The 57,671-nt window shown below is 27.2% G+C and carries 55 protein-coding genes, 1 other RNA gene and 1 pseudogene (1 of these 57 running past the window's edge); 34 read left to right on the top strand and 23 right to left on the bottom strand.

Translation table 11 applies throughout. The annotated features are described in order from the left end of the window. The 9 genes in view from CRU95_RS10450 to CRU95_RS10410 are tightly spaced (at most 37 nt apart) and all read left to right on the top strand, a layout consistent with a single transcriptional unit that may run on beyond the window. Positions 1-131 carry the 3' portion of a TatD family hydrolase gene (locus tag CRU95_RS10450; RefSeq protein ID WP_129101077.1) on the top strand. Its footprint begins 658 nt before the window's first position, so only the last 131 of its 789 coding nucleotides appear in the window; its start codon lies beyond the left edge, outside the window; its stop codon occupies positions 129-131. Between the two features lie 37 nt (positions 132-168). Further along, complete coding sequence (locus CRU95_RS10445) at positions 169-1,545, top strand: lytic transglycosylase domain-containing protein (protein WP_129101076.1); 1,377 nt, start codon at positions 169-171, stop codon at positions 1,543-1,545. Further along, entirely contained in the window at positions 1,526-2,338 is an 813-nt protein-coding gene (locus CRU95_RS10440; RefSeq protein WP_258238682.1) for a septal ring lytic transglycosylase RlpA family protein, read from the top strand. Before CRU95_RS10445 ends, CRU95_RS10440 begins: the two co-directional genes overlap by 20 nt. A gap of 11 nt (positions 2,339-2,349) precedes the next feature. Beyond that, positions 2,350-2,922 carry an imidazoleglycerol-phosphate dehydratase HisB gene (hisB, locus tag CRU95_RS10435; protein ID WP_129101075.1) on the top strand — a complete coding sequence of 191 codons (573 nt, stop codon included), beginning with the start codon at positions 2,350-2,352 and terminating at the stop codon, positions 2,920-2,922. Then, positions 2,919-3,416 carry an HAD family hydrolase gene (locus tag CRU95_RS10430; RefSeq protein ID WP_129101074.1) on the top strand — a complete coding sequence of 166 codons (498 nt, stop codon included), beginning with the start codon at positions 2,919-2,921 and terminating at the stop codon, positions 3,414-3,416. The genes hisB and CRU95_RS10430 overlap by 4 nt, the downstream gene beginning before the upstream one ends. After that, positions 3,407-3,937, top strand: a complete 531-nt coding sequence (locus tag CRU95_RS10425) for a hypothetical protein (RefSeq protein ID WP_129101073.1) — start codon at positions 3,407-3,409, stop codon at positions 3,935-3,937. The genes CRU95_RS10430 and CRU95_RS10425 overlap by 10 nt, the downstream gene beginning before the upstream one ends. Further along, positions 3,934-4,461 carry a lipopolysaccharide transport periplasmic protein LptA gene (lptA, locus tag CRU95_RS10420; protein WP_129101072.1) on the top strand — a complete coding sequence of 176 codons (528 nt, stop codon included), beginning with the start codon at positions 3,934-3,936 and terminating at the stop codon, positions 4,459-4,461. Before CRU95_RS10425 ends, lptA begins: the two co-directional genes overlap by 4 nt. Next, positions 4,461-5,069: a ribosome biogenesis GTP-binding protein YihA/YsxC gene (gene yihA / locus CRU95_RS10415; RefSeq protein WP_129101071.1), complete on the top strand. Its 609-nt coding sequence runs from the start codon at positions 4,461-4,463 to the stop codon at positions 5,067-5,069. The genes lptA and yihA overlap by 1 nt, the downstream gene beginning before the upstream one ends. Next, a complete protein-coding gene (locus CRU95_RS10410) occupies positions 5,059-5,520 on the top strand; it encodes an N-acetyltransferase (RefSeq protein WP_013135749.1) in 462 nt (153 codons plus the stop codon). The genes yihA and CRU95_RS10410 overlap by 11 nt, the downstream gene beginning before the upstream one ends. A gap of 5 nt (positions 5,521-5,525) precedes the next feature. Here CRU95_RS10410 and CRU95_RS10405 read toward each other — a convergent pair whose 3' ends face one another. From CRU95_RS10405 to fliP, 6 genes and pseudogenes are all read right to left on the bottom strand, one after another. Continuing rightward, complete coding sequence (locus tag CRU95_RS10405; RefSeq protein WP_129101070.1) at positions 5,526-6,971, bottom strand: FecR family protein; 1,446 nt, start codon at positions 6,969-6,971, stop codon at positions 5,526-5,528. 9 nt (positions 6,972-6,980) lie between these two features. Beyond that, a complete protein-coding gene (locus tag CRU95_RS10400) occupies positions 6,981-8,297 on the bottom strand; it encodes a lipopolysaccharide assembly protein LapB (protein WP_129101069.1) in 1,317 nt (438 codons plus the stop codon). Positions 8,298-8,420: 123 nt separating this feature from the next. Then, complete coding sequence (locus CRU95_RS10395) at positions 8,421-9,770, bottom strand: TolC family protein (protein WP_129101068.1); 1,350 nt, start codon at positions 9,768-9,770, stop codon at positions 8,421-8,423. Between the two features lie 94 nt (positions 9,771-9,864). Next, on the bottom strand, positions 9,865-10,269 hold the full coding sequence (locus tag CRU95_RS10390; protein WP_129101067.1) for a PAS domain-containing protein: 405 nt from the start codon (positions 10,267-10,269) through the stop codon (positions 9,865-9,867). Positions 10,270-10,278: 9 nt separating this feature from the next. After that, positions 10,279-12,054, bottom strand: a pseudogene (locus tag CRU95_RS10385) (methyl-accepting chemotaxis protein); the annotation flags it as partial. A gap of 305 nt (positions 12,055-12,359) precedes the next feature. Further along, entirely contained in the window at positions 12,360-13,088 is a 729-nt protein-coding gene (gene fliP / locus CRU95_RS10380; RefSeq protein ID WP_129101065.1) for a flagellar type III secretion system pore protein FliP, read from the bottom strand. 135 nt (positions 13,089-13,223) lie between these two features. On the opposite strand from fliP, the gene CRU95_RS10375 reads away from it, so the two are divergent. Then, positions 13,224-13,973: an ABC transporter substrate-binding protein gene (locus CRU95_RS10375; protein ID WP_129101064.1), complete on the top strand. Its 750-nt coding sequence runs from the start codon at positions 13,224-13,226 to the stop codon at positions 13,971-13,973. 38 nt (positions 13,974-14,011) lie between these two features. On the opposite strand, the gene mrdA is transcribed toward CRU95_RS10375, so the two are convergent. From mrdA to CRU95_RS10360, 3 genes are all read right to left on the bottom strand, one after another. Next, positions 14,012-15,796, bottom strand: coding sequence for a penicillin-binding protein 2 (mrdA, locus tag CRU95_RS10370; RefSeq protein WP_129101063.1), 1,785 nt, complete (start codon positions 15,794-15,796; stop codon positions 14,012-14,014). A 501-nt stretch (positions 15,797-16,297) separates the two neighbouring features. Continuing rightward, positions 16,298-16,573, bottom strand: coding sequence for an EscU/YscU/HrcU family type III secretion system export apparatus switch protein (locus CRU95_RS10365; protein ID WP_129101062.1), 276 nt, complete (start codon positions 16,571-16,573; stop codon positions 16,298-16,300). Between the two features lies 1 nt (position 16,574). Next, positions 16,575-18,914: a flagellar hook-length control protein FliK gene (locus tag CRU95_RS10360; protein ID WP_129101061.1), complete on the bottom strand. Its 2,340-nt coding sequence runs from the start codon at positions 18,912-18,914 to the stop codon at positions 16,575-16,577. 78 nt (positions 18,915-18,992) lie between these two features. Here CRU95_RS10360 and arsC point away from each other — a divergent pair, with 78 nt between their 5' ends. The 6 genes from arsC to ftsZ all read left to right on the top strand — a co-directional run bounded on the left by arsC (position 18,993) and on the right by ftsZ (position 26,041). After that, a complete protein-coding gene (arsC, locus tag CRU95_RS10355) occupies positions 18,993-19,340 on the top strand; it encodes an arsenate reductase (glutaredoxin) (protein WP_129101060.1) in 348 nt (115 codons plus the stop codon). Beyond that, entirely contained in the window at positions 19,340-19,696 is a 357-nt protein-coding gene (locus tag CRU95_RS10350; RefSeq protein ID WP_258238681.1) for a hypothetical protein, read from the top strand. Before arsC ends, CRU95_RS10350 begins: the two co-directional genes overlap by 1 nt. Further along, complete coding sequence (locus CRU95_RS10345; protein ID WP_129101058.1) at positions 19,696-21,978, top strand: AAA family ATPase; 2,283 nt, start codon at positions 19,696-19,698, stop codon at positions 21,976-21,978. Before CRU95_RS10350 ends, CRU95_RS10345 begins: the two co-directional genes overlap by 1 nt. Before the next feature lie 68 nt (positions 21,979-22,046). Then, complete coding sequence (locus CRU95_RS10340) at positions 22,047-23,513, top strand: peptidylprolyl isomerase (protein WP_129101057.1); 1,467 nt, start codon at positions 22,047-22,049, stop codon at positions 23,511-23,513. 3 nt (positions 23,514-23,516) lie between these two features. After that, positions 23,517-24,905: a cell division protein FtsA gene (gene ftsA, locus CRU95_RS10335; protein WP_129101056.1), complete on the top strand. Its 1,389-nt coding sequence runs from the start codon at positions 23,517-23,519 to the stop codon at positions 24,903-24,905. Then, a complete protein-coding gene (gene ftsZ, locus CRU95_RS10330; RefSeq protein ID WP_129101055.1) occupies positions 24,905-26,041 on the top strand; it encodes a cell division protein FtsZ in 1,137 nt (378 codons plus the stop codon). Before ftsA ends, ftsZ begins: the two co-directional genes overlap by 1 nt. 8 nt (positions 26,042-26,049) lie before the next feature. Here ftsZ and CRU95_RS10325 read toward each other — a convergent pair whose 3' ends face one another. Together CRU95_RS10325 and CRU95_RS10320 are read right to left on the bottom strand one after the other, a co-directional pair. Further along, positions 26,050-26,430: a heat shock protein transcriptional repressor HspR gene (locus CRU95_RS10325; RefSeq protein ID WP_013135729.1), complete on the bottom strand. Its 381-nt coding sequence runs from the start codon at positions 26,428-26,430 to the stop codon at positions 26,050-26,052. Between the two features lie 11 nt (positions 26,431-26,441). Continuing rightward, complete coding sequence (locus CRU95_RS10320) at positions 26,442-27,320, bottom strand: DnaJ C-terminal domain-containing protein (protein ID WP_129101054.1); 879 nt, start codon at positions 27,318-27,320, stop codon at positions 26,442-26,444. A 133-nt stretch (positions 27,321-27,453) separates the two neighbouring features. Here CRU95_RS10320 and CRU95_RS10315 point away from each other — a divergent pair, with 133 nt between their 5' ends. The 5 genes from CRU95_RS10315 (at position 27,454) to CRU95_RS10295 (ending at position 31,468) form a co-directional block, all read left to right on the top strand. Next, on the top strand, positions 27,454-27,801 hold the full coding sequence (locus CRU95_RS10315; RefSeq protein ID WP_258238680.1) for a hypothetical protein: 348 nt from the start codon (positions 27,454-27,456) through the stop codon (positions 27,799-27,801). Then, the gene (locus CRU95_RS10310) at positions 27,788-28,945 is read left to right on the top strand and encodes an FAD-binding oxidoreductase (protein ID WP_129101053.1); all 1,158 of its coding nucleotides are present in this window, start codon (positions 27,788-27,790) and stop codon (positions 28,943-28,945) included. Before CRU95_RS10315 ends, CRU95_RS10310 begins: the two co-directional genes overlap by 14 nt. A 67-nt stretch (positions 28,946-29,012) precedes the next feature. Further along, positions 29,013-29,603 (top strand): hypothetical protein, encoded by a 591-nt coding sequence (locus tag CRU95_RS10305; protein WP_129101052.1) that lies wholly within the window; start codon positions 29,013-29,015, stop codon positions 29,601-29,603. A 140-nt stretch (positions 29,604-29,743) separates the two neighbouring features. Continuing rightward, entirely contained in the window at positions 29,744-30,319 is a 576-nt protein-coding gene (locus CRU95_RS10300; RefSeq protein ID WP_129101051.1) for a superoxide dismutase, read from the top strand. An 87-nt stretch (positions 30,320-30,406) separates the two neighbouring features. Next, positions 30,407-31,468 carry an ADP-ribosylglycohydrolase family protein gene (locus CRU95_RS10295; protein ID WP_129101050.1) on the top strand — a complete coding sequence of 354 codons (1,062 nt, stop codon included), beginning with the start codon at positions 30,407-30,409 and terminating at the stop codon, positions 31,466-31,468. A gap of 31 nt (positions 31,469-31,499) precedes the next feature. Here the strand turns inward: CRU95_RS10295 and CRU95_RS10290 are convergent, their stop codons facing one another. The 4 genes from CRU95_RS10290 to mltG all read right to left on the bottom strand — a co-directional run bounded on the left by CRU95_RS10290 (position 31,500) and on the right by mltG (position 36,209). Then, the gene (locus CRU95_RS10290) at positions 31,500-31,880 is read right to left on the bottom strand and encodes an STAS/SEC14 domain-containing protein (protein WP_129101049.1); all 381 of its coding nucleotides are present in this window, start codon (positions 31,878-31,880) and stop codon (positions 31,500-31,502) included. A 64-nt stretch (positions 31,881-31,944) separates the two neighbouring features. Further along, entirely contained in the window at positions 31,945-32,892 is a 948-nt protein-coding gene (gene mdh, locus CRU95_RS10285; protein WP_129101048.1) for a malate dehydrogenase, read from the bottom strand. A gap of 71 nt (positions 32,893-32,963) precedes the next feature. Then, positions 32,964-35,156 carry an NADP-dependent isocitrate dehydrogenase gene (locus CRU95_RS10280; protein ID WP_129101047.1) on the bottom strand — a complete coding sequence of 731 codons (2,193 nt, stop codon included), beginning with the start codon at positions 35,154-35,156 and terminating at the stop codon, positions 32,964-32,966. A 120-nt stretch (positions 35,157-35,276) separates the two neighbouring features. Continuing rightward, positions 35,277-36,209, bottom strand: a complete 933-nt coding sequence (gene mltG / locus CRU95_RS10275; RefSeq protein WP_309109220.1) for an endolytic transglycosylase MltG — start codon at positions 36,207-36,209, stop codon at positions 35,277-35,279. Positions 36,210-36,279: 70 nt separating this feature from the next. Between mltG and CRU95_RS10270 the strand changes: the two genes are divergently transcribed. Then, positions 36,280-39,159 (top strand): AsmA-like C-terminal domain-containing protein, encoded by a 2,880-nt coding sequence (locus CRU95_RS10270; protein WP_129101045.1) that lies wholly within the window; start codon positions 36,280-36,282, stop codon positions 39,157-39,159. A gap of 4 nt (positions 39,160-39,163) precedes the next feature. Here CRU95_RS10270 and CRU95_RS10265 read toward each other — a convergent pair whose 3' ends face one another. After that, positions 39,164-40,372, bottom strand: a complete 1,209-nt coding sequence (locus tag CRU95_RS10265; protein WP_129101044.1) for an ABC transporter permease — start codon at positions 40,370-40,372, stop codon at positions 39,164-39,166. A gap of 1 nt (position 40,373) precedes the next feature. Next, on the bottom strand, positions 40,374-42,986 hold the full coding sequence (secA, locus tag CRU95_RS10260) for a preprotein translocase subunit SecA (RefSeq protein ID WP_129101043.1): 2,613 nt from the start codon (positions 42,984-42,986) through the stop codon (positions 40,374-40,376). A 57-nt stretch (positions 42,987-43,043) separates the two neighbouring features. On the opposite strand from secA, the gene lolA reads away from it, so the two are divergent. Then, positions 43,044-43,571 (top strand): LolA-like outer membrane lipoprotein chaperone, encoded by a 528-nt coding sequence (gene lolA, locus CRU95_RS10255; RefSeq protein ID WP_129101042.1) that lies wholly within the window; start codon positions 43,044-43,046, stop codon positions 43,569-43,571. A gap of 28 nt (positions 43,572-43,599) precedes the next feature. Further along, positions 43,600-43,922, top strand: an RNA gene (gene rnpB, locus CRU95_RS10250) — RNase P RNA component class A. Here rnpB and CRU95_RS10245 read toward each other — a convergent pair. Both CRU95_RS10245 and CRU95_RS16800 read right to left on the bottom strand, forming a co-directional pair. Beyond that, positions 43,918-44,208: a hypothetical protein gene (locus CRU95_RS10245; RefSeq protein WP_129101041.1), complete on the bottom strand. Its 291-nt coding sequence runs from the start codon at positions 44,206-44,208 to the stop codon at positions 43,918-43,920. The two genes, rnpB and CRU95_RS10245, sit on opposite strands and share 5 nt — an antisense overlap. Before the next feature lie 37 nt (positions 44,209-44,245). Next, positions 44,246-45,019: a hypothetical protein gene (locus CRU95_RS16800; protein WP_258238679.1), complete on the bottom strand. Its 774-nt coding sequence runs from the start codon at positions 45,017-45,019 to the stop codon at positions 44,246-44,248. Between the two features lie 196 nt (positions 45,020-45,215). Between CRU95_RS16800 and CRU95_RS10235 the strand changes: the two genes are divergently transcribed. The 6 genes from CRU95_RS10235 to CRU95_RS10210 all read left to right on the top strand — a co-directional run bounded on the left by CRU95_RS10235 (position 45,216) and on the right by CRU95_RS10210 (position 48,564). Further along, entirely contained in the window at positions 45,216-45,443 is a 228-nt protein-coding gene (locus CRU95_RS10235) for a DUF1104 domain-containing protein (protein ID WP_129101040.1), read from the top strand. Positions 45,444-45,445: 2 nt separating this feature from the next. Next, positions 45,446-46,117, top strand: coding sequence for a response regulator transcription factor (locus CRU95_RS10230; protein ID WP_129101039.1), 672 nt, complete (start codon positions 45,446-45,448; stop codon positions 46,115-46,117). Positions 46,118-46,217: 100 nt separating this feature from the next. Further along, a complete protein-coding gene (locus CRU95_RS10225; RefSeq protein ID WP_309109219.1) occupies positions 46,218-47,264 on the top strand; it encodes a HAMP domain-containing sensor histidine kinase in 1,047 nt (348 codons plus the stop codon). Next, positions 47,258-47,590, top strand: coding sequence for a hypothetical protein (locus CRU95_RS10220; protein WP_129101037.1), 333 nt, complete (start codon positions 47,258-47,260; stop codon positions 47,588-47,590). The genes CRU95_RS10225 and CRU95_RS10220 overlap by 7 nt, the downstream gene beginning before the upstream one ends. A 72-nt stretch (positions 47,591-47,662) precedes the next feature. Beyond that, positions 47,663-47,968, top strand: coding sequence for a c-type cytochrome (locus tag CRU95_RS10215; RefSeq protein ID WP_129101036.1), 306 nt, complete (start codon positions 47,663-47,665; stop codon positions 47,966-47,968). A 38-nt stretch (positions 47,969-48,006) separates the two neighbouring features. Beyond that, on the top strand, positions 48,007-48,564 hold the full coding sequence (locus CRU95_RS10210) for a glycine zipper 2TM domain-containing protein (RefSeq protein ID WP_129101035.1): 558 nt from the start codon (positions 48,007-48,009) through the stop codon (positions 48,562-48,564). 62 nt (positions 48,565-48,626) lie between these two features. Here the strand turns inward: CRU95_RS10210 and CRU95_RS10205 are convergent, their stop codons facing one another. Continuing rightward, entirely contained in the window at positions 48,627-48,902 is a 276-nt protein-coding gene (locus CRU95_RS10205) for an HU family DNA-binding protein (protein WP_129101034.1), read from the bottom strand. Between the two features lie 121 nt (positions 48,903-49,023). Then, complete coding sequence (locus tag CRU95_RS10200) at positions 49,024-49,605, bottom strand: class II aldolase and adducin N-terminal domain-containing protein (protein ID WP_129101033.1); 582 nt, start codon at positions 49,603-49,605, stop codon at positions 49,024-49,026. A gap of 60 nt (positions 49,606-49,665) precedes the next feature. Between CRU95_RS10200 and rsmH the strand changes: the two genes are divergently transcribed. From rsmH to CRU95_RS10185, 3 genes are read left to right on the top strand one after another with little or no spacing between them, the layout of a single operon-like run. Next, positions 49,666-50,568, top strand: coding sequence for a 16S rRNA (cytosine(1402)-N(4))-methyltransferase RsmH (gene rsmH, locus CRU95_RS10195; protein WP_129101032.1), 903 nt, complete (start codon positions 49,666-49,668; stop codon positions 50,566-50,568). Beyond that, positions 50,561-50,815, top strand: coding sequence for a hypothetical protein (locus CRU95_RS10190; protein ID WP_129101031.1), 255 nt, complete (start codon positions 50,561-50,563; stop codon positions 50,813-50,815). Before rsmH ends, CRU95_RS10190 begins: the two co-directional genes overlap by 8 nt. Continuing rightward, positions 50,812-53,895, top strand: coding sequence for an efflux RND transporter permease subunit (locus CRU95_RS10185; RefSeq protein ID WP_129101030.1), 3,084 nt, complete (start codon positions 50,812-50,814; stop codon positions 53,893-53,895). The genes CRU95_RS10190 and CRU95_RS10185 overlap by 4 nt, the downstream gene beginning before the upstream one ends. Before the next feature lie 4 nt (positions 53,896-53,899). On the opposite strand, the gene CRU95_RS10180 is transcribed toward CRU95_RS10185, so the two are convergent. Next, positions 53,900-55,207 carry an SH3 domain-containing C40 family peptidase gene (locus CRU95_RS10180; RefSeq protein WP_164969768.1) on the bottom strand — a complete coding sequence of 436 codons (1,308 nt, stop codon included), beginning with the start codon at positions 55,205-55,207 and terminating at the stop codon, positions 53,900-53,902. A 121-nt stretch (positions 55,208-55,328) separates the two neighbouring features. Here CRU95_RS10180 and CRU95_RS10175 point away from each other — a divergent pair, with 121 nt between their 5' ends. Continuing rightward, positions 55,329-56,171 carry a GGDEF domain-containing protein gene (locus CRU95_RS10175; protein ID WP_129101028.1) on the top strand — a complete coding sequence of 281 codons (843 nt, stop codon included), beginning with the start codon at positions 55,329-55,331 and terminating at the stop codon, positions 56,169-56,171. Here CRU95_RS10175 and CRU95_RS10170 read toward each other — a convergent pair. Further along, the coding region (locus CRU95_RS10170; protein ID WP_164969767.1) for an EAL domain-containing protein at positions 56,157-57,671 on the bottom strand (1,515 nt) is incomplete at its 5' end. The genes CRU95_RS10175 and CRU95_RS10170 overlap by 15 nt on opposite strands.

Raw genomic sequence — 57,671 nt, 5'->3', positions numbered from 1 at the left:
ATGAGCCATTTTACACAAAATTTGTATCCCAAAAGATAGCAGAACTCTTAAATATTAGCGATGAAGAAGTTCAAAATTTGACTACAAATAATGCAAAAAAACTATTTAAAGAGTTTTCTAGCATAATTTAGATAAAATCTCAACTATTTACATAAATAGGATTGATAATTGTTTAAAATTTTTCTAATAATCATAACTCTTTTTTTGAGTGCTAATGCATCGTTAATAGGAAGTAACTTCTCACAGCGGGATTTACAAATCTTAAAAGAACTAGACATTGACCCCGCTTATATTACTGATTATAAACTACAAAAAACATACAATAGATATTTACAAAATATTCAAGACAAATATGTAAAAAGATTTAATAGAGCATCTCTATTTGTTCCAAAAGTAAAAGATATATTAAGAGAAGAGGGTTTACCTGAGACTTTTTTATATCTTGCAATGGCAGAATCAAGTTTTACCTTAGATGCAAAATCAAGAGCAAGAGCTACAGGTATGTGGCAATTTATGCCAGCAACTGGTAGAAACCTTGGTTTAAAAAATGATATTTATGTTGATGAAAGAATGGATATCGTTAAATCTACATATGCAGCAGCAAAATATTTAAAGTATTTACATGGAGAGTTTGGTAAATGGTATCTTGCAGCAGTTGCTTATAACTGTGGACAAGGAAGAGTTATTGAAGCAATTACAAGAGCAACTCTTGATTTATATGAAGATGAAAATGGTAAAAATAATGATAAATCAAAAGAGATAAAAGAGTATAGACATACTATAACTTTATATCAACAAAAAAGAGTTAGATTTAGTCAATTAAATAAAATCTATAAAGAAATCTTAACTTGGGATGTAAAACCAGATATTTATGAACTTTTAATGGAACAAAAAGATGTTAGAAGACAATATTTACCTGAAGAGAGTAGAAATTATATTAGAAAAATTATTTCACTTGCCATGATGAATAATCAAAGTTTTGTAACTGAAAATGACCATTCTCATATTAGAAATATTGGAGTGACTTCTCCAATTGCTACTGTTAGAGTAAAAGGTGGATTGCATTTAAAAAATATTGCTAAAGCTATAGGAATGGATTATAGAGATTTAAAAATGCTAAATAAACAACTTATCAGAAATATTATTCCTACTTATAAAAAAGATTATCAAATATATATTCCATATAGTAGATTATCTATATTTAATCAAAATAAAATGAATATAGAACCAACTAAATATCAAATACATATTGTAAAAAGAGGAGATAACCTTTATGATATTGGCAAAAAATATGGTATCTCTTATAAAGTTATTAAAAGTTTTAATAAACTTAAAAGTAATAGATTAGCATTAAAACAAAAAATAATTATTCCTTTTGTGGAAGGAACTGAATTAAAAACGAAAGATTATTATGTTAAAACTGGTGATACACTATTATCAATAGCAAAAATGTTTAGAGTGGAAATCAGTAAATTAATGACAGATAATAATTTAAAAAATAGTCTTATAAAAAGAGGAGATAAACTTGTTATTACGTATAGATAATTTAATTAAATTAGTTTTTATATTTGTATTTTCACTTCTTTTTAGTGGTTGTTTTTCATCATCATCTTATAATTATAGTAATTTTAATGTATTTAAAAAAGATAGAAGTAGTATAAATGTACCTGAACAAAAAATGAAAAACTCAGAAGCGATGCATAGAGCTACAATGCGACCGTATCAAGTGTTTGGTAAATGGTATTATCCAACTGTAGCTAAAGTAGGAGATGTTCAAACTGGAATTTCTTCATGGTATGGACCAAACTTTCATGCAAAACCTACTTCAAATGGCGAAATCTATAATATGTATAAAGCAACAGCTGCACATAAAACATTGCCTATGAATACAATGTTAAAAGTTGAAAACCTAGAAAATGGGAAATCAACTATTGTAAGAGTAAACGATAGAGGACCTTTTGTTGGTACTAGAATAATTGACTTATCTAATAAAGCAGCACGTGATATAGATATGGTAGCAAAAGGAACTGCAAAAGTTAAAATTACTGTTATAGGTTTTCATGGTAAAATTGCTCAAACTAAAGAAGAAAAAGAAGAAGTTGCAAGTGTAGGAAAATACTACTTACAAGTTGGAGCTTTTAGTAAGTATGCAGGGGCTAAAATCACTCAACATAAATTTAAAATAATGTTAAATGATGAATATGATGTTATAATTAAAAAAGGTATTTTTAACAATAAAGAGATAAATAGAGTTTGGATTAGTGGCTTTAGATCAGAAGAAGAAGTAAAAGACTTCAAAGAGAAAAATTCTCTACCAGGCATGATAATCGCAGAGTAATAGGAAATAATATGGCTGAATTTAATAGAAAAACAAAAGAGACAGATATATATTGTAAAATTGATATTAATGGATGTGGAAAATCAAGTATAAATACAGGTGTTGGTTTTTTTGACCATATGTTAGAGGCTCTTTCAAAACACAGTGGAGTAGATATAGAATTAACTTGTAAGGGTGATTTACACATTGATGCTCACCATACGGTTGAAGATTGTGGAATAGTATTAGGAAAAGCATTAAAAGATGAAATTTTCCCAATTAAAGCAGTCGAGCGATATGGAAACGCAACTGTAGTTATGGATGAAGCTTCAACTACTTGTGCTTTAGATTTATCAAATAGACCATATTTAATATATGAGGTAAATGTTAGTGGTAAAGTAGGAGAGTTTGATGTTGAACTTGCTGAAGAATTTTTCCATGCACTTGTTATGAATGCAGGATTAACTACTCATATTATAAATGAAAGAGGAAGAAATAAACACCATATTTTAGAAGCTTCTTTTAAAGCTTTTGCAGTAGCTTTAAGAAGAGCACTAGCAAAAAATGAAAGATTGGGAATTCCTAGTACTAAAGGGGTTTTATGATTAAGTTAATTGTTCTTGATGTTGATGGAACCTTAACTGATGGAAAAATTATTTATACAAATAATGGTGATGAAATAAAATCTTTTGATGTATCTGATGGTTTAGCAATTGCTGCATGGACAAAAAAATTTGGCAAAAAAGCAGCTATTATAACTGGAAGAAAATCTTCTTTAGTAGAAAAAAGAGCAAAAGATTTAAATATAGAACATCTTCATCAAGGTGTACACAATAAAGATGAAGTTTTAGAAGAGATTTTAAAAAAAGAGAATATTTCTTGGGGTGAAGTAGCTGCCATTGGTGATGATTTAAATGATTATAAGATGCTTAAAAAAGCAGGATTATCTTTTACTCCACAAAATGGTTCAAAATACATAAAAGAAATAGTTAATGTAGTTTGCAAAAATAAAGGTGGAGAAGGTGCTGTTAGAGAAATGATGGAGTATATTTTCAAAGAAGATGGTTTAGAAGAGGAATTTTTAAACTTATGGCTATAAAATATTTTGCTTATATTTTGTTAATTTGTTCTTTTATATCAACTATAATTGTAATTGCACCTAGAGAAAAAGATAAAAATATAGAAGAACAACCTCAAATTGTTTTTGAGAATTCTACTTTATACACTTTTAATGAAGACAATTTAGAAAGAATTGTAAATTCAACAAGAGCGATGAAATACAAAACAAAAGATGTTATGTATGATGGGAAGATTATATTAAGAAGAACTGATAATGGAACAGATTATATTCAAGCTGATATTATTATTAAAAGACTTGAACAATATAAATTTTTAAACGATGTGAAATATAATAGAGAGAATAATATACTTTTAAATACAGATGAGATGTTTTACGATGGAATCAAAAAAATAGCTACAAATACTATAGCATTTGATGGTATATACAATAATAGTAGTATAAAGGGAATAGCATTGTATTATGATACAAATAAACAAGTTTTTAAAGCAAAAAATACACATTTTGAAATTTTATTAAATAGTAACAAGGGTAATAAATGAGAATTTTTTTAGTTTTTAGTTTTTTAGTTAGTTTTTTATTTTCAGAAAAATTAATTATAGATGCAAAGAATTTTGAAGCATATGATGAAAAAGGATTATCTATTTTTACAGGTGATGTAAAAATGGTAAAATCAAGTGATGAATTAGAATCTGATAGGTTAGAAGTATATTTAAGTAAGAAAAAACCTAATACGAAAAGAGAGCCTCTAAAATATATTGCAACTGGTAGTGTTAAATTTAAAGTTAAAACAGCAGATAAATTATATGAAGGTAAGGGTGATAAAGTTGTTTATGAACCTAAAAAACTAAAATATGTAATTACTGGAAATGGATTTTTAAAAGAAGTAACAGAAGATAAAAGACTTTTTGGAAATAAAATTGTTATTAATCAAATTACTGGTGAAGCAAAAGTCACAGGAAGTGAAGATAAACCTGTTAGGTTTATAATAGATTTAGGTGAAAAAAAAGAAGATAAAAAAGTTTCACCTACTGAGGAAAATTCAAATAAAGTTGAGGCAAAATAATGAGAATAGTCGATGCATCATTTATGCAATCAGCTCAAAGTATAAGTGATTCACCAGGTCCTGATGTAGCTGAAATAGCATTTTTAGGACGAAGTAATGTGGGTAAGAGTTCTTTATTAAATACTCTTACAAATAGAAAAGGTTTAGCAAAATCTTCTTCTACACCTGGAAAGACTCAGCTTATAAATTATTTTAATATAAAGTTTAAAACAGATGAAGAAAATGGTATGCCACCTGATTTATTTGCTAGATTTGTAGATTTACCTGGATTTGGATATGCCAAAGTATCTAAGACTTTAAAAGCAGAGTGGAATAAAAATCTAACAAATTATTTGGAACAAAGACCAAATTTACAAATGTTTATACATTTAATTGATGCTAGACACCCAGAACTTGCAATAGATAAAAATGTTGATGAATTTTTAGAAAAAATAAAAAGAGGTGATCAACTTATTGTTCATGCTTTTACAAAAACAGATAAGCTAAAACAAAATGATTTAGCAAAATTAAAAAGAGAGTACCCAGAAGGTATTTTTATATCAAATCTTAAAAAAAGAGGTATAAGTGACCTCCAAAATAAAATAACAGGATATTTATTTGGAAATTAGATTTTATAAACCAACAACAAAAGATATTATTCCTATGCAAAGCCTTGTAAAAGGTGAAGTAGAGAAGGGTACTATCTTACTTAGAACAGAAGATGAAATGGCTAATACAATACGGTCATATACTGTTGTTGAAGTTGATGGAAAACTAGCAGGTTTTGTAGCAACGCATATTCACTCAATAAGACTAGCAGAAGTGCGAAGTTTAATAGTATCAAAAGATTTTAGAGGTTTAAAACTAGGAAAACAATTAGTTGATGCCTGTATAAAAGAGGCTAAGTTTTATGGTCTAGAACAACTTCTATCTTTGACTTACGAAGCAGGTTTTTTTGAAAGCTGTGGGTTTAGAATAATAGAAAAAGACCAAATTCCAGAACACAAAATCTGGGCTGATTGTATACGATGTAAACATTTCCCAGTTTGTGACGAAGTGGCGATGGTATTTGACCTTTAGCCACTTTATTGAGCTTTAAATAAACCACTTCCTTTTATTCCTCCATCCTCAAAGTCAAATTTTCCTCCAATAGCTTTTATAGAACCACTTCCATAAAATGAACCATTTACATTTCCCGTTATACCTTTAGAATTGTGAGTTAAATTAGATGAAGAAAAACCAGAAGAATTTACAGCTCCATTATTAAAGTTGATTTTGTATTCTGAACCTTCATTATATAATAAGTTCATATTCCCTGTAAAAGAATTATTTCCTCCACCAAAATTAAATGTAAAATTTACAGTACTCTGATCGGATATATCGTATAGCGTACTTCCATCATATATGTCTCCATGTATAACATTACCAGTAAATGTTTTACTAGTAGTTAGTCCACCAATTAAGTCAAGTATGATACTCCCTGCAGTTTTTGTTCCTGCAATCCATCCTCCTGCATAGGTTATATTATTTTGAGATGTTCCTTGCCATTCTCCCCATGATAAGTATGTTTCATTTTCATCAGAAAATGTTCCAATACTAGTTCCATTTTTTAATGTGGAATCAAGGACTTTATTGTTGTCAATATTTATTCGAGAAGAGTTACCTATTGTCCCTTGCGTGATAGAAGAATCAAATCCATTTATTCCCATTTCACCATTTTTGAAAGATTCAAATGCATCATTATTATTACTATCTGTAATTATTGTATTTGCATATCCTAAAGTAGTAAAGCCAGATAAGTTAGAATGTTCTTTTTTCTTATATCTCACAGTAGGAAGTTCATATTTAACAGGATCATTATTTGGAGTATTATTTACAACTGTAGGTTTTTCAGGAGAAATATTTTTTTCTTCTTTACTCTCACTATTTTGTGGTGTTGTAGTATTATTAGTATCTGCTAATTGTTCTAATTTATCTAAAGTGTCTTGTTTTAAAGGTTCTGGAGTAGTTGGGGCTTGACCTTGTGGAGTTCTTGTAAACTCTTGTTTGGCTACATCTACAGATATCCCTACTGCTGTAACAGTAATAGCACCATCTGTACAAGCAATTATATTTTGGTCTCCAAGAATAGTAGTTCCTCTAATACCTATAGAAGCACTTTTAGTTTTTAGTTTAAATCTCTCTTTATTTATTTTTCCAATCTTTCCAGTAATAGACTTAAAAGACCCCTTCATAAACCCAAAACTAGCTTTAGAGTCTTTTGGTTTATTCTCATCATAAACATAATCAAAGATATTTAAAGTAGAATTTTGCCCAATAGTAATAATAGTATTATCATTCATGGTAATTTGAGCTTTAGAACCTTTAGTAGAATTTATAACATCATTCTTTTCTAATTTCTCTCCAAGTTTAGCTAGGATAGTATTCGAATCCCTAGAGATTTTAACATCACCAACTAAGGCTGTTATTTGTCCTATACTAGCAAATAAAAAGTTTGCAAGGATAAAAAGTAATAAGAGTATTTTTTTCATGTTAAATCCTTAAAATGTATAAATCAATGAAGATTTAATAACTTGTTTTTTATAATCAAAGGGTGCTTGATTTGATATATTGTTTGTAGCTGTTGCTTTTAAGGCAAAGATTAAGTTTTTTCTTATTGGTCTACTTATTCCAAGTGAGACACTATTTATCTTATCAACTCTTCTTGATAGAAAGTTAACATCCGTATCTCTATAGATTACTTTTTTACTATTTATATTTGTGTTTAGATTAAATTTATATGGTAAAGCTAAACTATTTTCTAAGCCTACTTCAAATGATTCTTTACTTACATCTGTTCTTTGTTCATATATTTCTATTTCTTTACTATATGAAGTATCTAAAGTAAAAAGTCCAAAGTTTTCTGTTTTATATTTTAAGCTATTTGTTAAATCAAATACATAAGCATTTTTTTGTTTATCTTCTTGTTGGTCATAGAGTTTTTTACTTAGTTTAAAAGTAATATCATTTAAAGTTGTTTGAGTAAAGATATGAGAGTTTGAAAGTATTAGATTATAGTTTTTTAAATAGTCTTTGTCATTGTATCTAACATAATCCATTCCTATTCCAGAGCTATATTTATTTGCTCCTTTGTAAAAGGTAGGAGTAGAAGTAAATGATATAACATCAATATTACTATCTTTTTTAGTATCATAATCTTGGGTATAAACTACAAGATTGTTATTTAAAGAAAACTTTTCATTATATCTGTATACATGGTTTATAACAGCAATTGCATCATAATAGTAATCTGATTCTTCTTTTGTATCATTTGATAATTTTAAATCAGTTCCTAATTGGGGTACAAAGACTGAATAATCCCCTGCAGTTGCTGAGTTATTTACATTTGAGTCATAACTTAAATCAAATACTAAAGCTCCACTTATAAAGTGTTTTTGCATAGTTTGTCTTATGAAAGCCAGTCTTGATTCAATACTTTTTTTTACATCTGGTGGAGTATCTGCATTTACTAAAACAGCATTAAAGTCTTTTATTGCTTGAGTATAGTTTTTAAGCATCAAATTACTTTGTGCTATTTCTATTTTTGCTCTTAAATTATTTGGTTGAGCAAAAAGTATTCTCTCATAATAACTTATTGCTATATCATATTTCCCTTGTTCATATTCACATCTTCCAAGATAGAAGTTTAGATTTTGGTTTTCCAAATCATTTTTTGATAGGGAAATAAATATTTCGTAAGCTTTTTCATAAGCTTTTTCATTAAATAGTTTTACTGCTTGCTCATAAGAAGTAACTGCCTTATTAGCTAATAAAAAGGATGTTAATAAAAGTGTTAAGAATAATAGCTTTTTTATCATAATAGAACTTTTTTTAGTAGATTTTATCTATTATATTTTATTTAATCTTTATATTATATTATTGTTTCTTAAGAAAATAATAAGAATATATTAAAAATAATTTAAAGTAATAATTTTATATTATTATTCTGATAAAGACTCTCCTATTGAAAGTTTTAATTTTGCTTTTATAAAAGTAAGGTCAAATTTTGACATAATTACTTCAGCTTCTGCTTTTTGTAAAGATGCTTGGTGTATTAATAAATCTGTCATCTTAATAAGCTTATTTTTATACATATTTTCTGCTTTTTGTAAAATCTCTTCTGCTAAAGATAAAGCTTTTAATTTTTCTGCCAAAGTTTCTTGATTTGATAAATAATTCAAATAATTTTGTTTTATCTCAAGTTTAATAGAGTCTTCAAACTGTGCTTTTTGTATCATCAGTTTATTATATTTAATTCTACTTTGTTCTAGTTTTGATTCTCTTGTCATATCAAATATTTTCATATTTAATTGAACTTTTGCTAAGTAAAAATCTTGTGTTTCATCAAAATTTTTTAATTTATCATTACTATATCCATATTCTATATGTGCATCAATTTTAGGATAATAATCTGATTGTACTATTTTTATATTTTTCTTTGATGATTTTACATTTAAATCAATATATTTAAAATCTTCTCTTTTATTTATAGCTTCTTTTTGAATACTTTTTAAATCAATTTTTGAAATACCTACTTCTTCAAAACTTTTTACATCCGATATATCATCACCTATTAAAAAACTCAAATAAGAAAGAGAAAGAGATACCTTATTTTGTGCTTCTTTTAATCTTACATTTGTATTTAAGTCTTGTACTTGGGCTTCATTTAGATCTATTTTTGTAACTAATCCTTCTTTATGCATTTCCTTTGTAAAATTTACAAAAGAAGTAGTTACTTTTTTTGCTTTTTGAGTAGACTTTAAATACTCTTTTGCTGCAACACAAGCATTATAAGCTCTCAATAATTCTAGTGTTAGAAGTTTCTGATCATATTTATATTTTTTATTTTTTGCTTCAATTTGAAGTTTTGCTATATCTTTTGAATTAGAAATTTTAAAGCCAGTAAATAAAGGAATATCATAAGTTAATTTTGTCTCATAATTTTCTGTAGATTTTGGATAATTTAAATCGTTAGGAGCAACTTTAATAGAATTAGGACCTTCATATGAACTAAATCCAAAATCTCCAAAGGTAGCTTTTCTCGAACTTAGTTTTGAATTAAATGCATAACCTGCATGATTTGTGTTTGTATAAGTCTCTTTAAAATTTAATGCTCCATAATTATTTGCAGATATCTCATCTAATATTGCATGAGATTCTTTAATATCTAATTGTTTTAATTTTAATTCTTTATTATTTTTAAGTAATAAGTTTAAAGCTTCATCAAATGTAACCTCTTTAGAAAATAGAGAAAGTGAGGTGATTAGTAAAGGGATTAAAAGTTTATACATATAAATATTCCTTATTTAAAATAGGGCATTATATCTCCTTTAATATTAAAATAATTTAAAATAAATTATAATATAAGCTTATAATAAAATTACATTATTTTCCCTCCTCTTTATTCCAAATAAAATATAGTTTTTCAATTTCTTCTATCTCTTTTTCTGATGGTTTTCTTCTACAAGAAAGATATCCCTTTGAGCCATTACAACTTATAAAAGGATATACTGTTGCATAAACCCAATAATAGTTTCCATCTTTAGTTGCATTTTTTACATAACCTGTCCAAATATCTCCACTTTGAACTGTTTCCCACAGAGATTTAAAAGCTTTTTTAGGCATTTCTTTATTTCTAACAATATTATGAGGTTGCCCAATAAGTTCATCAAGTGTATATCCTGCAATCTTACAAAAGGTGTCATTTGCAAATCGAATGATACCCTTTTCATCAGTTTCACTCACTAAGAATGCAGATTTATCTAAAACTATTTCTTTTCCAGCTGACATATTTTCTCCTTAATTAAATTTTTTATTTTTTGCATCTTCCACTAAGTCATTTGCCATATTTGAAACTTCACTTGATATATTTTTAATCTTATTTGCTTCACTTGCATTTTCTTGTGTTACACTATCAAGTTTCCCTACTGCATCATTAATTTGCTCGATTCCATTCATTTGCTCTTTTGAAGCATCTGAAACATCTTCTATTATATGAATTGTTTTTGTTATGTGCTCATTTAATTCTTGATAATCAGTAATCATGCCATCTGATATTTTTTTACCTTCAATGGCTTTATTATTTGCATCTTCAACTAGGTTTTTTATCTCACGGGCTGCTTCTGCACTTCGTGAAGCTAAATTTCTCACTTCTTGTGCAACTACTGCAAATCCTTTTCCTGCTTCTCCTGCTGTTGCTGATTCAACTGCTGCATTTAGACTTAAGATATTTGTTTGGAATGCAATTTGATCAATAATATTAATAGCTTCATTGATTGCAGCAACTTTTTCATTTATTTCTTCCATTGCTAAGGCTGTATTTGCTGCATGCTCTTGTCCTTTTGAAACAGACATTTTAACTGTTTTACCTAATTCTGACATTTTTGAAGCATTGCTTGCATTACTTCTAGTGATTGATGTTATTTCTTCTACTGCTGCAGCTGTTTCTTCCAATGAAGCTGCCTGGTCAGTAGCTTTATTTGCTAAGTTCTCCATAGATTTAGTTAGATTATAAGAATTTTTTTCTAGGGCTTGTCCATTTGTTAAGTTAGTTTTTGCACTTTGACTTAATGCATCACCTAGTCCATTAACTCTTGTCATAACTGCAAGCATTTCTTCTTTTAAACTTTCATGTATAATAACTCTATTTCTAAAATCTCCATTTATATATTCATCTAAAGTCTCTTTTACATTTGACATATTCTTTTCAAGAATATTTAACATTTTATTTAATGTATTTTTTAATGTTAATATCATTGGATTTTCAGAATTTCCATGAATTCTACATTTATAAATACCTTGTTCAACTTTGTCTGCTGTTAGTACAACTTCTCCCATAACTCTTATGTCATCTTTTAATTTTTTGTCTATTTCTAGTGCTATTTCATTTAATAATAAATTTAATTCTCCTATTTCATCAGAAGTACTAACTTCACATGGTGTATATTTATTATCAATCATTGTAATAAAATCTAAAAATCTTTTAAAGTTATCTTTAAATAATTCTAATGGTTTTTTAACAATGTTGTTAAATGCAAATATTACTAAAATATAAGAAATAATAACAGTGAGTAGAGTAAATCCTGATACTTTTAATATGATTGCACTTATTTGATCCTTCGTTTGTGTTTTCATTTGTAAAATAGTATTTTCAACATCATCTACATTTGTTCCCGTTCCTATTATCCATCCCCAAGGTTTAAACAATTTGATATAAGAAAACTTTGCAATTGATTCTGAATCATTTGCTTTTTGTAATTCATAGTCTATTCTTCCTTCACCTTTATTTTTAATTATTTTACTCATTTGGTCAAAAACTTTATTATTTACAAAATCAACATCTTTTGTTAAGTTTTTTCCTTCAAGAGCTGAATTAATAGGGTGCATTACCATTTCCATATTTGTATTAGTAATCCAGAAATATCCATTTTTACCATATCTTATATTTCTAATCTTATCTATTATTTTTTTCTTTCCTTCGTCTCCATACTCTTTTTCATATTGAGAAATAAGATTACTAATAACTTCAATTTGTTTTTTTAGTTCTTCTGTTCTCTTTTTATATTCATTGGTTTTAAATTGATTAGCTTGTACTTGGGTTAATGTATTTATTTCATAAATTGCTATTTGAGAAATTATTATTGACATAATAATAATTATAATAGTAATAAGTGCTAGAGTCTTTGTCTTTATTGTTAGATCTTTCATTGTCTCTCCCCTTCGGAACTAAATGTATAGATTAATACAATATTATATTAATTTTATATTATATTAATATAGTGTTAATATTATAATAAAGTTACTTATTATTTATAATCGAACAAAAAAATACTATTATTTATTTATTTAAGATTAAGTTTTTGAGAAGGAGTGTTTTAATTCTATTTAAAGGATTGTGCAAGATTTCCAATAATAAGTTGCCAACCATCAATTATAATGAAAAAGATAACCTTTATAGGTAAGGATATCATTACAGGAGGTAACATCATCATACCTAAACTCATAAGAATAGATGCAACAATAATATCAATAACTAAAAAAGGCAAAAATATTAAGAAACCTATTTCAAAGGCTGTTCTTAGTTCACTTACAATAAATGCAGGCATCAAAAGAGTAAGTGAGACATCATCTATATTTTTAGGATTTTTTTCTTTTTTTATACGATAAAAAAGAGCAATATCTTCTTCTCTTGTATTTTTTATCATAAATTCTTTAAAAGGTTTTACACTTTTAGTAAAAGCTTCTTCATATCCAATTTTTTCTTCCATATAAGGTTTAACACCTTCATTGTAGGATACTTTAGCATATGGTTCCATAATAAATATAGTTAAAATAAGTGCCATAGATATTACGATTTGATTTGGAGGTGCTTGTTGAAGTCCCATTGCTTGTCTTAACAAAGATAATACAATTATAAGTCTTGTAAAACTTGTCACCATTAGTAGCAAAGTGGGAGCCATTGCTAACAGTATAAGAATAATAGCAATATTTATTGTTTTTACAAATTGTGCAGGTTGATCTATTGATGCAATTGAAAGATTTATTACTGGTAAATTATCAGCAGCGAAAAGTGAAATAGAAAATATAAAAAGTGCTAATAAAATTTTCAAATAAGATCCTTAAAAAAGTAAAAAAGAATGATAACTAAAAAAAGTTTAAATTCTAAAGATAATTCAGCAAAAGTATATTATAATGAATTAAATTATTTAAGATAAATTTAATAATTGGATAATAAGGAATGAATTTTGCAAACATACATTATGAAAAGTTTTATAATTTTGGTATTGATAGTTCAATGTTCTTTTTCGAAAGATTTAAAAGATATTCTTGATGATGGATATATAAGAGTTGGAGTCAAATATGATTATAAACCTTTTGGTTTTATAAATAATGATGGTAGGCTAGATGGTTTCGATATTGATTTAATAAAAATTATGATGAATAAACTAGAATTGAGAGTTCAATTTATAGAGGTTAATTCTATCAATAAAGAAAGAATGCTTTTAAATGATAATTTGGATATTCTTTTTGCAGGAATGATAGAAGATAAACAAAGTAATAAAAATATAATTTTTACTAAACCCTATTATTTGGACGAACAAGTTATTTTATTAAATAGTAAGAATAGTGTAAATAGCTTAAAAGAGATGAACAATATGCATGTAGGTTCTTTAAAAGGAACAAATTATTTAAATAATTTGTTAAAGATACAACCAAACGTAATAACAATTAGTTTTTCTCAATATCCACAATTAACGAAAGCTTTGTCTTTTAATAATATTGATGCTGTTACTGCTGGTTCAACATGGGCAAAAGAGCAAGTTGAAAGTCACCAAAATGAATTTAGAATATTAAGTGATGTTATTTGTACAATTAGATACTCAATAGCATTAAAAAAGAATAATGAAAACCTAAAAGAAAAGTTAAATTCATTATTTACTGAAATTACAAAAGATAATACATATGAAAAAATCTATAAGAAGTGGTTTAAATAATAAAAGATAAAATATTTAAAATAAAAATTTAATTAGAATTAATTTACTTTTATATAACCTAATTCTATTAATTTATTATATATCTTAGTTGTAATCTCTCCTGCTGCACTTCCCCCATGTCCCCCATGTTCTACTAATATTGTAACCGCATATTGAGGATTATCAAAAGGACCATAAGTAGTTAACCAAGCATGAGACCTTTTTAAATACTCTAGTTCACTTTCTAATGCTCTTTTTTTCACATCTTGATCTATTCCAATAACTTGAGCCGTTCCCGTTTTTGCAGCAACTTTTATTTTAGGATTTATACCTCTTAAATGCCAATACGCAGTTCCATGTTTATCATTTGCAACTTCATACATGCCTTTTTGAACTAGTTTTAAATTTTCTGGATCTATATCAATTTTCTTAGGTTCAACATAGGCATCTTTATAAAAGTGAGGTGTGGCTAATTTATCAGTTGCCAAAAAAGAAGTATATCTTGCAATTTGCATAGGTGTTACTAATACTGAGCCTTGCCCAATAGATGAAATAAGCGTTTCTCCTGTAAACCAAGCTCTATTGTATTTTTTTCTTTTCCAAGATTCATTTGGATTGATTCCAATAAATTCATACATTTGGTCAACACCTGTTTTTTCTCCAAATCCAAATTTTGCCATTGTTTCACTAATTTTGTTTATACCAACTTTTTGACTAGCTTTGTAGAAAAAATCATCACAACTCTCTCTAATAGCTTTAACAAAATCAACTATTCCATGTCCGTCTTTTTTCCAACATCTAAATTTTCTATTTGCAAATTCATATGTTCCTGTACAATTTACTTTGAAATTTCTACTTATTCCATTTTCTAATAAGCCTAAGGCTACCCCCATCTTCCATACACTTCCAGGAGGATACATCCCATTTGTAATTTTATTTGTAAATGGTTTATTTATATCATTTTGTAAATCATCCCACTCTTTATATGAGATCCCATTTACAAAAACATTATTGTCAAATTCTGGAAAAGAAGCAGCCGCTATTATCTCACCATTATTTACATTCATTACAATTACTGCACCAGCTTTTTGATTAAAAATATCATGAATATATTGTTCTAATTTAATATCAATAGTTGTAGTGATATTATTATCAATTGTTACATCTTTTTCTTCTAATACTTCAAGCTCTTTATTTAGAGCATTTACTTTTACTTTTTTATATCCAAGTTGACCTTGTAAAATATTGTTATAATATTTTTCTAAACCATTTTTACCAATTATTCCACTATATCTAGAAATGGGATTTCCCTCAATATCTTTTCTAGAAGCTTTTCCTACATATCCAATAATATGTGCTGCAACTTTTTTAAATGGGTAATTTCTTTTTACTGCTGATTCTACTTTTAAATTATCTAATGAGTTAAAAACAGTATATTTATCAAAGAATTTGTCATAAGCTATATAATCAATAATTTTAACAAAATCATGTTTATAAGGTGAATCTAATTTATTGTATTTTTTAATTAATTTATCTTTCTCGAAGTCTGGGAAATGTGCAACTATAGTATTAACTAACTCTTCTAAAATATGTTTATTTTTATATGAACGCAAGTGTGGTTTAATACTTAAAGAAAACCCAAGTTCATTGATTGCCAAAGCAATACCATTTCTATCTTTTATCAGTCCTCTTGAAGGTGCTTGAAACACTTTTTTGATGTAGTTTTGTTTTGATAATTGTTCATAATATGTATTTGATTTTATACTTAAATAATATAATCTATATACTAAAAGTAAGCATACAACACCAATAAAGATAAGAATTAAATTGAGCCGTTTTTTCATAAAAATAGTCCGTAAATTAAGAAATCAATTACAATATTTAATATAACATATCTAACTAAGTTAAAATTTAAATCATTGGAAAAAACCCAAACTAAAAGAACACCTATATAAAAAGTTAATATATAAATATAATTATTTAGATTATGTAATGAAATAACTCTATTTAAACTGGGTAATATAAAAGTATATATAAATAAAGATAGAAAGGTAAAAGAAAAAGGTAAAAAGCCATTATTATATTCTATAAATAAAAAGATTATTATCAAATATGTTAAAGAGTAATAATATTGGTATTTAATAGATTTCAAAAAAGCTAAAAAAATTATACCTGCCATTAAAATTGGGAAAAAGTGTACTGATGAAATAATATTAACAAATACTGTAATAAGTCCTAAAAAGAATATAAAGTAAGGATTGTGTAAAAGTATATTTTTCATTAATTAGCAGTCTTAGTATATTTTTTGCTGATTATATTATAAATAGTCTTATACTAGGATATCATTAAGTTTTATTTTGCTTTGATAAGTCATAAATAAAAGCAAAAACTTCTGCAACTGCTTTATATAAGTTATTTGGAATTTGTTGATTTACATCTAGTTTTGTTAAAAGTTCAACTAAATCTTCATCTTTTTTTATTGGGATATTATTCTCTTTTGCTATTTTTATAATATTAGATGCAAGTTCACCACTTCCTTTTGCTACAACTTTGGGTGCAGTATCATCTTGTATATTATACTTTAAAGCTGCAACTTTTAATATTTTCTTTTCTTCATCCATCTTATACCTTGATATTTACACCAAAATCAAAATCGTCATTTTGTTTATAAAAATTTTGCTTTGTATCTTCTTTTAATGTATGTATATTTAGCCCAATCACACTTATCCCTGTACCATTTAACTCTCTTCTCAAACTTGTCGCTTTTTGTCTTATTAATTGTTTGGTGTCTTCTTTTTCTACAAAAACTGAAATATCTAACTTGTCATCTTCATATAAATAAAGATGTAAATTTATTTTTCCTAAGTCTTTTAGTGTCAAATCAATCAAACAGTAAAACTTTTCATCATCGGCTTTTTTTATATCAATCGAACCATCTTCAAGTAAGTCCCATAAAAAAGGTATATATACGTTGTTTGATGAATTTGCTATTGAATAAAGTTGATGGTAATCAATTTGGGTCAAAAGTTTATCAACATGTTTTAATATCTCTTTTGGATCAGCATCTTTAGAAATATGAGATTTTATGTCATCAATATCTTTAGCTTGGTTTTGAATTTGATTTTGAAGTTGCTCTTGTACTTTTGATAAAACTGTTTTTATGTCATTAAAAATAGGGGAGTCTGTTCTTATTGAAAAAGTATTTGAAGGAAGAGCTGTTTTTGCATCTAAGCTTGTGGTAATTTTTACAGCTGCATCTTTTGGGTTTTGCAGGTCTATTTTTTTTATATCAGTTAATATTCTATCAATTTGTTTTAAAGTATCTTTGACATTGAGATTTTCTTTGTTTAAGTTTTGAGCTTGTGGTTTGGCTTCTTCTTTTAGTTGTACTTTCATTTGTAGAAGCTGAGAAGTACTTTGAACAGTACTTTTTATTTGTTGCTCTTTTCCTTGGGGCGAAGTTTCTACTTGTTTTGAAGGATTATCAACTGCACTTTGTGTTTTTTCATTAGAAACTTGCCCTTGAAGTTGAGTTTGAACCTTAGTTAAGATATTTTTGATGTCAGTTAATAAAGGAGAATCACTTTTAATACTTTGAGCACTTGTTGTTGTAGTAGTTGTAGTTGTTTGTTGACTTACTTGCTGTGTTGGTTTTGATTCATTAGTTATATTAGGTTTGGCAACTTGTTCTTTTATATTAGGAGTTTCAAGATTTTTTATCTGAATTAAAAGTTTGTCTATTTGTTTAAGTGTTTGGGGAATATTGATATTTTCTTTACTAATACTTTGTGTAATAGTCTGATTATTATTTTGTGGTGTAGTTTCTACTTTGCTTTGATTAGAGACTTGCCCTTGAAGTTGAGATTGAACTTTAGTTAAGATATTTTTGATGTCAGTTAATAAAGGAGAATCACTTCTAATACTTTGAGCACTTGTTGTAGTAGTTGTAGTTGTTGGTTGACTTACTTGCTGTGTTGGTTTTGATTCATTAGGTATATTAGGTTTGGCAACTTGTTCTTTTATATTAGGAGTTTCAAGATTTTTTATCTGTATTAAAAGTTTGTCTATTTGTTTAAGTGTTTCAGGAATATTGATATTTTCTTTACTTACACTTTGCGTAATAGCTTGATTATTGTTTTGTGGTGTGGTTTCTACTTTTTGATTAGAGACTTGCCCTTGAAGTTGAGATTGAACCTTAGTTAAGATATTTTTGATGTCATTTAATAAAGGAGAATCACTTTTTATACTTTGATTAGTTGTAGTTGATTGATTGCTAACTTGCTCTTTTGTACTTGGATTTTCAAGATTTTTGAGTTGAGTTAAAAGTTTGTCTATTTGTTTTAGTGTTTCAGGAATATTGATATTTTCTTTACTTAAACTTTGAGTAATAGCTTGATTACTATTTTGTGGTGTGGTTTCTACTTTTTGATTAGAAACTTGTGTTTTACTTTGAGTGCTAACTTGGGCTTCTAGTTGGGCTTTTGTTTTAAGTAAAACAGCTTTCATATCATTTAATAGACTATTTTCATTTTTACTGTTTGGATTAGTTGCTTGATTTAAAAGTTTTGATTCTAAAAATATACCACTTTTTTGTATTTGTTCTTTTACTTCTTTTGAGGTGGTTTGTTCAGGTGTGATTGAAAACTTTTGTAAAAATGTTTTTAATTGCTCACTACTTTTATCATCAGGTAGAGCTTTTACAAGTGATTGTAAATTTGAAGTGAAGGAACCTAAATCTTTATTTAAATTTGAATTTTTTAGTAAGTTTAATATGGTCTCATTTGATTTTGAATTATTTTGGATATTACTAAAAAGACTTTTTAAAAGAGTCGAAACATTTAAGTCTTTATTTTGACTAGTTATTAAAGTTTTAACATCAGCTTCTTTCAAAACCTCTTTTAAGACTTTGTTTGTACTATTTGCTACTAGTATATTAAGTTGTGTATTTGTAGAGACTAACATACTACAAAGTATATCATAAAATTAAATCATAAATCTTTTTTGGTATAATAAAGTAAAAATAATAATAGGAGAGATACCATGGACGAAATAACTATTTGGCACAATCCTAGATGCTCAAAATCAAGGGATGCTTTAAATTTTTTACAAGAGAAGAAAATAGCTTTAGGTGTTATTAAATATTTAGATGCAAAACTAACAAAAGAAGATATGAAAGAAGTTCTTCAAATGCTAGGTATGAGTGCTAGAGAATTAATGAGAACAAAAGAAGATATTTATAAAGAAATGAATTTAAAAGATGAAAATGATGAAGAAAAGTTAATCGATGCAATGATAAATAATCCTAAACTAATTGAAAGACCAATTATTATAAAAGATGGGAGTGCTGTTATTGCAAGACCTTTAGAAAAAATAAATGAATTGTTTTAATGATACACGACAAACAACTAAGAATAAGATATATAAGAGTTTTAGAAAAATTTTTTACAAGAACTGTTTCCCTACTAAAACTAGAAGATTTTGATTTTGAGATTTTTAAACAAAGAACATTAAAAAATTTTGAAGATACTAAAAGGGTAAAAAAAGTGGAATTGACTTCTGCTTATTTACTTAATTTAAAAAAATTTATAGATTTGACACTTTTATATTTGGAAAATCATAGCGATGATTTTGAAGAAGAGAGAAATAGACTTTTAAAAGAGGCAAATTTACTTCAAAAAGATAAAAATCAAAATGCTTATAAAAAAGACAAACATAAACATAAAAAATTTGATGATGGATATTAATGCAGGATGAAAATAAAAGTTTTAAACTTTCAGGAATATTAAAAAAAGTACTATTTTCGAACAAAGATACTGGATTTTGTATAGCAGTATTGGATAATGACCAAAAAATATGTGGTACATATTTTGATACTGATATTGAAAAAATTGTTGGTGAAAATATAGTTTTAAATGGGAATTGGGTAACTCACAAAAAATATGGAATCCAATTTGCTTTTGATACATTAGAGTTAAAAGAGCAAGAACTTTATTTCTTTTTGACAAAAATAGTAAAAGGAATAGGGCGAAAGACAGCTTTAGAATTACTAGAAAAGTATTCAGAAGAAGAACTAGTAGAAGTCTTAAACAATAAACCAGAAGAACTTTTAAATTTCAAAGGTATAAGAGAAAAAAAACTAATAACTATTAAATCATCATGGCAAAAGTTTAAGCATTTAAGAGAACTTGGTTCTTTTTTATCGAAGTTTGAAGTTACTTCAAATCTTATTACAAAAATTTACTCAGAGTTTAGTGAAGTTGAGAATTTAATTGAAGTTATTAAAGAAAACCCCTATGTTTTGATTCGTATAAAAGGTATAGGATTTAAAAGAGCTGATGAAATAGCAAAAGCCTTAGGCATAGATGAAAAGTCTGATTTTAGAATTATGGCTTGTTTGAATTATACTTTAAGAGAGTATTGTGATAATAATGGAAACTCTTCAATAGATAAGTATCATCTTTTTAGATTATTAGATGAAGCTTTGAGATTCCAAAATGAAGAGATGTTATATGAAAATGCAATAGCAAAAATGGAACTTGATGAAGATATTTATAAAACAAAAGAGAATAGATATGCTCCATCTATGTTATATTTTGCAGAAAAAAGGGTTTTAGAGTTTTTTAAAGCTAGAGAAAATGATATGTATTTGAAAAAAATAGTTTCAAATATAACTGAATATTTAGATAAAAAAGAGAAAACTTTAGGTTTTACTTTAAGTCCAGAGCAAAGAAAAGCAGTAGAACTTATAAATGAAGGTCATAAAACACTATTTTTAATAGGTTATGCAGGAACAGGGAAATCAACATCAAGTAGGGCAATTCTTGAACTTCTTCAAGAAATAAACTCTTATGATGATATTATTGCTATTGCTTTAAGTGGTATTGCCTCTCAAAGAATAGCAGATACTACAGGCTATAATAGCTCAACTATACAATCTCTTTTTGTAAAACATAAAGAAAATGAACATTTTCCCTATAAAGTAATATTATTAGATGAAGCTTCAATGGTAAATTCTGTTATGTTTTATCAAATCATTTCAAAAATTGGTCAAGACACTATTTTTATAATAGTAGGTGATGATGGGCAGTTACCAGCTATTGGTGCTGGAAATATATTAAGTGATTCTATAAAATATGAACTAGCTCCAATTTGTAAACTTACAAAAATATATAGACAAAATGAAAATCAAGCAATTGCAGTTATTGCAAATGAAATTAGACAGGGAAATGTACCAGAGTATAATGGTAATTATGAAGATTTCAAATTTATGGATGTATCTATATCAAATTATTATGCATCTAAAAACTCTTTAGGCCAAGGTGAATTCTCAAATCTAAGGGGACAAAATTCTGAGCAGATATTAAGTATGATATTAAATATATCAAGTGCTTATATTAAAGAATTTTACAAACTAATTAAAGGTAAAGATATATCAAAAGCGCTTATTCTTTTTCAAATAATTACCCCTATGAAAGGTGGTATGTTAGGAGCTGAGAATCTAAACATACAATTGCAAAAAGTATTTAATAGCTCAAGGGAAGAGTCAAAACAAACTAAACTTTATGAATATAAACTAAGTGATAAAGTAATTCATATAAAAAACGAAAATATGAGAGCTCAAACTATGCAAATGTATAGAACGGGTTCTAGTGATTATTTAGAAAGAAGAGTTTTTAATGGACAATTGGGTCTTATAATTAAACTTGATTTTGAAGAGAGTAAATGTATCGTCTTATATCCAAATGATGATATGGTAGTATTTTATGACTTTGATGACTTAGATTCACTTTTATCCCTTGCATATTGTTTGACTATTCATAAAACACAAGGTATGGAGTATGATAATGCTCTTATTCCTATGAGTTTTTCTCACTATATTATGCATAATACAAAACTTTTATATACAGCAATTACAAGGGCTAAAAGTATGTGTTATATCGTAGGAGAAGAAGATGCATTTAAAGGTGCTTGTAAAAGAATAGAGACTACAAAACGAGAATCTGTGATAAATGACCTATTAAGCTAAGTAGTTTAACATTTTCAAAAGCTACATTTGAGTAATATAACTAAAATTTTATCGAGGATTTTAATAGAATGTTAACTTGGATGCAAAGACATAAGAAGTGGTTAGTAATTACAATTTGGATAAGTGTGATAGCGTTTGTAGGCGCTGGTTTCGTTGGTTGGGGAAGTTATCAATATGGAAGTTCTTCTGGTTCTGTAGCTGTTGTAGGTGATAGAAAGATAAGTGTTGATGAGTATCAAAGAGAATATTCTTCTTTGTATAGACAGTATTCTCAAGTTTATGGAAATAAATTCAATCAAGAGATGGCCAAAAAAATTGGACTTCCTGATGCTGCTTTAAGTTTAACTATTCAAAAAAATCTTATTTTATCTTATGCTGATGATTTGGGTTTACTTGTAACTGATAAAGATATTGCAAAAGAGTTAGTTCAAATGCCTTCATTTATAAAAGATGGAAAATTTGATAAAGAACTTTATGTAAAAGTTTTATCTCAAAATGGTACTACACCTGTTGCTTATGAAAAATCTTTAAAAAGAGATTTACTTTTACAAAAAGTTGAATCATTATTAGACTTTACTCCAACAACTAATGAAGTAAATAATTTAGCAAAACTATTATTTGCACAAGATGATGTATCTATTAAAATATTAGATCCAAAATCAATTAAAATTGATCTTACTGATGAAAAGTTAAAAGAGTATTGGACAATAAATAAAATAAAATATTTATCAACAGACTCTTATGATTTAGAAATTTCTAAATTACCATTAAAAATTATTACTCCAAGTGAAGATGAATTAAAAGAGCATTATGCTAAATTTAAAACGGATTATAAAAAAGAAGATGGCAAACTAAAAACTTTTGATGAAGCAAAAGATGATATGATAAAAGTAATTAGTTTAAAAGAATCAAAAAAAGATGCTTTAAAAAAATACTTAGCTCTTAAAAAAGATGAAATCAAATTTGATGAAACTAAAACAATTTATGAAGATAAATTGCCTTTTTCTGCTGAAAATATAAATGAAATCAAAACTTCAAAACTAGGTATTGTTTTAAAACCTTTTGAAGATAAAGATGGTTTTACAATAGTAAAAGTAATTAAGAAAAATGATCCAAAACCTCTTTCTTACGAATTATCAAAAGATATGGTAAAAGCTGATTATTTAGATATCAAAAGAAGTGAAGAGATGAAAGTTTTAGTAACAAATGAATTAAAAAACTTTACAGGTGAAGACTTAGGATTTGTTAATAGAGCATCAATTAATAAAATCAAAGGTTTAAATAGTAATGAAGCTTATACTTTTTTAAATAAACTTTTTACAACTTCTGAAAAAGAAGGAAAAATTGAAGTAGGTGGTAAAGTAGTAGTTTACAAAGTAAATTCAAGTAAACTAGCTGATAATATAACAAAAGAAGAAAACTCATCTGTAAATGATATTTTATCAAAATTAGAAAGAACAGAGTTAATGAATAATTTGATAAATAATCTTAAAAGTAAATATGAAGTTATCTCTTCTTCAGATTCAAAGGAGTAGAAATTGGGTAGCACTCTTCTCGCAATAGATATTGGATCTACTGATGTTACGGCAATTATTGCTAAAAATGATTTAGATTATAAAATTAATATCTTAGGTACAGGAATTGAAGCGAGTGATGGAATAAATAAGGGGCTTATTACAAATATTGAGTTAGCTTCAAAGTCTATACAAAATGCTGTACTAAAAGCAAGAAGAAGTACCTCTGAGCCTATTGAGTCAACAGTAGTTGCAATATCTGGTTCTTATACTAAAGGAATAAGAAGTATGGGAAGTGTAAATGTTCCAAATGGAATAATCACTGAACATGAGATAAATCAAGTTATGCAAATGGCTTTATATAATGCTACTATTGTGCCTGAATATGAAGTGGTACATGTTCTCCCAATATTTTTTAAAGTAGATGATTCAGCAGATGTTGATAATCCATTAAATATGAATGGAGCAAGACTTGAAGTATCAGTTTATATTGTAACTGCAAAAAGAACTGCTTTAACTAATCTAAAATCAGCTTTCAAAGAATCGAATATAGAAATTACTAATTTTGTTTTAAATGGATATGCAACTGCAATTTCAGTTTTAGATGAACAACAAAATAAATTTGGAAGTTTAGTAATAAATATTGGAAGTACAACTACAGAATTTGTCTGTTATAAAGGTAGTTCTATTTTATATACTGATTTTATACCAGTTGGTTCAAATCATATAACAAATGACTTATCAGTGATGCTTCATACTCCCCATAATGCAGCAGAGCTGATAAAAATAAAATATGGAAGTTTACTTTCAAATAATAGTGAAGATGATCAATTAGCTATTAAAAAGATAAAAATCCCAAGAATTGGGGATGAACAAGTAACTGAAGAAATATCATTGGTTGATATTAGAAATATAATTCATGCAAGAGTTGAAGAGACTCTAATCCTTGTAAAACAAAAATTAAGTAGAAGTGGAATTGCTGATAATTTAGATGCAGGAATTGTTATAACAGGTGGTATGAGTAAATTAAAAGGCATTAGAGAATTAGCAACTTTAGTTTTTGAAAACCAACCTGTAAAAGTAGCAAATCCAAAAAATATCAAAAATGGATATATGAATTTTGATGATTCAACTATGGCTACAATTGTAGGACTTCTTTTTTATTCTTTAGATAAAAATAGAAATTTTGAGTTAGACTCAAATAAAAAACTTAGAAGAAAAATAATAGAGAAAAAAGCTATTCCTAAAGAAGAAGCAAGAGAGATACAAAGAGATGTTAGACAGACTGAAAACAAGTCAAATGTAGATATTAAACTTAAAACTGAAGATCCTACTCAATTACCTAAAATATCGAAAACAAACAAAGGTAAAGGTATGGCAAGATTTTGGAATAAAGTTTCGGAGTGGTTTTAATGGATAATGGATTATTTAGAGTGGACGATATAACAGTAGAAATGCCAAACAAAACTTTGTCAGATAATGTAGCTAAAATAACAGTTGTTGGAGTTGGTGGTGGTGGCTGTAACATGGTCAATCACATGATTCAAGAGGGTACTCGAAGAATCGACTTAATCTCAGCTAATACAGATTTGCAAGTTTTAAATATCTCAAGAGCCCCTAAAAAAATACAATTAGGTGCAAAGCTAACTAAAGGTCTAGGTGCTGGAATGAAACCAGAAGTTGGTAGAGATTCAGCAATTGAAAGTTATGAAGAGATAAAAAGTACTTTGACTGGTGCTGATATTGTTTTTATAGCAGCTGGGCTTGGTGGAGGTACGGGAACAGGAGCTGCTGCTATTATTGCAAAAGCTGCTAAAGAAATAGGTGCATTAACTGTTTCTGTTGTAACTAAGCCTTTTACTTGGGAAGGTAAAAAAAGAGCAGGATTGGCAAATCTTGGTCTTGAAGAGATAAAAAAAGTAAGTGATTCTATAATTGTAGTACCAAATGATAGACTTCTTGATATCGTTGATAAAGATATCGGCATGAAAGATGCTTTTAAAATCATTGATAATATTTTATACCAAGCAGTAAATGGTATGAGTGAAGTTATTTTAAACCCAGGGAATAGCGATATTAATACTGACTTTGCTGATGTAAGAACAATCATGCAACATAAAGGTATGGCACTTATGGGAATAGGGCGAGCAAAAGGTGAAGATGCTGCTATTAAAGCTTTAGATGCTGCTACAAACTCTCCTTTACTTGATAAAATGTCATTAAGTGGTGCAAAAGGTATCTTAATCCACTTTAATATTCATCCTCAAATTTCTATGTTTGCTATTAATAATGTTATGGAAAAAATACATGAAACTATTGATTCAAATGCGGAGATTATTTTTGGTACAACTTCAGATGATTCTTTACAAAAAGATGAAGTAAAAATTACTATAGTTGCTACTGGATTTGAGTCTAAACCAGAGCCCAAAAAACAAGAAACTACTCCTTCTGATGGTGCTAAACAAAATATAATTACAGACAAAGATAACTATTTAGATGTGCCACCATTAATGAGAGACTACGTAGTTCAATATCACTTATCAGAGTAGAAAACTTTCTACTCTTCAAAAATCACTATATCATAAGAGCTTTTTTTAATTACTAAAGCTTTTGATGATGGGACAACTCCAAATTTATCTATTTGTTTTAATTGTGTTTTATATTTTTGAACATCTTCTTCTAAATTTTTTATTTTTTTATTTAACTGAAGTATTAAATCAACTCCCGCAAGATTTATTCCTAATTCTCTAGTAAGCCTTAATACATATTTTATATGGTCAATATCCTTTTGAGAGTATAAACGAATTTTACCATTTGTTCTAGAGGGGGTTATTAACCCCTCTCTTTCATATTGCCTTAAAGTTTGTGGATGGATTTCTAGAATCTGTGCAACAACTGAGATTAAATATACAGGTTCTGTGTATGAGTTTGTTTCCATAATATCCTCTCTTAAATAGTTTCTGGTAGTTTCTCTTTTAATAAATTAACTAAATTTTCATCTAAATCTTCAACTTTTGGTAAAAGAATATTTGCTTTTAGATATAAATCACCTTTTATTCCAGTTTTTCTATTTAAAATTCCCAATTCTTTAACTCTAAATCTTTGGTATTGTTTAGTGTTTTCTGGGACTTTTAAAGTTATAGTTTTATGTATTGTTTTTATTTCTATCTTTCCACCAAAAAGAGCTGTTTTTAGTGGTACATCAAAATATTTTGTTAAGGTATCTGCTTCAAGAGTATATTCAGGGCTAGGTGCAACATTGATTTTTATAATTAAATCACCTCTTTTCCCATTGTATGATTTTCCTTTTCCTTTTGCTCTTATCTTTTGTCCATCTCTAATACCTTCAGGTATTTTAATATCAAAAGATTCATTATTGAAAGATACTTGTTGTTTCCCTCCAAGAATAGAAACATCAAAGGCAATAGTTATTTGAGCACTCATATCTAAATCTGGCTCACTATAACCGCCAAAACCTTGTCCCCCAAAACCTTGGTTTCCAAAACCACTTCCTCCAAAGCCACTAGAGCCACCAAACATTTGTCTTAAAATCTCATCTAAATCGACATTCCCACCTTGACCTCTTGCAAAGTCATGGAAGTTTTGTCCTCCAAACATAGAATCACCATGGTGATCATATTGTTGTTTTTTTTGTTTATCTGATAAAACTTCATAAGCTGCATTAATTTCTTTAAATTTTTCTTCTGCATCTTTATCTTTGTTTACATCAGGGTGATATTTTCTTGCTAATTTTCTGTATGCTTTTTTTATTTCATCACTTGAGGCACTATCACTCACCTCTAAAGTTTCATATAAACTTTTTGCCATTAAAACTCCATATAATATTAATTTTTATTCTAATTATAGCACAAACTTGAGTCGTAGTCAATCAAGTTTAAATAATTAATAGCAAAAAAGTAAATTAATTGCTAAAAAAGTAAATATATACTAAAATCATTGTATGAATAACAAAATATTTGAAAAAGATGAATGGACTCAAGAAGAGTACTTAAACTACAAAGAAGAACTTAAAAAAGATGGTATAAATGTGATTTTAGTAGATACGATTTTAAAGCCAATTGTTGGAGCTGAATATATTACTTATAACCCTTACGAAATGAAACTTCTACCAAAAGATAAAACAGTATTTGTATTTTATTGTGATACTGGTAAAACTACTAAAAGTAGATTAGAATTTTATAAAGGCAAATTACCAGGTTTTAAATGTATAAGTTTACATGGTGGAAGAGGGTATTGGAGACCAAATTTTAAATTATTAAATAAAAAAGATGAAAATGAAAAATTATGATTATGTAATTATTGGAGCAGGGATTGCAGGATCTTGTGTGGCACATTTTTTAAAAGATGAGAAGACTCTTTTAGTAGATAGATTTGATGATGTTGCACAATTTGCTTCAGGAGTAGCTGGCGGATTTTTATCTCCTTTGCTTGGAAAGCGAAATAAGTTTAAGGATTTAGTTACTACATCTTTAAAGTTTGCAGTTGAGTTTTATAAAGAATTAGATGAAGATTTGATTGTGCAAAAAGGTGTTTTAAGAGTTCCAAAAGATGATGAAGATAGGGTAGGTTTTGAAGAGTACAAAAAGCACTTTGATTTTGAATGTGAAGAGAAAGATAGTGGCTTTTTTTTCAAAATAGGCTCACAAGTATTTTCTTATGATATGTGTAAAAAACTCACAAACAATATTGATAAAAAATTTAATTATGATGTAAAACATATAAAAAAAATAGATAATTTTTATATTATTAATGATGAAATTAAGACAAAAAATCTTATTTTAACCACTGGTTCTGACATAAAATTAATAGATGAAGAGTATATAAAAATAAGAGCTGTATGGGGACAAAGAATTGATATTTCTACTACAAGTTGTATAGATTTTAACTACCATAAAGAGTGTTCAATATCAACTTCTCATGAAAAGCTAGATAATAAAACTTATAAAGTCTCAATAGGTGCTACACACCATAGGTTTGATAATATTTTAGAAAAGGATTATAAGGCTTTTGAAAATCCAGAATTAGCGAATTTGGCTAATATTGGTTATACAAATAAATTATACAAAAATGATACATTAGAACTTTTAAATAAAGCTAATAATATAAAAACTTTAAATAATGTAAAAGTACTCAAAACTTACTTTGGAGCAAGAGCTAGTAGCTTTGATTATTTTCCATTAGTAGGAAGTTTGATTGATTCTAAATCTACATTAAATATGTTTCCATATTTAAAAAATGGAACGCCTGTAAAAAGTGATAGATTTATAAGATATGAAAACCTTTTTATATTAAATGGTGTAGGAGGAAGAGGTTTTGTCTTATCTCCATATTTAGCAAAAAAACTTGTAGATTTTATTAAAAAAAATGACACTTTAGAAGATGAAATTACAGTAGATAGATTATTTAAAAAATGGGTTAGAAGAATAAAATGATAATGTTTATTAATCTAATATTTATAATAAATAGTTAAACTCATACAATTTTATAAAAGGAAAAAAATTGTTTAAAAATATTTTAAAAATTGCAGTTTTAGGTTTAATAGGTTTTGGATTACTTGTTTATTTTACTGCTGAAAAACCAGAACAAGTAAATCCAAATGTCATTGTAAAAAGTAAGTTAACTTTAGAAAATTTGCCAAAAAATATTGAGCTTGTAGGAAGTAAGAATATTATTTCTTCTAGTGAAGTATTTAAAAAAGGTACTAAAACTTTAGTTATTGTTGGAAACCATGATTCATTATCTGTTATAAAAGATTTGAAAAAATATTTTACTATTGATATCCCATATGTAATGGTTGCAAATATTTCAGCTGCCCCATGGTTTATTAAAAAGTGGGCAATTCCTGGAAAACTAGAAGAGTTGACAAAGGGTTCAAATATACCTATGGTTTATGATTATGATGGTTCTATGGTAAAATCTTTAAATCAATATGATACTTCAAAAACTGGATTTTTTGCATATTTGATTGATGAAGATGGAAATATTACAAATATTTACACTGGAAAAGTCAAAGAAGATGCAATGGAAGGTTCAATGAATGAAGAAGAAAAGAAAGCTTCTTTACAACCACTAGTTGATTTATTAAAATAAAAAAGGGGATTTTACCCCTTTTTTAATCTAATATTACAAAAAAACTTCTCTTAAATATAAAACTAATTTGAACTTATTATTCTTTTTTAATTAAATAGGGGTATCATTATTACTCAACAATATTTTTTAAAGGAATTAAAATGAAACACGAATTAATGAAACTACCTTATGAAATGGATGCATTGCAACCATTAATGTCAAAAGAGACTTTAGAATTTCACTATGGAAAACATCATCAAACATATGTAAATAATTTAAATAATTTAATAGCTGGAACTAAATTTGAAGATTTATCTTTAGTTGAAATTGTAAAAGATGCTGAAGGTGGTCTTTTTAATAATGCTGCACAAGTATTTAATCATGACTTTTTTTGGAATGGTTTAACTCCTGGTGGATCTACTATCTCTGGTGATGTAGAAGCTGCTTTAGTTGAAGCCTTTGGATCAGTTGAAGAATTCAAAACTCAATTTACAAACAAAGCTGTAACTCATTTTGGTTCAGGGTGGGCTTGGTTAGTTAAAGATTCAAGTGGTAAATTATCAATTGTTTCTACTTCAAATGCAGGAACCCCATTAACTGATGGTTTAACTCCAATTCTTACCTGTGATGTGTGGGAACATGCATATTATATTGATACGAGAAATGCAAGACCTGCTTATTTAGAAAACTTCTGGAAACTAGTTAACTGGGATTTTGTAGCTCAAAATCTTAAATAATTAGAATTTTATTAATCAATTTATTTAAAGGGTCATATTTTATATGGCCCTTTTTTAATATTCATCAAAAATTAAATAGGTGAAAAAATGAACAATGTCACAAAACAAGACTCTATCCGAGGTGCTTTTTTTGCATCAATTGTTGCAGATGCTTTATGTTTGGGTAGTCATTATGAATATGATGCAAAAAAAATATATAAAGCATATGGTGAAAAACCCATAGAGAAATTTATGAGTCCTGGTGAAATGATGGGTGGAATGACCCATGGAATAGGTTGGGGTGAACAAAACTATCATCCTGGTAAAAAAGCTGGTGGAACAACTGATTATGGGGACAATAATATTTTAATACTAGAGTATTTAGCAAAAATAGCAAATCCTGTCCAAGATTTTGATGTGTCAGCTATTATTCCTCATTGGATGAATAGATTAGAAAATAGTTGGGGTTCTTGGATTTGTACTATGAGTAGAGAGACTTATGCTCAAGTAAAAAGAGGTGTTAGAGTTGAAGACTTAGGTGGATATTCAAATGCAACAGCCATAAGACACGTGGCAGCTCATGCTTACTATGATGATGAAGAGGTCTTAGTAGATGTGGCAAAAAAAGCTATGTTTACCCATAAAGAATCTCATGCTTTAGGTGGGGCAGAATTTTTTGCTAGAGTTACAAATCGAGTAATAAACGGAACTGAGCCAAGAGTTGCCATCGAAGAAGTTGGAAAACTTATGGGTGGATTTTATCAAGATAAAGTAAATCAAGCAATTGCAAAATATGAAGAGGAATCAAATCCCCAATCTGATTTATCAAAAGAGCAGTTTAGTGATGATTTAGCACTTACCTCAATGGCAAGACTTTGGGATGTGGGGAGAAGTGAACCTATAAAAGTAGGGAAAGCTAGCCCAACTGAGGGGACTATGCCTGGAAGTATTTATTTTATCTTGAAATATGCCAACAAAGAAGATGGTCTTAAAAAAGCACTTCAAGCCAATGCCATGGTTGGTGGGGATAATGCTTCTAGGGGTATTATGATCGGTATGGTACTTGGTGCTTATTTTGGAGTAAATGCTATTCCAAAAGAGTGGAAAGATACTTTAGACCAGTGGGATTATTGTGAAGAGTTATTAAATAAACTACCACTTTTACAATAAAGCAATACAGAGAATAAAATTTCTCTGTATCTTATTCATTTAACCATTCAAAAGCTTCTATTTCATTTTCGAAGTTTTTTACTTCCCCTTGTATAAACCAAGCTGCTATTTTAGAACCAACTTTTATCCAAGTTTTACTATTGATTATGGCAATTTTTTCAAACTCATTTCCATGTTTAAGTCCAAGTTTTAAATCATCCCAAGCAGCTTCAAGTTCCCAGCCATCAAGCTCCGTACAATCAACAATAGCTCTAATCCTAGGATTTGTAATACCTTCAACTGCAGAATCAATCATAGGAGTTATTGTTTTATAATCTTCATGGGTAAGTGTACCTATTGCTTTTATAGTAAGGAAAAAACTACTATCTACTTTTTGTATACCAACTGTGAGTTCATGTTTTTTAGTTTTCATGGTGTATTCCTTTTTTAAAGTTCTACTTTTATAAGTTTACTCCAATTTTAGAGAAATTTAAAGTTTAGTCAAAAAAGCTATTTTTATTTAGTGTATCAACTAATTCTTTAACAGAGGCTACAGATTTTGAGAATAACTCTTTTTGCTCATCTGTTAGATTTAGTTCTATTACTTTTTCAACTCCATTTTTCCCAAGCATTATTGGTACTCCTGAAACTATGTCTTTATAGCCATATTCACCTTCAAGTAAAACAGCACAAGGGTAAACTTCTTTTTTATCATGTAAGATTGCTTCTACCATGAGTGAAGTGGAATGTGCTGGTGCATAATATGCTGAGCCTGTTTCTAAGTATTTTACTATTTGAGCCCCTCCATTTTTTGTTTTTTCTACTATATCTTCTATATCTTGTGAACTAAGAACTTCACTTAAATGTACGCCTGCTACTGTTGAAAAATTTGGTAGAGGAACCATATCATCACCATGCCCACCCATAACAGAAGCATTTATTTGTCCTGCTCCATATCCTAGTTTTTCTAAAATAAAGTGGCTCATTCTTGCACTGTCTAAAATACCTGCCATTCCTATGATTTGATTTTTAGGAAAGTTTGAAACTTTTAGTGCTGTGTAAACCATCACATCAAGAGGATTTGATACCACTATTATAATTGCATTTGGAGCTTGCTCTTCTATATCTTTTACAACTATTTTCATAATCTTTGCATTTGTAAGAAGTAAATCATCTCTACTCATACCTGGTTTTCTTGGTATTCCTGCAGTTATAACAATAACATCACAATCTTTTAAGTCAGTTGAATTTTTTGAAGCAATTACAAGTGTACTAGAACTTGCAGCATTTGCAGCTTGTGAAATGTCTAGGGCCATTGCTTTTACAATATTTTCTCTAATATCTTTTAAAACTATTTTTTCACAAATTCCTTTTGAAGCTAAAGTATATGCAAGAGTTGAACCTACATTTCCAACTCCAATAATCCCAACTTTTTTATTTTTCATAATGTCCCTTTAAAATTTAAATAAAAAAAGGTAGATCAATTGACCTACCTTTAAATTATACTTAATAAAAATTAACCAATAATTAGATTTAATGTTGCACTTGGTCTTAATGCTTCATTTGCTTTTGCTTCATCTGGTAGATAATATCCACCAATATCAGAAGCTTTTCCATGAGAAGCTACTAATTCAGACATAATTCTATCTTCATTTTCAGCCATTGCTTTTGCAATAGGAGTAAATTCTACTGCCAATTCTTTATCTTCTGTTTGAGCTGCTAACTCTTGTGCCCAATACATAGCTAAATAGAAATGACTTCCTCTATTATCAACACCACCTAATTTTCTTGATGGTGATTTGTCATTTAAAAGGAAAGTTCCAGTAGCTTTATCTAAAGTTGTAGCTAAAATTTTTGCTTTTGCATTATTTTGAGTATTACCTAAGTGTTCAAAAGAAGCTGCTAATGCCATAAATTCACCTAAGGAATCCCATCTTAAGTAAGACTCTTCTGTGAATTGTTGTACATGTTTAGGAGCAGATCCACCAGCACCAGTTTCAAATAATCCACCACCTTGCATCAATGGTACGATTGATAACATTTTAGCACTTGTTCCAAGTTCTAAAATTGGGAATAAGTCAGTATTATAATCTCTTAATACATTTCCAGTTACAGAAATAGTATCTTTACCTTCTCTCATTCTTTGTAAAGATACTTTTGTAGCTTCTAATGGAGCCATTATAGATATATCTAAACCACTAGTATCATGTTCAGGTAGATATTTATTTACTTTTTTAATCATTTGGGCATCATGTGCTCTATTTGCATCTAACCAGAAAATTGCTGGAGTATTTGAAAGTCTTGCTCTAGAAACTGCTAGTTTAATCCAATCTTGGATTGGAGCGTCTTTAGCTTGGCACATTCTGAAAATATCACCAACTTCAACATCAAATGAGAATATTGTATTCCCTTCTTTATCTGTAACTTTAAATTGTCCATCACTTGGAGCTTGGAAAGTTTTATCATGTGAACCATACTCTTCAGCTTTTTGAGCCATAAGACCAACATTTGGAACAGTTCCAATAGTTGTAACATCTAATTTTCCATTTTCTTTAAAGTCTTCAATAACTGCTTTAAATGCTTGTGCGTAAGATCTATCAGGAATCATTGCAATTGTATCTTCTTCTTTATCTTCAGCATTCCACATTTTACCACCACCTTTAAGCATAGCAGGCATAGATGCATCAATAATAACATCAGATGGTACATGTAAGTTTGTGATTCCTTTAGCAGAGTTTACCATTGCTAGTCTTGGTTGTTTTTTATAAATTTCAGCAATATCAGCTTCGATTTCAGCTTTTTTAGCTGCATCAACTTTGTCTAATTTAGAGTAAAGGTCACCTAAACCATTATTAAAGTTAACTCCTAATTCATCAAATAAAGCTCCGTGTTTAGCAATTAAATCTTTGAAAAATACTTTAACCGCAAATCCAAACATAATTGGATCAGAAACTTTCATCATAGTAGCTTTAAGGTGTAAAGATAATAATACATCTTTTTCTTTTGCTTCTTCAATTGTTTTTGCATAAAACTCTTGTAAAGCTTTTGCGCTCATAATTGTTGCATCAATTATTTCACCTTCAAGTACAGGTAAAGATGCTTTTAATACTGTTTGAGAACCATTTTTGTCAAAGAAAGATATTTTTAAATCGTCTTCTTTTTCAAAAGTTTTAGAAAGTTCATAACCATAAAAATCTCCATGATCCATATGTGCAACTTCAGTTTTAGAATCTTTTGTCCATTCTCCCATTCTATGTGGGTTGTTTTTTGCATAGTTTTTAACAGCACTTGGAGCTCTTCTATCTGAATTTCCTTCTCTTAGTACTGGATTAACTGCAGATCCTAGGATTTTTGAGTATCTAGCAGTGATTTCATCACTTTCATCATAATTAGGTACATTGTATCCTTTTGATTGTAATTCAGCAATTGCTGCTTTTAATTGAGGAATAGAAGCAGAAATATTTGGAAGTTTTACAATATTTACAGTTGGATCTTGAGTTAATTTACCAAGTTCAGCTAAATGATCACCAATTTTTTGATCTTCTTTTAAATTCTCTGGAAAATTAGCAAGAATTCTACCTGCAAGTGAGATATCTTTTGTTACCATTTCTATGCCAGAACTTTTTGTAAAAGCTTTGATAATAGGTAGAAATGAGTAAGTAGCTAAAGCTGGAGCTTCATCAACTTTCGTGTAAATAATTTTTGACATTTTTGTTCCTTGGTTTATTTAAGTTTTCGTGTAGGTCATATTATCATTATTTTATACATAATATTTTAAATAACTACCAAGAAAGAAACAGTTTAAATTTCTTGTTTCAATACTTCTCAACTAATTAACTGTTTTCCAAAGATTTTTTATAGTTTTTTTTGATTCTGGCATATCTTTTTTTGGAAATACTTTTTTTTCTTCTACTCTTTTTACATTTTTTAACTTGTTTATATTATTTATATGTTCTTTATAAGTATTTGTAAAAAGATGTTTTCCAGTGCTTTTATCTCTATAAAAATATAAGTATTGACTTTTTGATGGAAAAATTGCAGCTTTTATAGCATCTAAACTAACTGCACAAACTGGATTATCAGGTAAGTCTGCATATTTATATGTATTGTATGAAGAAGTGTCTTCTCTTATCATTTTTGATGTTACTTTAGTATGTGAGTAAGCTCCATAGTTTAAAGTACCATCCATTTGCAAGGGCATTCTTTTTTTAAGTCTATTTTGAATCACACTAGATATTGTTGACATTTCAGTAACATCTGCTGCTTCTTTTTGTATTATTGAAGCGATTATTACATATTTGTACCAGCTTTTTTTTATATAATGACCAAATATCTTATTTGAAAACTCTTTATACTTATTATTTGTATATGAAATTAAATAAAAAACAATGTGATCTTCATCCATTCCTATTGGCAGATTATATGTTTCTGCTAAAATATTACCATCAAGTTTGTATGCATATTTGTTATAAGCTTCTTGAAGTTTTGGAAAAGATAGTTTTAATTTTTGGGAAATTTCTTGTAAGAAGTAATATGCTGTTTCTCCTGGAATCAAGGTCAATGATTTTAAAGCTGCTTTTGAAGTAAGAAGTCTACTTATAAAGTCAGCCTTAGTCATTTTTGTAGCTTTTAAATCAATCCAACCACTTTGAGGATAACCTTTTGCTTTAATAATTATTTTATCAATAATATTTAAGTCATAGCCTGATTTATTTAGGTATGTTATAATATAATTCGTACTCCCTTTAGGTATAAAAATCACTTTTGAAGAGGATAAAGGGATCGTTATATAAAAAAGTATTACGATACTAAATACTAGGATTACTTCTATAATGTTACTAAAAAAAATTATTGCTTTTATTTTATTCTTTTTATCACTAATGTCATTTTTAGTTTTTTTCTTAATTAATGGTATCAATTTGGATTCATTCTCTTTTGGTAATTTTTCAGTTTCGAAATTCTATATTAAAATTGATAAGAAACTCATTGTACGAATAGATGAAATAATTATAAAAGATAAAAAAACAAAAGTTCATAGTTCTTTTGAAGATATAAAATCAATGATAAGCAAAGCTCCTATGATTTTGGATTTCTTTCAAAGCATTAATATAGAAACTATGAAAATAGCAGACAACACTTTTAAAATAAGATTAGATGATGATTATATTTATATAGACAATAAGTTTGTAAATATAGCTTCACAGTATTCAAAAGAGGGCGATATCTTAAATTTAAATATTTATTCTATTTATTTAAAAGATATTGATTTATTGCTTTTAGGAAAGATAAAATTAGACTTGCATAATAATATTTTAGTTTTTTTAGGAAAATATGATTATAAAAATTTAGTAAATGGTCAATTAAATATTCAGACAAATAAAGAAGAACTTGACTTTTTTATAAATTCTGGTGAAATGAAAGATATTAAATTTTTAAAAAAATATGTAAGTTTAGACAAAATAGCTGAGTCATGGATGTATGATAATGTAAATGGAAAAATCTATTTAGATTATTTATATGGAAAATTTAATTTAAAAACTCTTACTCCCATTTTAAAAAGTATCAAAGGATATGCAAGAGTTACAGATGCAAAAGTTAAGTTTCATGGTGATTTAGATGCAGTAGAAACACCTCTTATAAATTTACAATATGAAAATGATGGCTTACTTATCAATTTAGAAAAGCCAATATTTAAAGGAATAAGTATTGATGGAAGTTTTGTAAATATACAAGATATGACAAGTTTGAAATATGGGCATGTTGATGTAACCTTAAAAGCTACTCATATGCTTGATGATAATGTCTTAGGCATTTTAAAAGCTTATAAGATAAATCTTCCCATAAAACAACTATCAGGCTCAACCGATGCTAATGTGCACTTATACATACCTTATGATTCTCCTATGAAGACTTTTGGTGTATTTAAAAGTAAAGATTCAACTTTTAAGATAAATGATTTTGAGTTTTATTCAAAACAAGGAAGTGTTGATTTAATAAATAGTGATGTAATTATAAAAGATACTGATTTTATGCATAAAGATATGATAGATGCAAAAGTAAATTTAAAAATCAATACTAAAACTATGGATTCAAAAGGTGATGCTTTATTAAACAAACTTTTAATTAAAAGTGATAATCAAGAAATTGTAAATATAGAAAATAAAAAAATTGATTTTGCTATAGATTTTAAAGAAAATACAAAATTTACTATTGATGATGTGGATACTCAAATTTTATTTCAAAATAATAGTACAGATATAAATATCAAAGATATAGGAAAAATATATCCGTATTCGAAACTCTTAAAAGATTTAGATATTAAAAAAGGTGATATATCTATAAAACTAGATGATAAAAGTAATATTAGCTTTTTAGCAAATTTATATGAACTTAATCTGCCTTTAAAAAAAGAAGGAAGAAAAATAGATAGTTTAAGACTATTTGGATTGATTAATGATAAACAAACTACTATTAATACATATTCAAATGACCTTAAAATCGATATTATTAAAGATAAAATTAATTTGATAATTAATTCTTATGATATTGATTTATCTGATGATAAAAATAAAAACAACATAGGAGAAGATTTAAGTATTAGGTTAATAAATTCCAATATATTGTTAAAAGACAATAGTTTTTATTCTATGGATTCAAATATAGATTTAATCAAAGATAATGTTTTTTTTGATGGGACTTTTGGGAAACTTGATATTCCAATTACTGATGGTAAAAATAAAATTAAGACATTAAATATAAAAGGATATTCTAAAAAAGACTTAATAAAAGTTATTTCAAAAGATAAAAATATTGATTTAACTTTAAAAAATGATGATGATTTATATTTAAAATTAAAAAACTTTGATTTGATGTATGATACCGAAACTACAAGTGTTGACAAATACAAAAATGTAAAGATTGAAGGTAAAAATTCAAATATAATTGTTAATAGTAAATACAAAGTTTTATCAGATAAATATAATATAACGGCTAATGAGAACAAAGCTATATTTGCTTTAAATTATTTAAATGGAAAAATAAAATATATAAAAGATATTAATGATAATATTAGTTTAGATGCAAAAGATATTAATGATAACTTTGTAAATACCTTTTTTGATAAAGAATTAATAAAAGGTGGAACATTTTCTTTAACTGCTGATGGAAAAGATAATTTCATGAGTGGGAAAATGCTTTTTGATAAAAATAGAATATTAAATTTAAATATATTAAATAATATAATTACTTTAGTGAATACAAGTCCTGCTCTTATTAACCCTTTATTAGCTATCCCTGCAGTTTTTGGGATGGTAACAAACGGTGGATTTAATTTAAATGGATATGCAGTAAATGAAGGATATGTAGATTTTACTTATGATTTTGATAATAGAATTTTAAATTTACTTAAGATTCATACAATTGGTAATTCGGTTGATTTTGATGGATATGCAACGATTAACTTAAAAGACTCGACTGTGGATTCAAGTGTTGATCTTATTTTCATGAAAGATTATAGTAAGATTGTTAATTTTATACCAGGATTAAGTTATATCTTTTTAGGGGATGATAAACGAGTTTCTACAAAAGTTGATATTACAGGTAATTTAAATGATCCTCAAATAAATACAAATCTAGCAAAAGATTCTATATCTGCACCAGTTGATGTTTTAAAAAGAATAATTACTTCACCTGCAAAGTTATTTGAAAAGTAAAAGTTTATTCGTTTCTTAAAACATCAATAACATCAATTTTAGTAGCTTTTGATGCAGGGTAATAAGAAGATAATAATATGATTAGTACTGAACCAATCATAATTGATATGAAATCAATCATATCTAAATCCAAAGGAAGTTTACTAGTTCCATAAACATCAGCTGGAAGAGAAATAATATTAAAATTATCAAGTATAAAAATACCAAAAAAACCTAAAAATGTACCGATTATAATACCAGAAAAACCAATTACAATACCAAGTTTTAAAAATATTTTCTTTATCTCTTTATTTGTTGCACCCATTGATAAAAGTAGAGCTATTTCTTTTCTTCTACTCATAACTGTCATAAGTAATGATGAAATGATATTAAGTGAAGCTACTAATATAATCAACATCAAAACAACAAAAAGAGCTTTTTTCTCTAATGCCATTGCCGAGAAAAAATTTCCATTTTGTTGCCACCAACCAATTACTCCAACACTTGGGTATTTTTGTAGCTCTTTTTCTAGTAATTTAATATCATTAAAGGCATCATCTGAATATATATGAATACCATCATAATAATCATCATTTTTTCTTAGTATTGTTCTTAAAGCAGCAGCTGATGTGTACATATAAGAGTTGTCATATGCATTTAATCCTGAACTAAAAGAACCCTTGTAGTTAAATCTTTTCATTTTAGGCATCATTGAAAAGCCATTTGGATTTAAAGAGGTAAAATACATGGTTACTTTACTATCATCATATAAATAAAGTTTATCAGATGTTCCAATTCCTGTGATTAAATCATATTTATTTAACACTAAGTTTTTTGTAGCTTTTTCATATATTGAGTTTATTTTAGCTTCTCTTTTGGGATCAACACCAAAAATCAGACCACCTGATATTTTTTCATCATGTTGTACTATTGCTTGAGAAGATATATAAGGAGAAAATTTTAAATTTTGGAATTTTTTTTCAAGATGATTAAGTAAATTATCATTTATCCCATTACCAAACTTAGCATAAACAGATAAAGGATAATTCATAGTAAAAAGTTTATCTTTAAACTCTTTTTCTGTTCCATTCATAATAGCCATTGTTATGATAAGTACCATAACACCAACAGCTACACCAACAAATGCTAAAATTGCACTTATTGATATAAAAGGATTTTTTTTGTCAAATTTTAAGTATTTTTTGACAATAAAGTTAATAAGTTGATTATTCAAATTATTTACCTGCTATTAATCCTCTTTTAGGACCACTTACTCCACAACATTGTTTGTATTTTTTACCACTTCCACAAGGACAAGGATCATTTCTAGCTATTTTCTTTTCTGCTCTTGGAGCTTCTTCAAAGTTAGTTGAAATATTTTCAGAAGCTTCTATCATTTTTGCTCTCATAGCTTCAATTGCTTCTTTTTCTTTTTCTTCTTCTTGTGAATCTCTTAATTGAACAGTAAATAATATTTTAATAATTTCATTCTTTATATTTGCAATAAGTTCTAAAAACATATTGTAAGATTCTTTTTTGTATTCAACTAATGGGTCTTTTTGGTTATATCCTCGTAGACCAATACCAGTTTTTAGGTTATCCATTGAATATAAATGTTCTCTCCAAGCATTATCAAGAATTTGTAAGTAAAGAATTCTCTCTATTTCAGCTTTTTGTTCAGGCGCTGCCATACTCATTTTTTCTTCATATACTTCTTTTATGATTGTAAGTAGTTTTTCTTGTAAATCATCAAAAGATTCTGATTTGATATTTTCTAATGTAAGTTCTAAGTTTAATTCTTCTTTTACTTTGTTAATAATAAAGTCATAATCAAAATCTTCTGCTGCCATACCATTTATGATATTTGCATGAATAAGTAAGTTTGTTATATATTCAGCTCTATTTTCATCAAGTTTTTCAGTAATTTTAAAATTAGGGTCTAATAAATCATTTCTAAAGCTATAGATTACTTTTCTTTGTTTATTTGCAACATCATCATACTCTAGAAGATGTTTTCTACTCTCAAAGTGCATCGTTTCAACTTTTTTCTGTGCATTTTCAACAGCTCTTGTTACCATTTTAGATTCGATATGTTCACCTTCTTCAATACCTAATCTTTCCATAATACCTTTTATCTTATCACTTCCAAAGATTCTTAAAAGATTATCTTCTAATGATAAATAAAATTGAGAAACACCAACATCACCTTGACGACCAGCTCTTCCTCTTAACTGATTATCAATTCTTCTACTTTCATGTCTTTCCGTTCCAATAATTGCTAATCCACCAAGGTCTAGGATTTCTTTGGTTAATTTAATATCAACTCCCCGTCCTGCCATATTTGTAGCAATCGTTACTGCACCTTTTTGTCCGGCATCAGCAATGATTTTTCCCTCTTTTTCATGTTGTTTTGCATTTAAAACTGTATGAGGTATTTTTTTCTGTTTTAATATTTCATGTAATTTTTCTGATTTTTCAATTGAAGCAGTACCTACAAGTACTGGTTGACCTTTTTTATGAAGTTCTGCTATTTTGTCACAAACTGCATTGAATTTTTCTCTTTCACTTTTGTAAATAAGGTCATTTTTATCATCTCTTTGAACGGGAACATTTGTAGGAATAGATACAACATCTAGATTATAAATTTCTGCAAACTCTGTTGCTTCTGTTTGTGCAGTTCCTGTCATACCAGCTAGTTTGTCATACATTCTAAAGTAATTTTGGAATGTAATATCTGCTAGAGTTTGTGATTCATCTTGAATAGAAACATTCTCTTTTGCTTCAAGTGCTTGGTGCAAACCTTCAGAAAATCTTCTACCTTCACTCAATCTTCCTGTAAATTCATCTACAATGATTACTTCATTGTCTTTTACAACATAATCAACATCTATTTCAAATACATAATTGGCTTTAAGTGCTTGGTCTAAAGTATGAGATAGGGTTGCATTTTCAAGTAAATAAAGATTCTCAACTCCAAATAACTCTTCTGCTTTTTTTTGACCTTGTTCTGTTAAAAGTACAGATTTACTTTTTTCATCAACAATAAAATCACCAGTTGTAACAGCATGTTCATCTGCTCTTTTTGGTTCAATTTTTTCACCTTTTTCAAGTTGTTTGGCGATCTGATTAGCTTTTGCATAATCTGAACCTTTTCTATTTGAAGGTCCTGATATAATAAGAGGAGTTCTTGCTTCATCAATTAAGATTGAATCCACTTCATCTACGATTACAAAATGATGTTGTCTTTGCACACATTCATTTAAATCATAATTCATATTATCTCTTAGATAGTCAAATCCAAACTCATTATTTGTTCCATAAGTGATATCACAAGCATATTGCGCTTTTCTTTCTTCTTCATCTCTAATATCACCTAATATTGTACCAACAGTAAATCCAAGGAAATTATATAAAGGAGATAGTTCAGCAGCATCTCTAGAAGCCAAATAGTCATTTACTGTAACTACATGAACCCCTTTGCCTGTCATAGCATTTAATATAACGGGTAATGAAGCAACTAAAGTTTTACCTTCACCTGTTTTCATCTCTGCTATTCTTCCATCATGTAAAACCATACCACCTATTAATTGAACATCATAATGTCTCATATTTAGGACTCTTTTACTAGCTTCTCTAATTATCGCAAATACATCATTTAAAATATCATCTAATTTTACTGATTCACTTTGAACATCACTTTTTAAGGTTTCAAATGTACTTTTTAGTTCATCATCACTCATTTGCTCATACTTTGGTTCAAGTAGAGTTATAGTTTCAGCTCTTTTCTTATATCTTTTTACTTCTTTATCATTTCTCGTACCAAAAATTTTTGAAAAAATATTTAACATAAAATATAGTCCTTTTCCGTTATAATCCGATGATTATATAAAAAAGAAGGTTAAATTATGTTTTATAAAGTGATTTTTGTTGTAATGTTTGTATTATCTGTATTTTTGGAAGCATCTCCTTTGAATAATATAAAGTCCTTTGATGCAGATTTTGAACAAAAAATTATTAATCCATCAAAAAAAGAAATTTTATATAGTGGACATTTATACTTAAAAGATCCGTATTATATTTTATGGCAATACAAAGAACCTATCAAAAAAAGTGTATATATTGTAAATGATTTTGCAATTATTGATGAACCAGAATTAGAACAAGCAATATTAACTAAACTTAAAAATGAAATTGATATTCTTAATCTAATAAAAAATGCTAAAGAAGTCTCGAAAAATAGGTATGAAGCAGATATTTATGATGTAAAATATAATCTTTTTACAAAAGATAATAGAATAAGTAAGATTGAATATAAAGATGCTCTTGAAAATAATGTTATTATTACTTTCTTCACTGTAAAACAAAATGGACATATTGACGATGATTTATTTAAATTTTTGCCACCTGAAAATTATGACATAATAAGAAAGTAATTATTTTTTAGATAGAATTCCAATCTTAAAGGTACAACAGACAATAGCTTGAAGTAATTCAAGAGGAAAGTCCGGGCTGCAGTGAAGTAGGGTTCCATCTAAAGGATGGCTAGGGAAACCTAAGGGATAGTGCAACAGAAATTAAACCGCCATTTATGGTAAGGGTGAAACGGTGAGGTAAGAGCTTACCAGTGTTTTGAGTAATTTTAACAGCTTTGTAAACCCAACTCGCAGCAAGAAGAGACGGTATTTAGCTTCACAGTTTTTCTCTTCGCAGGATTGTTTAAGTAATTTAACAACTAGATAAATTATTGTCTAATACAAAACGCGGCTTATAGTTGTACCTTTATTGTCTCATCTCTTCACAAATATCAACCTTCATTCCTTCATGGTAACTACAGTTTTTACCACATTTATAAGTTCCAGTTGACTCTAGACCTTTTTCTTTTAAAACACCCAATGATACATCTTTACAAGTTGCAAAAGTAGGGAACTTTGTAGGTGAAATCATACTTCTTTTTGTGTTGGTTTTATCAGGGTAGATATAAGAAGTCCATTCTTCTTTTGTCTCTCCACCAAAAAAACAGCCAGTAAATATGCTTAAGGTAAGGCATATAAGTAAAATATTTTTTATCATTTGTTCTCTTTGTTATTTTGATTTGATTCTAATATAATCAATCTAAAATTTTCTTTAGTGTAGATTTCATAACATCAAAGTCTTTTAAAAACTCTTTTAATCGTAAGTTTTCAAGGTACATATTTATGGCTTTGTTAAGTTGTTCTGAAACTTTTCCTAATGAAGCTGCTTTATTTATAGTATCAGGTTTATATCCTATCTCTTTTGCTAGGATTTTATATGTGATATTTAGGTCTTTGCATACATGTTTTACAATATTTGGATTTAACTGTTTATATAAACGAATAGAAGAGATGTCAAATAGCTTACAAACTTCAAGGATTAATTCTTTTTTTGTAATTAAATTTACTCTATGATCAAAGTTTGCTGAACTAGGATTAAACATATCTAATTTTTCTTGTTTTAGTGATATAAATAATTCTTCACCATCACAACCCATTATTTCATCAAAGGTTTTTGCAAGTGCTTCTTCTTTTCTATTTTGAAACTCTTCAATAAACATCAGCGAGTTTACTTTAGTAGTTTTATTTTTAGAATCTTTTAATTCTTCAAAGCTGATATCAAACACATCATGTTCAAAATCAGGATGGATTGAAATTTTTGGCATAGCTCCATCATTAAATACCAAGTGTAAATTTGTAGATGAATCTCTATTGTTTGAAAACACACTATATAAATCAGCAGTTGTCATCATGTAGTTAGAAAGGAATTCATCTACTATTTCTTCTATGTCATGAATTATTTTATATTCGCACTCTAAATCTCTAACATAATATGGAACTTTTTGAAAAAGTTTTCCTACTTGAATCATATATAAACCTTTTTTAGAACTTTTATTAAATGTTGTATTATATACAATATATACTTGAAATATTATATATTAAATAATGATATATTGATTAATAGTATTAATTTTATCTTAATTTAAGAAAGCTTAAAAATGATTGTTTTACAATTTTTCCACAAAATTTATGGTATGATAAATTAAAAATTTAAAGAGAAAAAATATGAAAAAAGTTGTATTAATATTTCTAGCTCTATTTATAGTAACACCACTTTTTGCTGTTGATTATTCTGAAATGTCTACTCAAGAGTTGATAGAAATTATAGGTTTTGTAAAAAAAGAAAACAGAGCAAAATTTGAAAAAGAATTAAAATCTAGAGTTTCAACTATGAATTCAAAAGAAAAAAATCAATATAAAAGAAATATACAAAAAACAAAAGAAAAAAGATAAATATGAAAAGAAAGATTTTACTTTTAGAAGATGATATTACATTAAATGAAACTATTGTTGAATATTTAGAAGATAATGATTTTGAAGTTATTTCTTTGTATGATGGAGAAGAAGCATATGCAAAAATTTATGAAGAAAAGTTTGATTTACTAATATTAGATGTAAATGTTCCTACTTTAAGTGGTTTTGAACTTTTAGAGAATCTAAGAATTGATAATATAAATACTCCTGTTATATTTATGACTTCATTGAATTCAATGGAATCTTTTGAAAAAGGTTTTAATTTGGGTTGTGATGATTATATTAGAAAGCCTTTTGAACTAAAGGAGTTAGTAATAAGAGTAGAATCAATATTAAAAAGAGGATATTTTCACAGTGTTGATACAAAAGTTAATATAGTTGATGATATCTTTTTTGATACAAGTTCTAATTTACTTTTTAAAAAAGATGAACAAATAAAAATAAATAACAAAGAAACAAAACTTTTAAAACTATTTTTGCAAAATCAAGAACAAATTTTGTCACATGATCAAATTTATGAGTATGTTTGGGACTATAATGAAGAAAGTAGTGATTTTTCACTAAGAACATATATAAAGAATTTGAGAAAAATATTTGGGAAAGAGAGAATCATAAGTGTTAAAAAGCTTGGATATAGATTTACCACAGAGTGAAAAAAAGACTCTATGGGGCTTTTTGACATTATATAGTTTACTTTGTATTGTCATACTGCTATTTATATCATTTTTGTATTATAACTTTAAAAAAGATTTGATGCTTCAAAATAAAAGAATAATTTTGCAAGAATATTCAAATGATTTAATTGCAAGATTAAAAGACTTGCATATAAATTTTGACAAATATAAATTTTATCCTAGGGACGAGAGATTTAATTCTGCTATTTATGATAGTGATAAAAATCTTATTTTCTCTACACTTGCATCTGCAAAAGTAAAACTTGATGAGATAACTTATACTACAAACAACTACATTCATTATATAAAAGAGCCAGAATCATACTATTTAGGAGCAAAATATGTACTTCTTGAGGTACCTGAAGATAATGTTTGGGTAAATGCTGTTATAAATAATGTTTTTATTTTTTTGATTTGTGGTTTTTCTTTTATGTTTATTTGTGGATATTTTTTATTGAAATTATTTTTAAAACCAATGCGTGATTCATTACATCTTTTAGATAGGTTTATAAAAGATACAACACATGAGTTAAATACACCTATAAGCGCTATTATAACAAATATAGAGATGATAGATATCTCAAGATTAGAAGATGCAAAATTACAAAAGAAACTAAAAAGAATAGATACAGGAGCCAAAACAGTTTCAAATATTTATCAAGATTTAACATATTTGACACTAAAAAACAAAATTATTTCAAAAAATGAAGACTTAAATTTATCAAAAATAGTTTTAAATAGAATCGATTATTTTAAGACCTTAGCTGATGTTAAAAAAATATCTTTTATAAAAAATATAAATTCTGGTGTAAGAATTTTTTGTGATGAAAAAAAAATAGGAAAAGTAATAGACAATCTTTTATCAAATGCAATTAAATATAATAAAATTAGTGGAACAATAGAAGTAATTCTTGAAAATAATAAATTAATCATAAAAGATAGTGGAAAAGGTATTCCCAAAGATAAAATACCATCTATGTTTGAAAGATATGCAAGATTTGACAAAAATGTTGGAGGCTTTGGAATAGGGCTAAATATAGTTTATATGATTACCAAAGAGTATAATATAAATATAAATATAAAATCAGAGCTAGAAATAGGGACTCAGTTGGAGCTTACATGGTAAAAAATATCCTTATATTTTCACTTTTATTTAACTCATTTTTATTTGCAGGTGTATATGAAAGAGACTGTGTATCTTGTCATAATAAGCTTCCTGTATCAATTGATAAATATTTTTATAGATATTTACTTAAATATAGTTCTAAAAGAGCTGTAAATGAAGCTATGATCAAATATCTTAAGAATCCAAGTAAAGATACAACTATTATGCCAGATGCATTTATCAGCAGATTTGGAATAAAGCAAAAGACCATATTAAATGATAATGAATTAAAAAAAGCTTTAGAAGAATACTGGGATATTTATAAAGTTTTTGGCAAATTAAAATAATTTTTAAAAATTCACAATCCCTCCACTTTTATATTTTATACTTCTTCTATCAAAACAATAAAAGGAGTTAAAATGAGAAGTTTAACAAAAATCTTAGTAATAAGTTCAATTTTGAGTTTAACATCAGTACTGGCAAATGAGGGTGAAACTATTTATAAAGCTTGTGCTTCTTGCCATGGTGCAAAGGCAGAAAAAGCAGCTTTAGGAAAATCACAAATTATAAAAGGCTGGGATAAACAAAAAATAGTTAATGCTTTAAAAGGTTATAAAGCAGGAACTTATGGTGGAGCAATGAAAGGCGTTATGAAAGGCCAAGTTGCTAGATTTGATGACGAAAAAATACAAGCAGTTGCTAGCTATATTTCAACATTAAAATAATAGATTTTTATAATCTATTATTTACCAAGGAGCAAGTTATGAAAAGACAAAGTGCATGTTTAATTTTAGGATTAACAATTCTTTCTTCATCTCTTTTTGCACAGGGTGATAGATTTACCCAACGGGTAAAAGTAAATTATTCAAAAGCTGTTTATGAAAATATTCAAGAAATAATTCCTAATCGTGCTTCTCGTTGTTATGAAGAGTATGAGGTTAGAACACCTACAAATAGGACTTCTTCTTATAGAAATGAAAATATTATAGGAGTAGATACTATTATTGGTGCTACAACAGGTGTAATTATAGGTAATCAAATAGGAAGAGGGAATGGAAAAGTTGCTGCAAAAATTGTAGGTGGACTTTTAGGTGCAACTCTTGCAAATGGAATAAGAAATAGCGATTATTCACATAATAATAGAAATAATACAGAGTATTACTATGAAACAAAAAGAAGAAATATTTGTAATAATAGAGTGATTAATAAAAGTGTTTTAAAAGGTTATGAGAATTATTTTACTTATAATGGAAAATCATACTCAAAGTTTTCCCCATATCGAGAAAACTACATAAATATCGAAACTAATATAAATTTTTAAATAAAAAAAAGGTAGGTTAAAAATAACCTACCTTCTAATCTGTAATTCAATAATTTAATAAATTATTTAGCAACAGCCTCTTTTAAAGCTTTACCAACTTTAAATTTAGCTACAGTAGTAGCTTTAACATCAACAGTTCTATCTGTACCAGGCACTTTTGCAGTTCTAGCAGCTCTAGCAGCTGTAGAGAATGTTCCGAATCCTATGAAACTTACAGATTCTTTTTTTACTAAAGTCTCAGTAATAGTTTCTAATACAGAATCAACTGCACATTTTGCGTCTTTTTTAGATAATCCAGCTTTTGCTGCTACTGCGTCGATAAATTCAGCTTTGTTCATTGAAGAACTCCTTGTTTAAGATTTAAAGTTACCAAAACTTTATACTATTTAAACTTTAAAATAGCTAAAAGTATTGCTGTTTTTCCCCTAAATAGAGGTTTATTTGCAAAAAAATGACTTTTCATGCTCTAAAACTAGATTTTATACTCAATAATCTACAACTATTTTCTAAAATTGCAACTTTTTTTACCAACTCATTTATATCTCTATCATACACATAAGCACCAATTCCTTTTATAACCATGACATGATTATTTGTCTCTTTTAAATATTTTGTTATTTCTAAAGCATTTCTATCATACCAAGTTGAAAAATCTCCTGGGTCAAATATTTTGATTTTATCAAAAGATGTTTTCCCAAAAAAATCATCTAATATAATTTCATCATGCTCAAAAGTATATGCTGTTGTATATATTGGTACTCCAAAGGCAATATATTTTGCTTCATGTATATTGTTATATATAGTTGCATGTATATGAGCTTCTATACTTGCTAGTTTCCATCTATAATCTTGAGTAGTCATGCTTAATTCACAAAATGATTTTTCGTTCATTTCATCAAAAATTGCATCTGATGTATTTATCATAAATGTATTATGATCTAATTTTGTAGAAATGGAACCGTGATATATTCCAAAAAAGTTTTTTCTAAATAGTGTCAATGATAGTTTACTTAGTTGGTCTACATGATTTTGATCGATCATTTTAAATGCCTTAAATATTATTTTGGATATTATATATAAAAAATTATAAGGACCCTTTTAATGAATATCCCACATATCCCAGTATTGTATAAAGAGACACTAGGAGTCTTCGAAAATATTGATTTTGGGTATATAATAGATTGTACTTTAGGATATGCTGGACATTCAGAAGGTTTATTAAAACAAAATTCTAATGTAAAGTTAATATGTAATGACCAAGATAATGAAGCTTTAGAATTTTCTAAAAAGAGATTAGAACCATTTTTAAATAGAGTAACCTTCAATAAAGGAAATTTTGAAACTGTTTTAAATAGTTTTAAAGAGTATGATATAAAAGGTATATTAGCAGATATTGGTGTTTCATCTTTACAATTAGATAAAGAAGACAGAGGTTTTGGTTTTGATAGTGAATCATTAGATATGAGAATGAATCAAGAACAATCTTTAGATGCCTCAGTTGTAGTAAATACTTACTCTCAAAGTGAGTTGGAGAGAGTTTTTAAAGAGTGTGGAGAAGTAAAAGAATATAAAAAAGTAGCTTCTTTGATAGTAAATAATAGGCCTTTTACTAGTGCAAAAGAGTTATCAACATTTATAGCTAAAAATATGCATAAAGGTAAACTTCATCCAGCAACTCTTCCTTTTCAGGGTATTAGAATAGAAGTAAATGATGAATTAGGAGTTTTAGAAAGACTTTTTGATTCAATTGAAGAGCTAAAACCAAAAAATTGTTTGATAGCAATCATCTCTTTTCACTCCTTAGAAGATAGGATTGTAAAAAATTACTTTAAAAAGTGGAGCAAAAATTGTATTTGTCCAAGTGATGTTATGCGTTGTACTTGTGGAAATAATAACGCTTTAGGAAAAATTATTACTAAAAAACCTATTATTCCAACAAATGAAGAGATAAAAGTAAATCCAAGAAGTAGAAGTTCAAAATTGAGGGTTTTTAAATTTGATTAGATTAAATGCAAAGAATTCATTACTAATAGTTCTATCAGTCCTAGCAGTATCATTAATTTTATGTTTTCCTAAAATATATTTAGCAAATAATATTTATTATGTTAGTAAAGATATTAATAAATTATATGCCAATTATATCTCTCTAAAAGAAGAGAATAGATTTTTACAACAACAATTAGAAGATATGAAATTTAAAAATCAAATTATAGATTCTCTTTTAATAAATACTTTGGACAATAATAAGTGATTAAATACATAATAGAGTTTGGACTTAGAAAGCCTATGTTAAATCATATGCTTTTATTATTTTTATTGATTTTATCAGTCTTTGCGTATAACAATATCCCAAAAGAGATATTTCCTCCCTCTGCTCTTGATGCTGTTGTTATAAATGGTTCTTATGCAGGAGCTAGTTCCGATTTACTTGATAAAATGGCTGTTGAAGATATAGAAGATGAACTATCATCTGTAAAAGAGGCTGCAGATGTTACTTCTACAATAAAAAATGGAAATTTTTCAATTACAGTTAAACTAAAAAAGGGTTTTAAAGCACAAAATGTAATTGGCGATATTAAAGATATTATTACTAAAGTAAAAACAAACTTTCCAACAGATATGGATGAACCAACAGTAAAAGAAAAAATCAACGCAATACCTCTTATTACAGTTGTAGTTTATGGGGAAAAGACTAAAACCCAACTTTTAGAAATAGCAAAAGATTTGAAATCAACATTTTCAAAAATGGGTGATTTAAGTGATATTTCTATTTGGGGAGATAGTGATAAAGAGTTACTTATAGAGTTTGATGAGAAGAAAATTTTAGCTTATGGACTTAATTTACAAGAAGTACTAACAGCAGTTGAAAACCTAAGTTCTATTTTTCCAGCAGGTATTATAAAAGATACTTCAAGACACTATTATTTGAGTACTTTTAATGGTGAAAAAGATATTGATAATATCAAAGATACAATTTTGAAAATATCAAATCAAAAAGTTTATTTAAAAGATATTGCAAAAATTCAATATGAATTAGCAGATGTAAATACTATCTCACACTTTAATGGTAGTAGAGATGTTTCTATTGGTATAAATAAGGGAGAAACTGGCGATGCAGTTGAACTGGTTCGTCAAATAAAAGAGAAACTAAAAGAGTATAAAAAAATATATCCAGAACTTAATTTTGCAACACATACTGATACTTCTGTTTGGATAAAAAATAGATTAAATACTGTTTTCTCTAATATCTTTTTTGGATTATGCTTACTTTTCTTAGCCTTGTTTTTCTTTATAAATGCAAGAATTGCAATAGTAATAGCTATTGGAATCCCAACTTCATTTATGATAGGACTTATTAGTGCGGAAGCTATGGGATACAGTTTAAATATGCTTTCACTACTAGGAGCTTTGATTGCTTTAGGAATGCTTGTGGATGAAGCTATTGTTGTGGGTGAAAACATATATCGACACATGGAAATGGGAAAGGATAGGTTCCAAGCTGCTATTGATGGTTCTGTTGAAGTTTATCCAGCTGTATTAACTGCAACTGCAACAACAATATTTGCCTTTTTGCCAATTTTACTTATGACAGGAGAAATAGGAAAGTTTATGAAAATACTTCCTATTATGATTACTATTCTTCTTATTTCATCTTTGCTTGAAGCCTTTTTCTTTTTACCCTTACATGCAAAACAGATTTTAAGAGTAAATAAACAAGAGCAAAAAGCAGATAAAATATGGGATTGGAATAAAAAGTTATACAAAAAGATTTTAAGCTTTTTATTAAGAAAAAGATATACATCTCTTATTATTATGGTTTTAACAATTGTTACTTTAACAATTTTTATTGTTATGAGTTCAAAGTTTAAATTTCTGTCTGATTTTGATACTACACAAGTGTATATAAGTGGATCAGTTGGTGTTGGTAAAAAAATAGAACAAACAGAAGCGATTGTAAAAAAAATTGAGGATAAGATTCTAAAGAATTATGATTTTGCTAATAATTTACAATCCGTATCTTCTGTAATTGGTTTAAAACTTGATGGAAAAAATCAACCTGAGACTGAAGAGTTCTATTTTCAAATATTTGTTAATCTAAATGAAAGAGCACCCCAAAATTTCTTTGATAAATATATAAATCCTTATCTTTCTCCTAAGTATGATGATACAAACATGATAAGAGAAAAATCATCACAAACAATAGAAAAAGAGTTACAAAAACTTTTAGAGCCAGAGATTAAATCTGGACAATTTGAAGATCTTAAAGTCTTTACTCCCAAAGCTGGAATAGTTAAAAATGATTTAGAATTATCAATTAGTGGTAATGAAAAAGAGGTAAGTACTGCTGTTACAAATATAAAAAAAGCTTTAAACAATATAGATGGTGTGTTAAATGTAGCTGATGATTTTATGATGGGAAATATTGAACTAAAGTTTAAAGTTAATGCCTATGGTCAAGATTTAGGAATAAGTGAAAATTACATTATTTCATCAATTAGGCCTTTTTATTTTAAAGGTACATACTCAAAGATGTTTGATAAAAAGGGCATAGTTGATGTTGTTTTTCAAAGTAAAAATAAAGATTATTTAAAAAGTTTAAATGCTTTTGAAATAATAGTTCCAAATACTAATGAAAAAGTATTTTTAAAAGATGTGGTTGATATTGTTAGAAAAAATGCCTATTCTCAAATTTTCAAAGAAAATGGAGAACGAATAGTATCTGTAACAGGTTCTATAAGTGGGAAAATGACTTCAGCAGAAGTCTTTGAGAAGTTAAATCCAATTTTAGAAAAATATAAATCTAAAGTTACTATTGATATAAAAGGTGAACAAAAAGAGAATAAAAAAGTACAAAAAGAGATGGGAGAAGCAGCTTTAATTGCAATTATACTTATTTTTATTGCTCTTGTTTGGATGTTTGACTCTATGCTTAAATCATTGATAATACTTTCAACTATTCCTTTATCTATTTTAGGTGTTTTTGTTGGACATTTTGTTCTTGGATTAAATATTACAATGGCCAGTTTAATTGGTATGGTTGGGCTTGCAGGAGTTATTGTAAATGATGGAATTATCATGATGGATTTTATTAAAAAAGCAAAAACATTAGATGAGCTTTTAGAATTTGCACTTTTGAGATTAAGACCGATTTTACTTACTTCAATTACAACTATTTTAGGTTTGTTTACTTTGATGTTTTTTGCTTCTGGACAAGCTCTTATTTTACAACCAATGGCTGTATCTTTAGGTTTTGGGGTATTGTGGGCTACGGTTTTAAATTTATATTATGTACCTATGTTGTATAGAATTATTTATTTAAGAAAATTGTAAAAGGTTACTCTTTTTTTTGAGTAACATTTACAATTCCAAGTATTCTTGAAGCTAAACTTCTTTTTTCATCAAAATTGTTTAACTCTTCACCCATATTTAGTGAAGTAATTACAGCTTTCCCTACAATTTTTCTACCATCTTTTCCAAAGAAACTTTTTGTTTTTACACCCCAAACATTATGAAAAAATAGAGGCTCTCCATCTTTTTCACCAATATAAAGCATAATATGACCTTTTAGATATGCTAAAGTTAAAAAAGGAATTCCATTTTTTATAATAAACTCTTTTTTCTTTTCATTTGAGAGATTTTTTACATCATAATATTTGTAATCTAAAGTTTGACCATAAGAGTTTCTTTTTAAGTTTATTCCAAAGGGTGCAAAGTAATCTTTTGTCAAAGCAGAACAATCCCTATGATTTAGAATTTCACCCCAACCGTAAGGTTCTGCAATTAATTGGTTCATGATATTTGTAATATTTTTACTATTAAAGTCAATTGGTTTTTTTGCAATATAGACATTTGGAATCTCTATTACTCTACTATATCCTTCATTATTCCCATATCTTCCAATTGTAATTGCTTTATTATTTTTTACAGGAAATAGTGTTCCTAGTTTTATATATTCTACAAAGATGCCTCTTTTATATATTGGAAAATTATCTTTAATAGCAACGTAGTAGTTTCCATTTTCAAAAAAATTCATTAGGTCATCATTCATATATGCTATGTCTGTCACTTTTATCCAACCTTTTGCAAAAGAAGATAAAACATATGCCCAAGCTCTATCTTTAGATAAATGAGAAATTAAAATTGGTGAGTTAATTTTTATACCAGAATTTTGATTATAATCAAAAGGAAAACCTTCCCCTGCAATTGATGGATTATAAAAGATTTTGCTATCACTTGGGAAAAGTCTTAGATTTGAATTTTTTACAGTAATTGCTTTTTTTAAAAAGGTGTTATATTGTTCGAAATTTGAATTATCTATTTGTTCATCAAACCACTCTTTTTTGATTAATCTATTATTATCTCCATAAACTTTTTTATTTTTATAGCTAAATTGCCAAGTTACATCTTTCAAACTTGCTTCAAATTTTTCTTTATGCCAAGGGGAAAAATACCTCTCATTAAACTCTTTATTTAATTGTTCTTGGATATTCTTATCCAATGTTGGAATATTAGAAGTGTATTCTAATGGTTCTTGTTTATATATTCTTAAGTCATTTACTTCTGTATCTAATTGTTTTGAAGAACAGCCTATAAAAAGAAAAGAAATAGTAAATATAGATAAAATTAAGTAAATATTTTTCATAATAATCCTAGTATTTATTGAATTTTTTGATTTTATCATAATGAATTTTAAATTGATGTTTATGTCTTTGTAAATTGTAATACTATATCATATCAAAAAGAATTTTAAAGGCTAAAAGTAAGTGACTATTACTATTTCTGTTGGAAAAGATATATTTGAAGATATTTTGAATATGAAACTAAGAGTTTTATCAAAAGATATTAGTAAATATTGGAGAAGTGAACTTTTAGATATAAAAATTGTAGATGATAAAATTAGATATGATATTAAAAAAGTAGATAATTTGATTTTGACAAATGGGTTAGGAGAAGAGAAACCATCTATTAAAATTGAGTGTAAAGAAATAGATTATAATTCAAAGTTAAATAAATTTGAATTTAAGTTAGGAAAAATTGTAGAACAAAAGAATATAACTACAAATGAGAATTTTAAAGATAACTTAATAGAAGAACTCTTAAGAGAGAAAGAACTACTAAAAGATATGATGAATAAAGATGCTTTAACTTCTTTGTATAATAGAAGAAAGATGGAAGCAGATTTAGAACTTTTTACTAAACAAAAACACTCTTCCTTGCTTTGTGCTGTATTTATTGATGCGGATAGGTTCAAAGGCATAAATGATAGCTTTGGGCATGATACTGGGGATAGGGTTCTAAAATATTTAGCAAATAAGATTCAATCCCATGCATATGGCTTAAATGGTGAAGCTTATAGATATGGAGGCGAAGAGTTTATAATTTTGTGTTTTGAAAAAAAAGATGAATTAATAAAAAAACTTAATGTTTTAAGAGAAGACATAAAGTCTCAAATGATATTTCATCCTTTAAAAGAGATTTCTATAACTGTTTCTATTGGAGTATCTTTTTATAGTAAAGCAAATTCTATAGATGAATTTATAAAAATGGCTGATGAAAAAGTTTATGAAGCAAAAATAAATGGAAGAGATAGGTTAGAAGTAGTTTAAATCTTTTTTCTTTTCATTTTTAATCCATTCATTTTCTCTTAGTTCAAATTCTGGCTTACCAATATAGTATCCTTGAGAATAAGAAATACCCATTGCTTTAATGAACTCAAAAATTTCTTTGTTCTCAACATATTCTGCAATGGTTTTTATTTTTAGACTATCACATAAGAATTTTAAAGTGCCTACAAGAAGTTGTGTTTTTTGATTTGTATCAATATCAGTAATTAATGTTCCATCGATTTTTAAGTAATCTATGTAATCAGAAAGCTTAATTATATAATCGTAGTTTGAGTATCCACTTCCAAAATCATCTATTGCAATTTTACAATTTAATTTTTTAATTTCTTTTATAAAATTAGTAAATGCTTCATAATTATTTATCGCTTCTGTTTCAACAAGCTCAATGACAAGTCTATTTTGAAAGTTATACTTAATAATTTCTTTAAAAAGATATTCTCTTATCTCATCATCAAGTATATCTTCCATGCTTAAATTAATAGAAAATTCAAAATCTTTATTTTCAAAAAATTTAAATGTTTTTTCTATAATAATTTTAGTCAAAGTTTTATATTTTTTTATTTTTTTTGAGATTTGTAGAAATTCATCAGGGTAAAATATTTTATCTTTATATTTTAACCTTACAAGTGCTTCGTATTTTTCAACTTTTCCTTGAAAATTATTAAAAATGGGTTGAAAAGCTATAATTACATTATTGTTTAAAATTGCATCTTTTATAATTTTAATTTTTTCAATATTTGCTTTGTATTTTTCAAGGTTTTCTACATGAGAATTATTATAAATAGAAATGTCATGATTTAACTGCAATGCTTCATCTAATGCTATTTCAGCTTCTTTTAGTTCATTTATATTATTATTAAGTATATCTATCCCACTTACACCAATAGTAGTATCTATTGTTATCTCATATTTATTTAGAATTAAAAATTCTTTATTTTCTAATAAGTTCTGAATTTGATTTAATGATTCATTTAAAGTTTCTCTATTTTTATATAAATATTTAAAAGCAAAAACATTATGTTTTACTTTGTATATTTTTAAAAATCTTTTGTCTTTTTTTTTATACTCAAGGAAAAAATTGGCACAACTTCTTAATAATTCTTTGGTAACATTAAATCCATAAATATTTTGTATATTTTTATCATTTGTTATGTTTAATAGAATTATTAAACAGTTTTTAAATTCTTTCTCTTTTAAATCATTTAATAGATGTTCTAAATTAGGTAGTTTTGTTAAATCATCTGTTATGAATTGTTTAATTATCTCTTTTTCTAGTTTTTCTGGTATGCTTGCAAAATATAATACAATAGGAAGTGCTAAAATAGATATAGCAATTAATACAAATATAAGTTCTAACTTTTGTTTATTTAATTCTTCTTTTAGAGTAGTATATTTAGATTCAAAAAGAAGTGTTATATTGTCGCCTTCATTAAAACTTTTTATTTTTCTTGAAAAATACTTTCCATTTGAAAATGCTTTGTT

This window comes from Arcobacter sp. F2176 (genome assembly GCF_004116465.1).
Lineage (GTDB): Bacteria > Campylobacterota > Campylobacteria > Campylobacterales > Arcobacteraceae > Arcobacter > Arcobacter siniprincipis.
Note: the sequence above shows the minus strand (reverse complement) of the source record. Positions and strands in the feature narration are given on the sequence as shown.

Excerpts from the sequence above, each read along its gene's own strand:
- CRU95_RS10390 (WP_129101067.1), bottom strand. The coding sequence starts at position 10,269 with ATGTCAGCTGGAAAAGAAATAGTTTTAGATAAATCTGCATTCTTAGTG.
- CRU95_RS10405 (WP_129101070.1), bottom strand. The coding sequence starts at position 6,971 with ATGAAAAAAATACTCTTATTACTTTTTATCCTTGCAAACTTTTTATTT.
- CRU95_RS10280 (WP_129101047.1), bottom strand. The coding sequence starts at position 35,156 with ATGTCAAAAATTATTTACACGAAAGTTGATGAAGCTCCAGCTTTAGCT.
- CRU95_RS10430 (WP_129101074.1), top strand. The coding sequence starts at position 2,919 with ATGATTAAGTTAATTGTTCTTGATGTTGATGGAACCTTAACTGATGGA.
- secA (WP_129101043.1), bottom strand. The coding sequence starts at position 42,986 with ATGTTAAATATTTTTTCAAAAATTTTTGGTACGAGAAATGATAAAGAA.
- arsC (WP_129101060.1), top strand. The coding sequence starts at position 18,993 with ATGGACGAAATAACTATTTGGCACAATCCTAGATGCTCAAAATCAAGG.
- CRU95_RS10230 (WP_129101039.1), top strand. The coding sequence starts at position 45,446 with ATGAAAAGAAAGATTTTACTTTTAGAAGATGATATTACATTAAATGAA.
- CRU95_RS10360 (WP_129101061.1), bottom strand. The coding sequence starts at position 18,914 with ATGTTAGTCTCTACAAATACACAACTTAATATACTAGTAGCAAATAGT.
- CRU95_RS10270 (WP_129101045.1), top strand. The coding sequence starts at position 36,280 with ATGTTACTAAAAAAAATTATTGCTTTTATTTTATTCTTTTTATCACTA.
- CRU95_RS10300 (WP_129101051.1), top strand. The coding sequence starts at position 29,744 with ATGAAACACGAATTAATGAAACTACCTTATGAAATGGATGCATTGCAA.
- CRU95_RS10225 (WP_309109219.1), top strand. The coding sequence starts at position 46,218 with ATGCTTCAAAATAAAAGAATAATTTTGCAAGAATATTCAAATGATTTA.
- CRU95_RS10320 (WP_129101054.1), bottom strand. The coding sequence starts at position 27,320 with ATGGCAAAAAGTTTATATGAAACTTTAGAGGTGAGTGATAGTGCCTCA.
- CRU95_RS10200 (WP_129101033.1), bottom strand. The coding sequence starts at position 49,605 with ATGATCGATCAAAATCATGTAGACCAACTAAGTAAACTATCATTGACA.
- CRU95_RS10345 (WP_129101058.1), top strand. The coding sequence starts at position 19,696 with ATGCAGGATGAAAATAAAAGTTTTAAACTTTCAGGAATATTAAAAAAA.
- CRU95_RS10210 (WP_129101035.1), top strand. The coding sequence starts at position 48,007 with ATGAAAAGACAAAGTGCATGTTTAATTTTAGGATTAACAATTCTTTCT.
- CRU95_RS10245 (WP_129101041.1), bottom strand. The coding sequence starts at position 44,208 with ATGATAAAAAATATTTTACTTATATGCCTTACCTTAAGCATATTTACT.
- CRU95_RS10180 (WP_164969768.1), bottom strand. The coding sequence starts at position 55,207 with ATGAAAAATATTTACTTAATTTTATCTATATTTACTATTTCTTTTCTT.
- CRU95_RS10400 (WP_129101069.1), bottom strand. The coding sequence starts at position 8,297 with ATGATAAAAAAGCTATTATTCTTAACACTTTTATTAACATCCTTTTTA.
- CRU95_RS10290 (WP_129101049.1), bottom strand. The coding sequence starts at position 31,880 with ATGAAAACTAAAAAACATGAACTCACAGTTGGTATACAAAAAGTAGAT.
- CRU95_RS10205 (WP_129101034.1), bottom strand. The coding sequence starts at position 48,902 with ATGAACAAAGCTGAATTTATCGACGCAGTAGCAGCAAAAGCTGGATTA.
- CRU95_RS10325 (WP_013135729.1), bottom strand. The coding sequence starts at position 26,430 with ATGGAAACAAACTCATACACAGAACCTGTATATTTAATCTCAGTTGTT.
- hisB (WP_129101075.1), top strand. The coding sequence starts at position 2,350 with ATGGCTGAATTTAATAGAAAAACAAAAGAGACAGATATATATTGTAAA.
- mrdA (WP_129101063.1), bottom strand. The coding sequence starts at position 15,796 with ATGAAAAAACGGCTCAATTTAATTCTTATCTTTATTGGTGTTGTATGC.
- CRU95_RS16800 (WP_258238679.1), bottom strand. The coding sequence starts at position 45,019 with ATGATTCAAGTAGGAAAACTTTTTCAAAAAGTTCCATATTATGTTAGA.
- CRU95_RS10395 (WP_129101068.1), bottom strand. The coding sequence starts at position 9,770 with ATGTATAAACTTTTAATCCCTTTACTAATCACCTCACTTTCTCTATTT.
- CRU95_RS10315 (WP_258238680.1), top strand. The coding sequence starts at position 27,454 with ATGAATAACAAAATATTTGAAAAAGATGAATGGACTCAAGAAGAGTAC.
- CRU95_RS10365 (WP_129101062.1), bottom strand. The coding sequence starts at position 16,573 with ATGGATGAAGAAAAGAAAATATTAAAAGTTGCAGCTTTAAAGTATAAT.
- lptA (WP_129101072.1), top strand. The coding sequence starts at position 3,934 with ATGAGAATTTTTTTAGTTTTTAGTTTTTTAGTTAGTTTTTTATTTTCA.
- CRU95_RS10350 (WP_258238681.1), top strand. The coding sequence starts at position 19,340 with ATGATACACGACAAACAACTAAGAATAAGATATATAAGAGTTTTAGAA.
- CRU95_RS10235 (WP_129101040.1), top strand. The coding sequence starts at position 45,216 with ATGAAAAAAGTTGTATTAATATTTCTAGCTCTATTTATAGTAACACCA.
- CRU95_RS10310 (WP_129101053.1), top strand. The coding sequence starts at position 27,788 with ATGAAAAATTATGATTATGTAATTATTGGAGCAGGGATTGCAGGATCT.
- rsmH (WP_129101032.1), top strand. The coding sequence starts at position 49,666 with ATGAATATCCCACATATCCCAGTATTGTATAAAGAGACACTAGGAGTC.
- CRU95_RS10220 (WP_129101037.1), top strand. The coding sequence starts at position 47,258 with ATGGTAAAAAATATCCTTATATTTTCACTTTTATTTAACTCATTTTTA.
- CRU95_RS10425 (WP_129101073.1), top strand. The coding sequence starts at position 3,407 with ATGGCTATAAAATATTTTGCTTATATTTTGTTAATTTGTTCTTTTATA.
- yihA (WP_129101071.1), top strand. The coding sequence starts at position 4,461 with ATGAGAATAGTCGATGCATCATTTATGCAATCAGCTCAAAGTATAAGT.
- CRU95_RS10295 (WP_129101050.1), top strand. The coding sequence starts at position 30,407 with ATGAACAATGTCACAAAACAAGACTCTATCCGAGGTGCTTTTTTTGCA.
- CRU95_RS10215 (WP_129101036.1), top strand. The coding sequence starts at position 47,663 with ATGAGAAGTTTAACAAAAATCTTAGTAATAAGTTCAATTTTGAGTTTA.
- lolA (WP_129101042.1), top strand. The coding sequence starts at position 43,044 with ATGTTTTATAAAGTGATTTTTGTTGTAATGTTTGTATTATCTGTATTT.
- ftsZ (WP_129101055.1), top strand. The coding sequence starts at position 24,905 with ATGGATAATGGATTATTTAGAGTGGACGATATAACAGTAGAAATGCCA.
- CRU95_RS10340 (WP_129101057.1), top strand. The coding sequence starts at position 22,047 with ATGTTAACTTGGATGCAAAGACATAAGAAGTGGTTAGTAATTACAATT.
- mdh (WP_129101048.1), bottom strand. The coding sequence starts at position 32,892 with ATGAAAAATAAAAAAGTTGGGATTATTGGAGTTGGAAATGTAGGTTCA.